This is a genomic window from Nocardioides astragali, from assembly GCF_024436375.1.
Lineage (GTDB): Bacteria > Actinomycetota > Actinomycetes > Propionibacteriales > Nocardioidaceae > Nocardioides > Nocardioides astragali.
Genome location: NZ_JAFMZM010000005.1, coordinates 280,610 through 335,394, shown reverse-complemented (window position 1 = coordinate 335,394; position 54,785 = coordinate 280,610). Strand labels below are relative to the sequence as shown.

At 71.2% G+C, this 54,785-nt stretch carries 59 protein-coding genes and 1 tRNA gene (2 of these 60 running past the window's edge); 20 read left to right on the top strand and 40 right to left on the bottom strand.

Annotated features, from left to right (window positions below; translation table 11 throughout):
• The 9 genes from J3P44_RS18690 to J3P44_RS18650 form a co-directional block, all read right to left on the bottom strand.
• A protein-coding gene (locus J3P44_RS18690; RefSeq protein ID WP_255891974.1) for a TadE/TadG family type IV pilus assembly protein crosses the window boundary here: on the bottom strand, window positions 1-261 show its 5' portion. 198 nt of this gene lie to the left of the window's left edge; only the first 261 of its 459 coding nucleotides appear in the window; it begins with the start codon at window positions 259-261; its stop codon lies off the left edge, out of view.
• Complete coding sequence (locus tag J3P44_RS18685) at window positions 258-653, bottom strand: TadE/TadG family type IV pilus assembly protein (RefSeq protein WP_255891973.1); 396 nt, start codon at window positions 651-653, stop codon at window positions 258-260. The genes J3P44_RS18690 and J3P44_RS18685 overlap by 4 nt, the downstream gene beginning before the upstream one ends.
• A gap of 8 nt (window positions 654-661) precedes the next feature.
• Window positions 662-868 (bottom strand): hypothetical protein, encoded by a 207-nt coding sequence (locus J3P44_RS18680; RefSeq protein WP_255891972.1) that lies wholly within the window; start codon window positions 866-868, stop codon window positions 662-664.
• Between the two features lie 57 nt (window positions 869-925).
• The gene (locus J3P44_RS18675) at window positions 926-1,843 is read right to left on the bottom strand and encodes a type II secretion system F family protein (RefSeq protein WP_255891971.1); all 918 of its coding nucleotides are present in this window, start codon (window positions 1,841-1,843) and stop codon (window positions 926-928) included.
• Complete coding sequence (locus J3P44_RS18670; protein WP_255891970.1) at window positions 1,840-2,757, bottom strand: type II secretion system F family protein; 918 nt, start codon at window positions 2,755-2,757, stop codon at window positions 1,840-1,842. Before J3P44_RS18670 ends, J3P44_RS18675 begins: the two co-directional genes overlap by 4 nt.
• A complete protein-coding gene (locus tag J3P44_RS18665) occupies window positions 2,754-4,484 on the bottom strand; it encodes a TadA family conjugal transfer-associated ATPase (RefSeq protein WP_255891969.1) in 1,731 nt (576 codons plus the stop codon). Before J3P44_RS18665 ends, J3P44_RS18670 begins: the two co-directional genes overlap by 4 nt.
• The gene (locus tag J3P44_RS18660; RefSeq protein ID WP_255891968.1) at window positions 4,481-5,335 is read right to left on the bottom strand and encodes a CpaE/TadZ family protein; all 855 of its coding nucleotides are present in this window, start codon (window positions 5,333-5,335) and stop codon (window positions 4,481-4,483) included. Before J3P44_RS18660 ends, J3P44_RS18665 begins: the two co-directional genes overlap by 4 nt.
• A 3-nt stretch (window positions 5,336-5,338) precedes the next feature.
• Window positions 5,339-5,821 carry an SAF domain-containing protein gene (locus tag J3P44_RS18655; protein ID WP_255891967.1) on the bottom strand — a complete coding sequence of 161 codons (483 nt, stop codon included), beginning with the start codon at window positions 5,819-5,821 and terminating at the stop codon, window positions 5,339-5,341.
• A 513-nt stretch (window positions 5,822-6,334) separates the two neighbouring features.
• Window positions 6,335-6,793, bottom strand: coding sequence for a helix-turn-helix domain-containing protein (locus J3P44_RS18650; RefSeq protein ID WP_255891966.1), 459 nt, complete (start codon window positions 6,791-6,793; stop codon window positions 6,335-6,337).
• 435 nt (window positions 6,794-7,228) lie between these two features.
• Here J3P44_RS18650 and J3P44_RS18645 point away from each other — a divergent pair, with 435 nt between their 5' ends.
• Entirely contained in the window at window positions 7,229-7,432 is a 204-nt protein-coding gene (locus J3P44_RS18645; RefSeq protein ID WP_255891965.1) for a helix-turn-helix transcriptional regulator, read from the top strand.
• A 155-nt stretch (window positions 7,433-7,587) separates the two neighbouring features.
• The gene (locus J3P44_RS25610) at window positions 7,588-8,706 is read left to right on the top strand and encodes a tyrosine-type recombinase/integrase (RefSeq protein ID WP_255891964.1); all 1,119 of its coding nucleotides are present in this window, start codon (window positions 7,588-7,590) and stop codon (window positions 8,704-8,706) included.
• Between the two features lie 186 nt (window positions 8,707-8,892).
• Here J3P44_RS25610 and J3P44_RS18635 read toward each other — a convergent pair.
• From J3P44_RS18635 to dnaG, 3 genes are all read right to left on the bottom strand, one after another.
• Window positions 8,893-8,965 (bottom strand) — tRNA-Asn (locus J3P44_RS18635).
• Between the two features lie 52 nt (window positions 8,966-9,017).
• Window positions 9,018-9,536, bottom strand: coding sequence for a hypothetical protein (locus tag J3P44_RS18630; protein WP_255891963.1), 519 nt, complete (start codon window positions 9,534-9,536; stop codon window positions 9,018-9,020).
• Window positions 9,533-11,431, bottom strand: a complete 1,899-nt coding sequence (dnaG, locus tag J3P44_RS18625) for a DNA primase (protein WP_255891962.1) — start codon at window positions 11,429-11,431, stop codon at window positions 9,533-9,535. Before dnaG ends, J3P44_RS18630 begins: the two co-directional genes overlap by 4 nt.
• A gap of 128 nt (window positions 11,432-11,559) precedes the next feature.
• Between dnaG and J3P44_RS18620 the strand changes: the two genes are divergently transcribed.
• Genes J3P44_RS18620 through J3P44_RS18610 form a run of 3 tightly spaced genes read left to right on the top strand, consistent with a single transcriptional unit; the run spans window position 11,560 to window position 12,598 of the window.
• Window positions 11,560-11,967 (top strand): phage holin family protein, encoded by a 408-nt coding sequence (locus J3P44_RS18620; RefSeq protein ID WP_255891961.1) that lies wholly within the window; start codon window positions 11,560-11,562, stop codon window positions 11,965-11,967.
• On the top strand, window positions 11,960-12,223 hold the full coding sequence (locus J3P44_RS18615; RefSeq protein ID WP_255891960.1) for a DUF3618 domain-containing protein: 264 nt from the start codon (window positions 11,960-11,962) through the stop codon (window positions 12,221-12,223). Before J3P44_RS18620 ends, J3P44_RS18615 begins: the two co-directional genes overlap by 8 nt.
• Before the next feature lie 51 nt (window positions 12,224-12,274).
• Complete coding sequence (locus J3P44_RS18610) at window positions 12,275-12,598, top strand: hypothetical protein (protein WP_255891959.1); 324 nt, start codon at window positions 12,275-12,277, stop codon at window positions 12,596-12,598.
• Between the two features lie 3 nt (window positions 12,599-12,601).
• Here the strand turns inward: J3P44_RS18610 and J3P44_RS18605 are convergent, their stop codons facing one another.
• Window positions 12,602-13,897, bottom strand: coding sequence for a deoxyguanosinetriphosphate triphosphohydrolase (locus tag J3P44_RS18605; protein WP_255891958.1), 1,296 nt, complete (start codon window positions 13,895-13,897; stop codon window positions 12,602-12,604).
• 171 nt (window positions 13,898-14,068) lie between these two features.
• On the opposite strand from J3P44_RS18605, the gene J3P44_RS18600 reads away from it, so the two are divergent.
• Genes J3P44_RS18600 through J3P44_RS18590 form a run of 3 tightly spaced genes read left to right on the top strand, consistent with a single transcriptional unit; the run spans window position 14,069 to window position 16,560 of the window.
• Window positions 14,069-14,596 carry a SigE family RNA polymerase sigma factor gene (locus J3P44_RS18600; RefSeq protein ID WP_255891957.1) on the top strand — a complete coding sequence of 176 codons (528 nt, stop codon included), beginning with the start codon at window positions 14,069-14,071 and terminating at the stop codon, window positions 14,594-14,596.
• Entirely contained in the window at window positions 14,593-15,864 is a 1,272-nt protein-coding gene (locus tag J3P44_RS18595) for a hypothetical protein (RefSeq protein ID WP_255891956.1), read from the top strand. The genes J3P44_RS18600 and J3P44_RS18595 overlap by 4 nt, the downstream gene beginning before the upstream one ends.
• A 48-nt stretch (window positions 15,865-15,912) precedes the next feature.
• The gene (locus tag J3P44_RS18590) at window positions 15,913-16,560 is read left to right on the top strand and encodes a GyrI-like domain-containing protein (protein WP_255891955.1); all 648 of its coding nucleotides are present in this window, start codon (window positions 15,913-15,915) and stop codon (window positions 16,558-16,560) included.
• 30 nt (window positions 16,561-16,590) lie between these two features.
• Here the strand turns inward: J3P44_RS18590 and J3P44_RS18585 are convergent, their stop codons facing one another.
• The 5 genes from J3P44_RS18585 to J3P44_RS18565 all read right to left on the bottom strand — a co-directional run bounded on the left by J3P44_RS18585 (window position 16,591) and on the right by J3P44_RS18565 (window position 21,466).
• Entirely contained in the window at window positions 16,591-17,472 is an 882-nt protein-coding gene (locus J3P44_RS18585) for a VldE C-terminal domain-containing protein (RefSeq protein WP_255891954.1), read from the bottom strand.
• Between the two features lie 270 nt (window positions 17,473-17,742).
• Window positions 17,743-18,882: a tRNA dihydrouridine synthase DusB gene (gene dusB / locus J3P44_RS18580; protein WP_255891953.1), complete on the bottom strand. Its 1,140-nt coding sequence runs from the start codon at window positions 18,880-18,882 to the stop codon at window positions 17,743-17,745.
• 36 nt (window positions 18,883-18,918) lie between these two features.
• On the bottom strand, window positions 18,919-19,587 hold the full coding sequence (locus J3P44_RS18575; protein WP_255891952.1) for a hypothetical protein: 669 nt from the start codon (window positions 19,585-19,587) through the stop codon (window positions 18,919-18,921).
• A 91-nt stretch (window positions 19,588-19,678) separates the two neighbouring features.
• Window positions 19,679-21,079, bottom strand: coding sequence for a glycine--tRNA ligase (locus J3P44_RS18570; protein WP_255891951.1), 1,401 nt, complete (start codon window positions 21,077-21,079; stop codon window positions 19,679-19,681).
• Between the two features lie 57 nt (window positions 21,080-21,136).
• The gene (locus tag J3P44_RS18565) at window positions 21,137-21,466 is read right to left on the bottom strand and encodes an antibiotic biosynthesis monooxygenase family protein (RefSeq protein ID WP_255891950.1); all 330 of its coding nucleotides are present in this window, start codon (window positions 21,464-21,466) and stop codon (window positions 21,137-21,139) included.
• A gap of 133 nt (window positions 21,467-21,599) precedes the next feature.
• Between J3P44_RS18565 and J3P44_RS18560 the strand changes: the two genes are divergently transcribed.
• Genes J3P44_RS18560 through J3P44_RS18545 form a run of 4 tightly spaced genes read left to right on the top strand, consistent with a single transcriptional unit; the run spans window position 21,600 to window position 24,760 of the window.
• Complete coding sequence (locus tag J3P44_RS18560; RefSeq protein ID WP_255891949.1) at window positions 21,600-22,577, top strand: metal ABC transporter substrate-binding protein; 978 nt, start codon at window positions 21,600-21,602, stop codon at window positions 22,575-22,577.
• Window positions 22,574-23,365, top strand: coding sequence for a metal ABC transporter ATP-binding protein (locus J3P44_RS18555; RefSeq protein WP_255891948.1), 792 nt, complete (start codon window positions 22,574-22,576; stop codon window positions 23,363-23,365). The genes J3P44_RS18560 and J3P44_RS18555 overlap by 4 nt, the downstream gene beginning before the upstream one ends.
• Complete coding sequence (locus tag J3P44_RS18550; RefSeq protein WP_255891947.1) at window positions 23,362-24,366, top strand: metal ABC transporter permease; 1,005 nt, start codon at window positions 23,362-23,364, stop codon at window positions 24,364-24,366. Before J3P44_RS18555 ends, J3P44_RS18550 begins: the two co-directional genes overlap by 4 nt.
• A complete protein-coding gene (locus tag J3P44_RS18545) occupies window positions 24,353-24,760 on the top strand; it encodes a Fur family transcriptional regulator (RefSeq protein WP_255891946.1) in 408 nt (135 codons plus the stop codon). The genes J3P44_RS18550 and J3P44_RS18545 overlap by 14 nt, the downstream gene beginning before the upstream one ends.
• Before the next feature lie 10 nt (window positions 24,761-24,770).
• Here J3P44_RS18545 and J3P44_RS18540 read toward each other — a convergent pair whose 3' ends face one another.
• Entirely contained in the window at window positions 24,771-25,547 is a 777-nt protein-coding gene (locus J3P44_RS18540) for an isoprenyl transferase (RefSeq protein WP_255891945.1), read from the bottom strand.
• Between the two features lie 117 nt (window positions 25,548-25,664).
• Here J3P44_RS18540 and J3P44_RS18535 point away from each other — a divergent pair, with 117 nt between their 5' ends.
• Both J3P44_RS18535 and J3P44_RS18530 read left to right on the top strand, forming a co-directional pair.
• Complete coding sequence (locus tag J3P44_RS18535) at window positions 25,665-26,549, top strand: alpha/beta fold hydrolase (protein ID WP_255891944.1); 885 nt, start codon at window positions 25,665-25,667, stop codon at window positions 26,547-26,549.
• Between the two features lie 267 nt (window positions 26,550-26,816).
• Entirely contained in the window at window positions 26,817-28,232 is a 1,416-nt protein-coding gene (locus J3P44_RS18530; RefSeq protein ID WP_255891943.1) for an HNH endonuclease signature motif containing protein, read from the top strand.
• A 417-nt stretch (window positions 28,233-28,649) separates the two neighbouring features.
• On the opposite strand, the gene recO is transcribed toward J3P44_RS18530, so the two are convergent.
• Both recO and J3P44_RS18520 read right to left on the bottom strand, forming a co-directional pair.
• The gene (recO, locus tag J3P44_RS18525; protein WP_255891942.1) at window positions 28,650-29,378 is read right to left on the bottom strand and encodes a DNA repair protein RecO; all 729 of its coding nucleotides are present in this window, start codon (window positions 29,376-29,378) and stop codon (window positions 28,650-28,652) included.
• Between the two features lie 45 nt (window positions 29,379-29,423).
• A complete protein-coding gene (locus J3P44_RS18520) occupies window positions 29,424-30,284 on the bottom strand; it encodes an alpha/beta fold hydrolase (RefSeq protein WP_255891941.1) in 861 nt (286 codons plus the stop codon).
• A gap of 49 nt (window positions 30,285-30,333) precedes the next feature.
• Between J3P44_RS18520 and J3P44_RS18515 the strand changes: the two genes are divergently transcribed.
• On the top strand, window positions 30,334-30,819 hold the full coding sequence (locus J3P44_RS18515) for a GNAT family N-acetyltransferase (RefSeq protein ID WP_255891940.1): 486 nt from the start codon (window positions 30,334-30,336) through the stop codon (window positions 30,817-30,819).
• Here the strand turns inward: J3P44_RS18515 and leuA are convergent.
• Window positions 30,806-32,545, bottom strand: a complete 1,740-nt coding sequence (gene leuA / locus J3P44_RS18510) for a 2-isopropylmalate synthase (RefSeq protein WP_255891939.1) — start codon at window positions 32,543-32,545, stop codon at window positions 30,806-30,808. The two genes, J3P44_RS18515 and leuA, sit on opposite strands and share 14 nt — an antisense overlap.
• A 173-nt stretch (window positions 32,546-32,718) precedes the next feature.
• Window positions 32,719-33,477, bottom strand: coding sequence for a class I SAM-dependent methyltransferase (locus J3P44_RS18505; RefSeq protein WP_255891938.1), 759 nt, complete (start codon window positions 33,475-33,477; stop codon window positions 32,719-32,721).
• Window positions 33,478-33,512: 35 nt separating this feature from the next.
• Between J3P44_RS18505 and J3P44_RS18500 the strand changes: the two genes are divergently transcribed.
• Both J3P44_RS18500 and J3P44_RS18495 read left to right on the top strand, forming a co-directional pair.
• The gene (locus J3P44_RS18500; RefSeq protein ID WP_255891937.1) at window positions 33,513-33,998 is read left to right on the top strand and encodes a flavodoxin family protein; all 486 of its coding nucleotides are present in this window, start codon (window positions 33,513-33,515) and stop codon (window positions 33,996-33,998) included.
• 5 nt (window positions 33,999-34,003) lie between these two features.
• The gene (locus tag J3P44_RS18495) at window positions 34,004-34,831 is read left to right on the top strand and encodes a septum formation family protein (protein ID WP_255891936.1); all 828 of its coding nucleotides are present in this window, start codon (window positions 34,004-34,006) and stop codon (window positions 34,829-34,831) included.
• 27 nt (window positions 34,832-34,858) lie between these two features.
• Here J3P44_RS18495 and J3P44_RS18490 read toward each other — a convergent pair whose 3' ends face one another.
• The 17 genes from J3P44_RS18490 to J3P44_RS18410 form a co-directional block, all read right to left on the bottom strand.
• Window positions 34,859-36,796 (bottom strand): FAD-dependent monooxygenase, encoded by a 1,938-nt coding sequence (locus J3P44_RS18490; protein WP_255891935.1) that lies wholly within the window; start codon window positions 36,794-36,796, stop codon window positions 34,859-34,861.
• Window positions 36,793-40,374, bottom strand: a complete 3,582-nt coding sequence (locus J3P44_RS18485; RefSeq protein WP_255891934.1) for an ATP-binding protein — start codon at window positions 40,372-40,374, stop codon at window positions 36,793-36,795. The genes J3P44_RS18490 and J3P44_RS18485 overlap by 4 nt, the downstream gene beginning before the upstream one ends.
• A 123-nt stretch (window positions 40,375-40,497) precedes the next feature.
• Window positions 40,498-40,758, bottom strand: coding sequence for a hypothetical protein (locus tag J3P44_RS18480; protein ID WP_255891933.1), 261 nt, complete (start codon window positions 40,756-40,758; stop codon window positions 40,498-40,500).
• A 37-nt stretch (window positions 40,759-40,795) separates the two neighbouring features.
• Complete coding sequence (locus tag J3P44_RS18475) at window positions 40,796-41,629, bottom strand: class I SAM-dependent methyltransferase (RefSeq protein ID WP_255891932.1); 834 nt, start codon at window positions 41,627-41,629, stop codon at window positions 40,796-40,798.
• A gap of 65 nt (window positions 41,630-41,694) precedes the next feature.
• Window positions 41,695-41,904, bottom strand: a complete 210-nt coding sequence (locus J3P44_RS18470) for a hypothetical protein (protein ID WP_255891931.1) — start codon at window positions 41,902-41,904, stop codon at window positions 41,695-41,697.
• 137 nt (window positions 41,905-42,041) lie between these two features.
• A complete protein-coding gene (locus tag J3P44_RS18465) occupies window positions 42,042-42,920 on the bottom strand; it encodes an AMIN-like domain-containing (lipo)protein (RefSeq protein WP_255891930.1) in 879 nt (292 codons plus the stop codon).
• A 64-nt stretch (window positions 42,921-42,984) separates the two neighbouring features.
• Window positions 42,985-44,064: a GTPase Era gene (gene era, locus J3P44_RS18460; protein WP_255891929.1), complete on the bottom strand. Its 1,080-nt coding sequence runs from the start codon at window positions 44,062-44,064 to the stop codon at window positions 42,985-42,987.
• Window positions 44,057-44,833 (bottom strand): siderophore-interacting protein, encoded by a 777-nt coding sequence (locus J3P44_RS18455; protein WP_255891928.1) that lies wholly within the window; start codon window positions 44,831-44,833, stop codon window positions 44,057-44,059. Before J3P44_RS18455 ends, era begins: the two co-directional genes overlap by 8 nt.
• Window positions 44,834-44,853: 20 nt before the next feature.
• Window positions 44,854-46,155, bottom strand: coding sequence for a class I SAM-dependent methyltransferase (locus J3P44_RS18450; protein WP_255891927.1), 1,302 nt, complete (start codon window positions 46,153-46,155; stop codon window positions 44,854-44,856).
• Window positions 46,152-47,516 (bottom strand): FAD-binding oxidoreductase, encoded by a 1,365-nt coding sequence (locus J3P44_RS18445; protein WP_255891926.1) that lies wholly within the window; start codon window positions 47,514-47,516, stop codon window positions 46,152-46,154. The genes J3P44_RS18450 and J3P44_RS18445 overlap by 4 nt, the downstream gene beginning before the upstream one ends.
• Window positions 47,517-47,559: 43 nt before the next feature.
• On the bottom strand, window positions 47,560-47,910 hold the full coding sequence (locus tag J3P44_RS18440) for a cytidine deaminase-like protein (RefSeq protein WP_255891925.1): 351 nt from the start codon (window positions 47,908-47,910) through the stop codon (window positions 47,560-47,562).
• Entirely contained in the window at window positions 47,907-49,220 is a 1,314-nt protein-coding gene (locus tag J3P44_RS18435; protein ID WP_255891924.1) for a hemolysin family protein, read from the bottom strand. Before J3P44_RS18435 ends, J3P44_RS18440 begins: the two co-directional genes overlap by 4 nt.
• Before the next feature lie 16 nt (window positions 49,221-49,236).
• Entirely contained in the window at window positions 49,237-49,698 is a 462-nt protein-coding gene (gene ybeY / locus J3P44_RS18430) for an rRNA maturation RNase YbeY (RefSeq protein WP_255891923.1), read from the bottom strand.
• On the bottom strand, window positions 49,695-50,735 hold the full coding sequence (locus J3P44_RS18425) for a PhoH family protein (protein ID WP_255891922.1): 1,041 nt from the start codon (window positions 50,733-50,735) through the stop codon (window positions 49,695-49,697). The genes ybeY and J3P44_RS18425 overlap by 4 nt, the downstream gene beginning before the upstream one ends.
• A 196-nt stretch (window positions 50,736-50,931) precedes the next feature.
• On the bottom strand, window positions 50,932-52,161 hold the full coding sequence (locus J3P44_RS18420) for a hypothetical protein (protein ID WP_255891921.1): 1,230 nt from the start codon (window positions 52,159-52,161) through the stop codon (window positions 50,932-50,934).
• Window positions 52,162-52,167: 6 nt separating this feature from the next.
• Window positions 52,168-52,521: an HIT domain-containing protein gene (locus tag J3P44_RS18415; RefSeq protein ID WP_255891920.1), complete on the bottom strand. Its 354-nt coding sequence runs from the start codon at window positions 52,519-52,521 to the stop codon at window positions 52,168-52,170.
• Between the two features lie 46 nt (window positions 52,522-52,567).
• On the bottom strand, window positions 52,568-52,984 hold the full coding sequence (locus J3P44_RS18410) for a DUF2695 domain-containing protein (RefSeq protein ID WP_255891919.1): 417 nt from the start codon (window positions 52,982-52,984) through the stop codon (window positions 52,568-52,570).
• 83 nt (window positions 52,985-53,067) lie between these two features.
• Between J3P44_RS18410 and J3P44_RS18405 the strand changes: the two genes are divergently transcribed.
• The 3 genes from J3P44_RS18405 to J3P44_RS18395 all read left to right on the top strand — a co-directional run.
• Window positions 53,068-54,021 carry a Gmad2 immunoglobulin-like domain-containing protein gene (locus tag J3P44_RS18405; protein WP_255891918.1) on the top strand — a complete coding sequence of 318 codons (954 nt, stop codon included), beginning with the start codon at window positions 53,068-53,070 and terminating at the stop codon, window positions 54,019-54,021.
• Window positions 54,022-54,097: 76 nt separating this feature from the next.
• On the top strand, window positions 54,098-54,628 hold the full coding sequence (locus J3P44_RS18400; RefSeq protein WP_255891917.1) for a SigE family RNA polymerase sigma factor: 531 nt from the start codon (window positions 54,098-54,100) through the stop codon (window positions 54,626-54,628).
• A protein-coding gene (locus J3P44_RS18395; protein ID WP_255891916.1) for a Gmad2 immunoglobulin-like domain-containing protein crosses the window boundary here: on the top strand, window positions 54,625-54,785 show its 5' portion. 889 nt of this gene lie beyond the right edge of the window; only the first 161 of its 1,050 coding nucleotides appear in the window; its start codon is at window positions 54,625-54,627; its stop codon lies off the right edge, out of view. The genes J3P44_RS18400 and J3P44_RS18395 overlap by 4 nt, the downstream gene beginning before the upstream one ends.

Genomic DNA, 54,785 nt, shown 5'->3' with positions numbered 1-54,785 from the left:
CTGGTCGTGCAGGCTGCTTGCGGCCGAGGAGCTGCCTGCGGCGATCGCCTCGCTCTGGGTTCGCTCGATGGAGGCTGCCCGTGCTGCCTCGTACGCGGCTGCTTCCACGGACTGCTTGGCGATCTCGACGCGGCCGCCGAGGATCATCATCGCCACGAACAGCCCGAAGGCCGGGACGCCGATCGCGGCCTCGATGGCCACCGATCCGCGCTCGTCGCGGCTGGGGTTGAAGGCGCGTGCCCAGATGCTCTGACCCATCATTCGGTGAGCCTCTCGACCGGGACGCTGGCGCTCTGGCGGACGGTCACGTGCCAGCCTGGGATCACGCTCATGGACTTGCCTGTGACGGTGATCGTGGCCGTTGTCGTGGTCCGTGACCCGGAGACGCTGGTCGACGTCATCACGTCGGATCCGCCGGCGTCCTGGAGGAAGCCGTTCGCGGTCGCCACTCCGGACTCGCGGGTGCCGTTCTCGCTGCCCGCCTCGCGTGCGCCCTCCTGCGCGGCCGCGAGTGCTACTTCGCGGGCGTGGTAGTACAGCGCGCCCTGGACACCGAGGAACATCACCGCGAAGAGCGCCGGCATCAGGAAGACCATCTGGATGGCCACTGAGCCGCGCTCGTCCCGGTGTCGGCGGCGAGAGCTGGAGATCATGGACGGACCTACTGGATCTTTCCGGCCTCGCTGGTCACGTATGCGGTGATCGCGGCGACGACGATGCCGACGATGAGGATGACCGCGCCAGCCCAGATGACCTGCTCGATCGTGACCGAGCCGCGCTCGTCGCGTCGGTGTTTGACGATGCGGTCCTCCATGCTGGCGATCACGGCGAGGGCCGTCACCTGGAGGGTGATGAGGAGCTTGAACATCGGGTTGTTCCTTTCTGGGGTGGTGGAGTTCGGGGTGTCCCGGGTTTGACGTCGGTGTTAGGTCGCGAGTCGGAGCATCGACGGGGTGACGAGGATCGCCATGAAGACGACGCCGAGCAGGCTGGCGGGGATGTACATGCGCTCGGAGACGCCGTTGGCCTTCCCGAGCTCGGCGCTGAGCATCGCCGAGCGAAGTGCGGCGGCGCGGGCGCGGAGGTTGTTGTAGATCTGCGCGCCGTCCTGGCCGGACTGCTGCATGATGTCGGCGAGGTCGTCGAGCTCGGGGACGCCGAGGTCGTCGGCGAGCCCGTGTAGGGAGTCCCAGGGGGCGCGGGTCATGTAGCGGGCGCGGCGCAGCTCGCTCTCGATCCGCTTGAACACCCAGGTGTCGCCGACCTCAGCCGCAGAACGCAGCGCCTGCTGACCGCTGGAGCCATCACGGACTCCGGTGGCGACCATGTCGATGTAGGCGCCCAGGGCCCGACTGAACTCCATGCGGGCCTTCTTGGCGTCGTCAGTGGCGTTGTAGTTGGGCATGAACCAGAACAGTGCGGCGAGCCCGAGCGACCCGAAGGTAGGGATCGCGAACGGGAGCGGGAGCCCGATCAGCGCGAAGAACGCCGCGAACAGCGGCGGCATCGCCAGACCGAGCAACGCCCAGACGACCTTCTCGCCGTAGAACCTGGTCTCGCTGATCTGGAGGATGGCCAGGTCCTTGCGGGGCGTGTGCGCCCACGCTCCCCCGGGCAGGTTCTTGATCGCCCACACGCCGATCCGGTCGACGAGCGATCCGGATTCGGTGCTCTCCTCCACGTCGAGCGGCCCCGCGCTGCGGTGGGGCACGACGTGGCCAGGCGAGAGCCGGTCCAGAGCGTCGGCGAGGTCGGGGTCGGACGGGGCCAGGCGCCACACGAGCAGAGCAACGGCGAGCCCAAGGAGGGTGCCGCTGGCGAGCGCAAGCTGAAGGCCAGTCATGCGAGTGCTCCTTCCTTCTCCCCGTGCGCCGCTCGGTGCGCGTTGCGGGCCTGGAGGTCGAGGAACCGCGGGAGCGGCTTGGCGATCGCCATCCGGCGCATCCACAGCAGCGTGGCCACGTAGACGGTCAGCAGGACGACGAGGATGACCTGGCCGAGCGGGGTGCCGTACGGCTCGATGTAGTCGCCGGTGAGGGCGAGCATGCCCAGGACGCCGAGGGTGATCACGGTGACCGTGCGGGCGGTGGTGCGCGGCTTGGCCTGGTCGGCGGCGATCTGGCGGCGGGCGCGCACATCGGCCGCGACGGTCTCGGCGAGAGCGTCCAGCGCCTTGGCCAGGCCGGCCTGCCCACGCCCGCTGGCGGCAAGGATCAGCTGGCTGGCCACCACGTCGCCGGTGGAGTCGTTGAGGTCCTCAGCGAAGGCGCGCAGCACGTCCTCGGTGGTCGCGGTGTTGTTCCAGAGCCGGGACACCATCAGCCCGACCTCGCGCTCGATGGGCGCCGGCACCGACTGCAGCGACTTGATGAGAGCCGAGCGCAGCGACTGGCCGGCCGTCAGCTTGCCGGACAGCGACCGGGTCCACTCCTCGAGCGCCTCGAGCTTTTCGACGCTCGCGGCCGCCGGCGGGGGCGTGAGCAGCAGCGGGATGCCGACGATCGCGGCCGGGACGAGCACGATCGCGATCACCCAGCCGGTCAGCAGCGCGATCAGGAGTCCGGTGACAGCGCCGAAGGTGACCAGCATCCGGGTGCGCGGGGTGAGCCGGGTGAACCAGTCACCCGCCCGGCCGAGCGGGGTCACGGTCCGGGCGGGCCGCGGCGGCTTCGGGGGTGCGGGGATCAGCGCGTAGACCATGCCGATCAGGCCGATGACGATGAGGGCCCCGAGGACTGCGGGCAGGAAGGCGGTCATGAGATCGCCACCCCCGGGTTTGCCTGGGACTCGGCCTTGTACCCCTCAAGGTCGAACCCGTGGCGGGCGAGCTCCTGGGCGAGGAAGTTGTCGAGCTTCCCGGTGGCGACGGCGTGGCCGAGCTGGTTCGGGGCGAAGATCGGGGTGGTCGCATACCCGCGGGCCGCGTCGATGCTGGGCTGGACGACCAGGACCTCCTCGACCCAGCGTTGCTTGCGGAAGGTGCCGTCGCCGTTGGGGACGACCTCGGAGCGCAGGTACATCACGATGTCGATGGCGGCGGCGAGCTTGCTGATCGCGAGCTCGCGGGTGACCTGCGGGCCCTTCTCCATGGCGCAGGAGACGAGCTTCTCAATGGTGTGCTCGGCGCTGCGGGCGTGGGTGGTGCTGATCGAGCCCGGGCCGGACTCCATGGCCTTGAGCATGTTCCAGACTTCCGGGCCGCGGACCTCGCCGACGATCTGGCGGGCGAGGTTGAACCGGAAGGAGTGGTGGATGGCCTCCTCGAGACTGAACTCACCGGCCTGTCGGCCGCCGATGCCGACCTCGCCGGATCCGGGCCGGTGCTCCCAGGCGTGAACGATCTTGTGCCGGTCGACCAGCTCGTGCAGGTGCAGCTCGAACTCGGTCTCGAAGGTGCCGATCATCTCCCACGGTGGGATGCACGAGCACAGGGCGCGGACCCAGGTGGTCTTGCCCGAGCCCTGGACGCCGGAGACGACGATGCTCTTGCCGGCGCGGACACAGGCGGCGAGGAAGTCGGCCAGGACCGCGCCGCACGCCTTGCGGTCGTAGACCATCTCGTCCATCGACACCTCGCGCATCCCGTGCCGGCGGATCACCACCGAGGTGTAGGCCATCACCCAGGAGCCGGCCGCGAGCCGGGCGCCGCCGGGCAGGCGCAGGTCCAGGTGCGGGCGCGCTTCGGTGAAGGGCCGGTTCTGCCGGGAGCCGAGGTCGGCGAGGAACTCGCGCAGCTCGTCCTCGGAGTCGGCGATCGGTGCGGCCTCGACCAGGGTGCCGTCGACGAGCTCCAGCCACACGGCGCACTCCGGGCCGCGGGCGATGACGATGACGTTCTCCACGTCCTCGCGCTCGACCAGCGGCTGCAGCCGGCCCAGACCGAACAGCGCGGCCTTGAGCGCGGCCTTGAGGGCGTTCTCCTGCTGGCGGGTCCACGGCGGACGGCCGGTCGAGACGAGGGTCTCGGCCTCGGACTTGATGAACTCCTCGATGACGTCGAGGCCCATCTGCTCGCGATCCTCGTCGGTGACCCGGCCGCCTTCCTTGTCCAGCCGGGCGGTCAGCCGCGAGGAGATCTCGGCCCGGTACTGGGCGATGAGCTCCCAGTCCAGCTCGACCTCCCCATCGTCGACGCCGTCGTAGTAGTCGGTGGCGGCGAACGCGTGCGGCTGGTCGTCGGGGCTGGCGACGAGCGGTCGCAGGGTGAAGTCCGAGCGGGTGCGGCCCGGCAGTTGATCCTCGCTGGTCCAGGCGCCGGCGAAGATCGGCAGCGACGTCGGGTCGTGGTCCTCGCTGGTCGGCGCCGGCGCCGGCGGCGGCGGTGGCTGCGTGGCCGGCTGGCTGCCGTTGGTGCCGCGGCCGCGGGCGAACGGGGAGCGATGCCCAGTACCGCCGGACTGGTCTGCGTGTCGCGCCGCGAGCCATTCGTCGGCGCGGAGCGGTTCGCGGTCCTGGGCTCCGGGCGGGTGTTCGTTGACGCTCATGCGCGGCCTCCGCTCGTGAATGGGGTCGGGTGGGCGAGGGCGGCCTGGTTGGAGGTGAGGACGGAGTGGATCAACGACGCTCCTGTGCGGTAGCTGCGCACCAGGTCGGAGGACTCGAACTTGCGGGGCTTGCGGGCGCCGTGGGAGTAGACCTCCGCGGCCTCGGGATCCCAGCCCACGGATGCTGCGACGGAGATCTGGAGCGCCTTGGCGATGTGGCGCGGCGTGTAGGGACGTACCCGCGGGACGCCCGTGGGCATCGCCGGCCAGCGGCGGTCCTCGTCGACGAGAAGGAGGCCGAGTCGCGAGAGGCCACCGACGGCGGCGAACTGGTCGCGCAGCATCTTGGCCCACGAGCGGGCACCGGCCAGCGCGGGCAGCGAGCTGCGAGTGACCAGCAGGGTCAGGTCGGAGGCAGCGACGAGCGGCTGCGGCCAACCCGCCAGACCGAGCCGGCCGGCGTCGACGACGACGTCTTGGCCGTTGCGGTCCAGCGCGCTCAGCTGCTCGGCAAGCGGCTCCCACAGTGGCAGCAGGCTCGGGGCCTGCTCGTGGGCGCGGATGCCAGGCAGGAACCAGGGCGCGCGCTCGGCCGGGGCCTCGGGATCCAGCAACAGCGTCTCGCGAGGAAGGGCGGCAGCCAGTGTCCCCTCGCGCAGCGCGAGGGCGAGGTTGATCAGCCCGCCGGTGGGTTCCTGGGTGCCGTGGAAGTAGCCGGCGAAGACCGCTGAGGACCCGGTCGGGTCGGCGTCGACCAGGAGCACCGGACGGTGCCAGTTGAGGGTGAGCCCCAGCGCCGTGGTGGAGACGCCGGGTGAACCGCTGGCCGAGGCGAGGACGATCAGCGCCATCGCTCAGCGCTCCCGAGTGTCCAGGACCAGTGCCACTCGCCCGGTCGCGGCGCGGGCGGCCAGGTCGGCGGCGTCGCCTTCGGGGACAGAGACGTCGACAACGGTCGCGCCGGTCTCCTGCACGCGGCTAACACCCACGACGACTGCCTCGACCGTGACCGGGTCCTCGTTGGTGACCTCGCCCTGGTCGCCGGGCGTGGTGACGATCCGGACGGAGTCACCGGAGTAGAGCGGCTCGGACGGCATCTGCGCAGGGGTGAGGCTGATGCCCACCAGGGACTCCCCCTCCCCCGGCACCAGGCTCTCTGTGACGGCCTCCTCGGTGAGCAGGGTGCCGGCCCACAGGTCGACGGCGGCGCGGCTGCCCTCGAGCTCGCCCTTCTGGCTCGCGGCGACCGGGCTCAGCGCCGGGTCGACGCTCACCCGCGCGACCGAGAGGTCCCCGCCGTCGATGGTCTCGCCGCGCTTGATGTCACGGCTGACCACGAGAACCTCCTGGGTGTCGTTGACCGATGTGAAGGCGAACGCGGTACCCAGCGCGCCTGCGGCGACAAGGGCTGCACAAAGTGCGAACACCCACGGCCTGCGGCGCCGCTTAAGGCGTGGACTGTTGTTGAGATGGGGCGTGGGTCGGCTGTCGGGGGGCGCCTCGCCCGCGGCCCCTGGAGCGGTGTTCAGCGACATGGATCCCGAGTCCTCTCGTGTCTCAATCACCTACGTATCAAGACGGGCCCGCAGCGATCACCATGAACCCAACTCGATACTGACACGCTAGTGCATTTCTATCGAGCGCCACGCTGTCCACAGGTGACCGATTCCGAGATGTCATCGCCCGAGTCCTGACCGCAAGAGGTCGCGCGGCCCAATCCCCCCGATGGGACTGAACATCAACGCTTCCGAACCATCCGGAGTCCATGGGACCACAGATCGTTCGGTTCTTCCGGAACGAATTTTCCCCTGTGGATTGCGAGTCAAACCCACCCACGGGGCGCTCAGATGTCAGCCGAGGCGGCTGATGTCTCCACGCCGGCGGCGCTGCCGCTGCGCCTCATCGAACGCAGCGGCGACCACTTCGAGGGACTCCCCGAATGCCCGGGCGAGCGCTTCGAGCGTCTCGGATGCAGGGGGCCGGGTCCAGCGGCCCTGCTCCCACGCGTAGTACGTCGGCATAGCCACGTTCACGGCCGCAGCCAGGTCGGGCACGGTGAGCCCTGCCTGCAGACGCAAGGCCCTGAGATCGGGAATCTCGCCGTCGAGGCGAACGAGCCTCAGCGTGGGGATGTCGAGTGCTCTCGCGAGTTTGACCAGGAAGTCTGGCCGGGGAACTGAGGTGCCGAGCTCCCAGCGCGATATGCGCTCTCCCCCGGCCGCACCGACGAGACGCGCGAGCTCGTGCTGTGTCAGACCCGCCTTCTCGCGGGCAGCACGCAGTTCTGAAGGATCGATGCCGGAAACCATCAGCGACGCACCCTACCGGCCAGCGTTCTCCACCCGCACCCAGGGACTCATCGCCCTCGCCAGCATGGTGCTGGTCGACGCGGCCGCCCCGGACCACGGCAGGCACCGGTCCGGGGGCGCCCCATCACGGTGAGGAACTATGTCGAAGACCGCCTTGCTGCAGCTACCGACTCCACGCGGAGGCGAGGGCGATCCGTCCAGCGGCATCACACAGCGGGTCGGTTGCGCATGGGTCCGTGCGGACGCGTTCGTCCTGCGTTGATCGCTGAGGGCCCCTTCCTTCCCCTAGGTGACCGTAAGCAGTCACCGGCGAGAGAAGGGAGTGGATGCACGATGCCACGACCGACAGCAGCACAGAAACAAGCACGGGAAGCGTCAGAACGTGTTCGCAAAGCCCGCGATACACGGGCCGACCGACAAGTAGAAGCCCCGGCGATGTCGATCGTGACGGCGGGCTACGACCCACTCCTGACCATCGACGAGGTCTCAGAATGGCTCGGGATTCCCAGAGGCACGCTCTACCAGTGGCGCACCCGCAAGCAGGGTCCTCGCGCCATCAAAGTCGGCGGTGCCCTTCGCTACCGACGCGCCGAGGTGGAGACCTACCTGGACCAGCACACCGATCCCCGCACGGCCTAGCAGCGCCTACCCTCGAACGCACGACCGCACAACGCAGCACCCGGAGGGCCCCGCATGATCGGCAAGTATCGGTTCGGGATCGACCAGCCACCGTCGAAGGAGGCCGGCTGATGCCGCGCCCTCCGATGCCGCCAGGCACCTGGGGCACGATCGGCGTGTACAAGACAGCCGCGGGCACGCACGAGGCGTCCGCCAACTATGTGTACTTCAGTGGCCGAGTGGCACGGATCCGTGCCCGCGCCGCTAGTGCCCAGGCTGCCCGTACGGCTCTCATCCGAAAGCTCCAAGAACTGAACGGCGCCGAGGCCAGCGAAGACGATCTCACTCCGCTGACCACGGTGGCCGAACTCGCAGCCTTCTGGCTGCGAGAGAAAGAGGCGCAGGGGGTGGCAACAAACTCCCTGAAGGCATACCGCAGCACAGTTGCCAACCAGATCGTGCCCGTGATCGGCGAGCGGCGGCTGCGCGATTGCAGGACGAGCACCCTAGACCGGGTCGTCAAAGACCGAGCCACGCTTGGCTTCAGTCCCACGATGCTCCGCAAGGTCCTGCACGGGATGTTCGCGGTGGCCGTCCGGCACGACGTCATGGCCTCCAACCCGGTCCGGGACGTCGCGCGCATCTCGAAACCGCGGCGCGAAATCGAGTACCTCGACATGGACCAGATCCAAGACGTGCGCAGCCTCATCGCGGCCTCCAGCGGCAAGACCCGACCGGGTCCGCGGCCGACCTCCGACCTCATGGACGTCGTCGACTTGATCCTCGGGACAGGCTGTCGCATTGGCGAGGTAAGCGCGCTCATCTACAGCGAAATCGACCTCGCCACCACCCAACCCACCCTGACCGTCTCGGGGACGATCATCACCGAGACCGGGGCCGGCACTTACCGGCAGCCCTGGACGAAGTCCAGCGCCGGCTACCGCACCTTGTACCTGCCGCCCTTCGCCGTCGGCATCCTGCTCCGGCGCCAGGTGGAGAACCGGGCCAACCCACATGGCGCAGTATTCCCAACCCGTCGAGGAACCTGGCGGCAGATCTCGAACTGGGAGCGGATGTGGAACCAGGTGGTCGACGACACCACCTACGACTGGGTCACGTTCCACACCTTCCGACGGTCGGTCGCAACCCTCATCGACCGCGAAGTCGGTATCGATGCTGCTCAGGCCCAGCTTGGGCACGAGAACAGCGACATCACCCGGGACTTCTACGTCCACAAGGCCTCGGTGGCACCCAACCTGACCGCGCACCTGGAGAAGTTCCGGCCCGCACCCTGACACAGGTTCAGCCGCGGATCCCGACTGGGAGCTCGCGGCACGGGGCATTCGCGCGCCGCCGCAGCTGCGTCGCGGGGCCGGACGTCGAAGATGTTTCTGGCCTGTTTCTGGACAGTTTCGCCATCAGATTCAAATCTCAGAGGGCCCCTGCCTGGGCGTTTTCCCAGGTCAGAGGCCCTCTTCCTGCTCCCCCGGTTGGACTCGAACCAACAACCCTCCGGTTAACAGCCGAATGCTCTGCCAGTTGAGCTACAGGGGATCGCTTGTGCAGCGAGGCGCAACATTAGCAAGGCCTCGCGCGGGTGGTGAAATCAGGGCAGACCGACGTCGCGTCGCATCACGTCGAGGGCCTCGCGGGCTATCTCGCGGACGGCCGGGTCGTCGGGGTCGACCCCCTCGTCGTACTCGTAGACCCACTGGATCCGGCCCTGGCCCGAGGGTGCGCGACGGGCGATGACGCGCAGCCCGCGACGTCTGGAGACGGTGACGTGGCGCTGCAGGACGAGGCTCGCGGTGACCCGCTCGCGGACCAGCTCGAGCAGCCGACCGGGCTCGGTGAGGGTCGCGGTGTGGACCGGGCGCTGCTCGCCCCAGCTGCCGACCTCGGAGAGTCGGAAGGTCTCGGTGTCGCGGTCCCAGTCGGCGGCCTCGACCTGCTCCCACGGGACGCGGCGGGTCTCGCCGCCGGTGACGACGTAGAACGCGTCGCGGGTGCCGGCCAGCTCGGTGCCGTCGACGGCGGTGGCGGCGGCCAGCACCTTCTCCCCCGGCGCGACAGCGACGGCGGGCGAGGACGTACGACCCCACCGCTTGCTGAGGGCGGGGCTCACGACTGGCCGCCCGTCTGTCCGACCGCGCCCTCGCGCAGCTTGCGGCGGTGCTGCTCGAGCATGACCAGCTCCCCGAACATCCGGTTGTAGTCGAGCGCGTGCTCGACCGGGTTGGTGCGCTGCAGTCGCGCCTTGACGTCGGCGATGCGACGGGACGTGGTGAGCTCCTGGAGCCGGTAGACGTAGGCCACGGCGAACGTCGGGTTGGGGTCGGACGTGCCGCGGACCGGCTCGACGCCGAGCTCGGTGACGGCCGCGCTGACGGCAGGGTCGGTCGCCGCCTCGCGCACCCGGTTGGCCCAGCCCGGGTCGTCGACGCCGCTGGGCGGGCCACCCGCCGCGGTGACGGCCTCCCACACGCCCTGGAAGGTCGGGTGCGTGAAGTCGGCGCCGGTGACGTGGGCGGTGGTGCGGCCCACACCGGCCGGGTGCTGGATGACGAGCTTGAGCAGCTCGCGCTCGATGAGGAAGCGCGGGTCGGACAGGCTGGGCAGGGCGGGCCGGACCGGCTCCGGGACCTCCGGCGCCTCGGCGCGCGTGGTCCGGCGCTCCTCGGTGGGCGCTGGGCGGCTGGCTGCGCGGCGTACTTCGGTGCGGACCTCGTCGAGGTCGACGCCGACCATGTGCGCGAGCTCGCGGGAGAACGCCTCGACCTTGGTCTTGTCGCGGATGCTGGCCACCAGGCCTGCCGCGTCACGCAGCGCATCGACCCTGCCGTCGGCCCGGTCGAGGTCGTGGCGGCTGAGGACGTTGTCAAGAGCGAAGCGGTAGAGCGGCTGCCGCTTGGCGACCAGCTCGCGGACCGCCTCGTCGCCCTCCTTGATGCGGAGGTCGCACGGGTCCATGCCCTCGGGCGCGACGGCGACGTAGGTCTGCGAGGCGAACACCTGGTCGCTCTCCAGCACCTTCAACGCGGCCTTCTGCCCGGCCGAGTCGCCGTCGAAGGTGAAGATCACCTCGCCGCTCGTCGCCCCGTGGTCGCCCAGGAACCGGCGCAGCACGCGGGCGTGGTCGGTGCCGAACGCCGTGCCGCACGACGCCACGGCGGTGCGTACGCCTGCGAGGTGGCAGGCCATCACGTCGGTGTAGCCCTCGACCACGACCGCCTGCTGGCTGTCCTTCATCGCGGTGCGGGCGAGGTCGATGCCGTAGAGCACCTGGCTCTTCTTGTAGATCGCGGTCTCGGAGGTGTTGAGGTACTTCGCCTCGATCCGGTCGTCGTCGAAGATGCGTCGCGCGCCGAAGCCGATCGTGTCACCGTTGGCCTCGCGGATCGGCCAGACCAGCCGCCCGCGGAACCGGTCGTAGTGGGACCGACCGTGGGCCACGAGCCCGGCCGCGACGGCCTCCTCGTCGGTGAACCGGCGACCGCGCAGGTGACGGGTCAGCGCCTCGCCGTCGCGCGGCGCGAACCCGACGCCGAACATCGTCGCCGCGGCCTGGTCGAATCCGCGCTGGTGGAGGAACTGGCGCGCCACCACGGCGTCGGTCGTCCCCAGCTGCTCGGCGTAGAACTCCTGGGCGACCTTGTGCGCCTCGATCAGCCGGCCGCGGGCCGGACCGCGCGGGCGGACCGGCTCGTCGTCACCGTCCTCACGACGGAGCTGGACGCCGTACTTCTCCGCGAGCCGCTCGACCGACTCCACGAAGGTGAGCCCGTCGACCTTCATGAGGAAGGCGATGACGTCGCCGCCCTCCCCGCAGCCGAAGCAGTGGAAGAACTGGCGCGCGGGGTTGACGTTGAACGACGGCGTCTTCTCGTCGTGGAACGGGCACAGGCCCTTCAGCGACCCGCCACCCGCGCGCTTGAGCGTGACGTAGGAGGAGACCACGTCGTCGATCCGCGCCTTCTCACGCACCTCGGCGATGTCGTCGTCGCGAAACCGGCCTGCCACGTCGGGGAGTCTACGGGCGCGCACCCATCGCCGGTCCCTGGTCTCCACAACGCTGGAGGCGGGACGACCGCCACCCCTTCGGGGGAGCGGGGCTGGTGATCGGCCCGGGGGTTTGGGAGGGTCGAGGGATGACTGCTCAGCACGGAGCGCCAGAGGGTCAGACCCTTGGCGCACTGGTCCACCAGCTCTCCCAGCAGATCCCCGAGCTGATCCGCTCGGAGATCCGTCTCGCGCAGGCAGAGGTCGCCCAGAAGGGGAAACGGGCCGGGGTCGGAATCGGGATGTTCAGCGTCGCAGGCCTGCTGGCCTTCTTCGCCGTGGCCGCGCTCGTGACGACCGCGATCCTCGGCCTGGCCTACGTCGTCGACGCCTGGCTCGCCGCCCTGATCGTCGCCCTCGTCCTCTTGGCCGGAGCCGCCGTGGCTGCCCTGATGGGAAAGAACAAGGTCGCCGAGGCCGGCCCACCGGCTCCCGAGCGGGCGATCCAGGGCATCAAGGAGGACATCGCGACGGTGAAGGGAGACCACCATGCCTGACCAGCCGGACGACCAGCGCACCCCGGAAGAGATCGAGGCCGACATCGTCAACCAGCGCGAGCAGCTCGCCGGCACCGTCGACGAGCTCGCCGCCAAGCTCGACGTGAAGTCGCAGGCGCAGCAGAAGGTCGCCTCGCTCAAGGACTCCGCCACGACCGACGCCGGCAAGCCCCGGCCAGAGGTGCTGGCCGCGGCCGGGTCGCTCGTCGCGATGGCCGTGGTGCTCCTGGTCTGGCGTCGCCGTCATCGGCACTGACCACCACGACCTCACCACCCGAACCACCGACCACCTGGAAGGGAGACACCCATGAAGAAGCTCATGCTGCTCGTCGCTGGAGGTGTCGGCTACGTGCTGGGCACCAAGGCCGGTCGCGAGCGCTACGAACAGATCAAGAGGACCGCCACCCGCGTCAAGGACGACCCGCGCGTGCAGGAGAAGGCCCACCACGCTGCCGACCTGGCCAAGGAGAAGGCCCCGCTCGTCAAGGAGAAGGTGACCACCGCCGCCAGTGCCGCCGCTGACAAGGTGACGCCGTCCGGCAACGGCCACAAGTCCGACCTGGAGGACCAGCTCAACCCGGACAGCGTCGCGCGGCAGGACAACCCCTATCCCCAGGGCGACCTGCCGTAGGTCCTATCCGCTGCGCTCGCCCGCTCGACGGGCGGCGAGCGCAGCGTGGCTCGTCACCGCGCTGGCGTCCGTCAGCGACGCCACCTGGTCGATCACCACCCGTCGGCGCTCGGCGTCGTCCGCGGCGGCCTCCCAGTCGCCCACGAAGACGGGATCGAGGCCGTCAGCGCCGCGCGACCACAGCCCTTCGACGAGCTCGGCCACGAGCTCACGTTGCCGTTTCATGAGCGTCACCCGGTCGTCGGCCTGCATGACGTAGTGGGCGGCGATGCCCTTGAGGATCCCGATCTCCACCTGGGTGCCCGCGGGCACCACCAGGTCGGCGCGGTGCCGCACCAGCGGCTCACCCCCGGACGCGGCGAAGGTCGCCTCCTGGACGCTGCCGCAGAATCGGCCGATGAGATCGCTGGTCAGGTTCTTGATCGCGGCGAGGCTGCGCCTGCTGCCGTCGTACGACGACCGCGGCCAGCTCCCGACGTCCCGCAGGTCGGCGAGTGCGGAGTCGAGCGCCGCGTCGTCGATCCCGGGCAGGTACCAGGACCGCACCGTCTCCCACAGGGCGTCGCGGTCGAGGCGGGTCAGCTCGAGCCGGCCGGCGACGATCCCGTCCTCGACGTCGTGCACCGAGTAGGCGACGTCGTCGGCGAGGTCCATGACCTGCGCCTCGAGGCAGCGGCGGCGTCCCTCGATGCCGGTCCGCAACCAGTCGAAGACCGGGCGGTCGTCGTCGTAGACACCGAACTTCACCACGACGCGGGGAGTGCCGTCGGCGTGCACGCCGTGGGGCCCCGTGGCCTCGGTGCGCGGCCAGGGGTACTTGGTGCAGGCATCGAGGGTGGCGCGGGTGAGGTTGAGCCCCACCGACCGCCCCTCGGCGTCGAACGTCTTGGACTCCAGCCGGGTCAGCAGCCGCAAGGTCTGGGCATTGCCCTCGAACCCGCCGCACCCGGCACTGAGCTCGGCCAGCACCCGCTCGCCGTTGTGACCGAACGGCGGGTGGCCCAGGTCGTGGGCCAGTGCCGCGGTCTCGGCGATGTCGGGGTGCGTGCCGAGGGCTCGCGCCAGGTCGCGGGCGATCTGGGCGACCTCGAGGCTGTGCGTGAGCCGGTTGCGGACGAAGTCGTCGGTCTGCGGCCCCACCACCTGCGTCTTCGCCGCCAGCCGGCGCGACGCCGCCGCGTGCACGACGCGTGCCCGGTCGCGCTCGAACGCCAGCCGCACCGGCGCGTCCACCCGCTTGGGGGGCTCCGCGACCAGGCGCTCGCGCGCCGCGTCGTCGTACAGGTCCTCGATGCTCATCGGCTGGCAGCCTAGCGATGCACGTGGACACCGCCAGGACCTGCCGCGACCCGCCGATCAGGGCGCATCCTGAGAGGAGCGGACACGTGGCCGGGGCGACTGAACCCGACGACCTCCCGCAGGCGTTGACCAAGTGGGAGAGCCCCGGTGCCCGTGGGGCGAGGAGGCGAGATGGAGGAGAGCGACGAGGACCGGTTCACCGCGTTCGTCCGCGCCCACTCCGCCGCGCTGTTCCGGACCGCCTTCCTCCTGACCGGCGACTACCAACGGGCCGAGGACGTCCTGCAGGGCGCTCTGGTGCGCCTCTACCAGCACTGGCCCCGGGTCGCGGAGATGGAGCAGCCCACCGCCTACGCGCGCAAGGTGGTCGTGAACCAGGCGACGTCGTGGTGGCGCAAGCGCTCCTCGCACGAGTCGCCGCTGACGTTGCGGGACGAACCGGCGTGGGACGGACACCTGGACGACGTCCCCGAGCACGAACGTGTCTGGGAGGCGGTGCTGAGCCTGCCGCGCCGCCAGCGCGCGGTGACGGTGCTCCGCTACTACGAGGACCTGACCGAGGCCCAGATCGCCGAGACGCTCGGGATGGCCCCCGGAACGGTGAAGAGCCACAGCCACGCTGCTGCCCGACGGCTGGCCGTGCTGCTCGGGGAGCCGCCGGTCGAGCTCGTCCAGCCCGCCGAGGAGGCGACGCCATGAACCTGGACCAGACCCTGACCAGGGCGGCACGCCAGGTCGCTGCCGGCGTCCGACCGCCCGTCGTGGATCCGAACGAGATCCGCGCGCTGGCCCGCCGCAGCCAGCAGCGCAAGGTCTCCCTGGTCGCGACAGCAGCGCTGGTGGCGGTGGTCGCGGCAAGCGCGCTCCTGGTGTCGGCCCTGGACCCCCGTACGTCGACGCCGGAGCCCGCGCCGTCGCCCTCGAGGACGCCCACCTCGGCGCCGACTCCCGAGCCGAACCCGTTCCCCAGGTCGATGACGCCGGAGGAGGTGGTGGCCCATCCCGGCGCACTTCTCTCGACGGTGGCGATCGCGCCCGACGACCCCGACACGAGGATGTCGGTCTGGTCGGTCTCCTGCACCAGGCCCTGCCCGGGGCGTGGTCCGTACTCGTTCTCCGCGCTCGCGCTGACCACGGACGGCTACGAGACGGCGACCTACCTGCGTCCTGGGTTCACCACCGGGGTCGACCTGCACGTCAGCAGCCCCCGCGACGGTCTCTTCCTCGTCGTCGACATCAGCAACGGGCACGAGTGGCTGGTCGGCCTCGACGGCACGTTGCGTCCGGTGAAGCGCGTGTTCGAGGAGCTCAGCCCGGACGATCCGCGGTTGTGGTTCCAGTGCGCGGGGCGCTGGCGTCAGACCTGGTGTGCCCTGGACCCCACCACCGCGACCGCCTACGAGTGGCCGCAGGACTGGGACGGATCCGCGGCCCGGCCGGACTCGGGCGACCGGCCATGGGGCGCCAACCCGGAGCCACGTGCGACGTCGGCCACGGGTCGGCTCGAAGCCTGGTGGGACACCGCCGGCGGGCGGCAGGTACGCACCCTCGCCGAGGTCACCAAGGGTGACTACGTGCTCGGCTCTCCCCCGGGCGAGATGTCCCTGTGGGCCCGGGAGGACGGCTACTCGCTCGACTTCTACACGAGCCGCGACGGGGGCGCTTCCTGGCAGAAGGTCACCCGGGCCGCGGACGACCTCGCCACCCGCGACTTCCTACAGGTCAGGCGGGCGCCGAGCGGCACGTACTTCGTCTCGAGCATCTACCCGCGGCTGCGGGTGTGGCGTGGCGACGCATCGGGAGGCCCCTTCCGCGAGGTCTACCAGCAGCCCGCGCTGGACGTACCCGAGACGACCGGCGCCGGGCTCTGGACGCAGGGCGACCTGGTCTACGTCTCCGGGTACGCCACTGTGGCGGTCTCCGAGGACGACTGTCTGACCTGGCGGACCATCCAGAGCTGGCGCTGAGGGACGCCGCGGCGGTCACTGTCAGCTCTCCGTGGCATTCTCGGACCCATGACCGGGGCCGAGGCTGGCAGGGCGACGACGACGAAGGTCGACTTCAAGAAGTCGCTCGACTCCTATCGTGCCAAGCACCTCGAGTTCCGCGTGCTGGACGTGCCGCCCCTCCACTACCTGACGGTGGACGGCCACGGAGACCCCAACACCGCTTCGGAGTACGCCGACGCCCTCGGGGCGCTCTACCCCGTGGCCTACGCGATCAAGTTCGCCAGCAAGCGGGAGCTGGGACTCGACTATGTCGTCCCGCCGCTCGAGGCGCTCTGGTGGGCGCCCGACATGGACGTGTTCACGGCTGCCCGGGACAAGTCGCAGTGGGACTGGACGGCCATGCTCATGGTCCCCGACTGGATCACCTCGGAGATGGTCGACGATGCGGTCGCCACATCAGCCGCGAAGACCCGACCCGCCAGCCTCGACCTGGTCCGCCTGACGAGGCTCGACGAGGGCCGGTGCGTGCAGACCCTCCACGTCGGGCCCTACGACGACGAGGCCGAGGTGCTCGCCGAGCTGCACCACGACTTCATCCCGAACGCCGGGCTGACGATGACCGGCAAGCACCACGAGATCTACCTCAGCGACGCTCGCAGGGTGGAGCCGGCGAAGCTGCGGACGATCCTCCGTCAGCCGGTGACGACGACCTAGCAGCCGCCCGACGTGTGGTGTCCGTCGTGCTCAGTAGACCGTGACGTGCACGTGGTCGTAGTGGTTGGCAGTCGTCGACCCGCGGTCGGACATGCCCCGCCAGCCCTCGCCGCCACGCTCCACGGACCAGATGTTCTGCGAGTAGATGATGTACTCGATGCCCAGCGCGGCGTAGTTGGCCCGCAGGAAGTCGGCGACAGCCCAGCCGGTCTCGCCACTGACCATGATGTCGATGGCGCGACCCTGGCCGTGCTCACCGTCGCCACGCCACGTGCCGTAGCTGGTGATCTCGGGCCAGTTGGCGCAGACGACCTCGTGGATCGTGTAGAGCGACGCACGACCGGCGTCGATCGAGGAGCCGTTGGAGCAGGTGCCACCCAGGCTGGGGCCGGCGGGCTCGGGCTTGGGCTTCTCGCGGACCAGGTAGTCGGCGGTGACCCAGCGGGACTGGCCGTCGACGACGATCTGGACGCGACCCAGCTGGCGGCGGCCGGTGACCGACACCTGCTCGAGGGCGTCGATCACGCCGAGCTTCTTGGCCTTCTCGCTCGGCCCGTCCCACAGGTTGAGGGCCTCGGTGGTCCACAAGGAGTTGTCGACCTTCTTGGCCATCCGGCGGGCGAGCCTGTCGACCTCCATCTCCTTGCGCGCGGCGGCCTCGGCCCGTGCGGCGGTGCGGATCTGGGAGCGCGACACGACCGAGTCGCCGCGACGGGTCAGTGCGCTCGTGTTGGCGAACGACCGGCCGCTGCCGGCGCGGTCCGAGGCGTCGCTGGACGTGGAGCTGGACGTGGTGCTGGACCTGGTGCTGGACGAGGCCAGCAGGTCGTTGTCCGAGGTCGCGGGGTCTGCGGCGAGCACGCCCATGGTCACGGCAGACATCGTCGCGACGACGGCGATCGGTGCGGACACCAGGACGGAACGAGGGAGTCGGGAGGTGCGGGGGGTAGCAGGGGTTTCCCGCTTGTGGCGATGCTGAGCCACAGCGCTGATCCTTTGCGATTGCTGACGGGGGACTGCGCCGGACCACGGAAGATCCCGTGCCCACGCCGGACGCGATCAACGAGTGAAGCACACCCCTATGGGCCTGTCCCAATCTTCCACAGTAAAAATGTGGGTGTTCCGGCTCACGCGACACCGCTCGCGCGTACGCCGTCAGGGGCGGCTTGGCAGGGTCGCGGGTCAGCCGCCGGTGGTCTCGTTGGCATCCTCGCGCACGTGCGCACCGCGACCATCGGTGTCGTCGAGCCACCCCTCGGGCAGCACCACCTTCGCGCGCGGTGCACCCTGCCGGCCCCGCGGGGTGCCGAGCTCGCGCGCCGGGAACGGCTCCTGCGGATCGAGGTCCTCGAGCAGCTGGTCGAGGGTGGCCAGGGAGTCGACCAGCGCGAGCCGGTGACGCAGCTCGCCACCGGCGCTGAACCCCTTGAGGTACCAGGTGACGTGCTTGCGGAACTCCTTGCAGCCCCGCTCCTCCCCCATGTGCTCGGAGAGAAGCTCGGCGTGCCGGCGCATCATGCTGCGGACCTCGCCGAGGCTGGGCAGGGTCGCGACGTCCTCCCCGTGGAAGGCCGCAGCCAGGTCGCGGAAGAGCCACGGCCGCCCGAGGCAGCCGCGGCCGACGACCACGCCGGCTGCCCCGGTCTGCTCCACCATCCGCAGCGCGTCGGCGGCCTCCCAGATGTCCCCGTTGCCGAGGACGGGGATCTCGACGTGCTCGACCAGGGCGCTGATCGCGTCCCAGTCGGCCTCCCCGGAGTAGGCCTGCTGGACGGTGCGCCCGTGCAGGGCGATCGCGGCGACGCCGGTCTCCTGGGCGATGCGGCCGGCGTCGAGGTACGTCAGGTGGTCATCGTCGAGGCCCTTGCGCGTCTTCATCGTCACCGGGACGTCGTACGGCGTCGCGGCGGCGACCGCGGACGTGAGGATCTCACCGAGCAGGCCGCGCTTCCAGGGCAGCGCTCCCCCGCCGCCCTTGCGGGTCACCTTCGGCACGGGGCAGCCGAAGTTGAGGTCGACGTGGGCGACGCCGTAGTCGGCGCAGAGGATCTCGACGGCCTTGCCGATGTAGATCGGGTCGGTGCCGTAGAGCTGGACCGAGCGCACCGACTCCAGCTCGTCGAAGACCAGCATCTTCCTCGTCGTCTCGTCACCCTCGACGAGGCCACGGCTGGTGATCATCTCGCAGACGTAGAGGCCGGCGCCCTGCTCGGCGCAGAGGCGGCGATAGGCCGCGTTGGTGATCCCGGCCATCGGCGCGAGCACCACCGGGGTGTCGACGCGCAGCGACCCCAGGGTCAGCGAGGTGGGCACGGCGGTCATGCGCCCATTGTCGAGCGCGTCGCGACCGCGCCCAAATCACCCGCGCTTCTTGCCGCTGCCCTTGCCGCCCCTGCCTGCCTTGCTGTCCTTGCCTGCATTGCGGTCCTGGTCCGTCCGCCTGTCCGGCGTCTCGACCTCGCCGGTCCAGGCGATCGGGTCGTAGCCCTCGGTCGGCTCGAAGACCATGTCCTGGATCCGCGCACCGTCGGGCACGAGGTAGACCAGGCACATCTCGGTCTCGGCGCCGGGCTCGAACGGCGTCGGCAACGGGCCGCTCTGGCAGGCAGTGAAGTCGCCGGCGAGCGTCCAGGGAGCGCCCAGCGCGCCGTTGTCGTCGCGCAGGTAGAGGGGCACGACCTGGCCGGCCAGGTCGGACTCGCCGGCGTTGGTGAGCGACACCGTGACGAAGTAGGGACGGGCGGCGGCCATGACGTCGTCGCGCACCCATCCCTCGAAGACCGACTGGCGCTGCTCGGCGACCGTCTCGACCGTGAGCTCGAGGACGCCGGTCAGGCTGGACGTCGGCTGCCACGCGAGCACGGCGGAGTCACCGAGCTCCAGGTCGGTGCCGGCGGCGGTGGTCGTCGCCTCGACGGCAGCGACGCTCGGCGTGCTCGTCGGAGTGGGGTCCTCCTCGGGCTCGGCCTCGGAGCACGACGACGCCGACAGCACAAGGACCGTGGTGACGAGGATGGCGCGCCGCATGGCGACATCGTGGCACGATCGACGCCCGCCGCCGTGGAATCCAGTCAGGGATGCCAGCACGCGCGAGCAGAGCGAGCGCCAACAACTCAGCTCAGCAGCCGAGGAGCCTCTCGGCGAACCAGCGGGTGATGCCGTCGAGGCTGACGCGCTCCTGACGCATCGTGTCGCGCTCGCGGATGGTGACCGCGTTGTCGTCGAGGGTCTCGAAGTCGACGGTCACGCAGAACGGCGTACCGATCTCGTCCTGGCGACGGTAGCGACGGCCGATGGCACCGGAGTCGTCGAACTCGACGTTCCAGCTCTGGCGCAGCTCGGCGGCGAGGTCGCGGGCCTTCGGCGACAGGTCGGCGTTGCGGCTCAGCGGCAGCACCGCTACCTTGACCGGCGCCAGGCGCGGGTCGAGCTTGAGCACGACGCGCTTGTCGACGCCGCCCTTGGTGTTGGGGGCCTCGTCCTCGGTGTAGGCGTCGATGAGGAACGCCATCAGCGAGCGGGTGAGGCCCGCGGCCGGCTCGATGACGTAGGGCAGGTAGCGCTCGTCGGCGGCCTGGTCGTAGTAGGACAGGTCCTTGCCGGAGAACTCGCTGTGCTGCTTGAGGTCGAAGTCGGTGCGGTTGGCGATGCCCTCGAGCTCCTCGAAGTCACGCCCGGAGAAGCCGAAGCGGTACTCGATGTCGGTCGTGCCCTTGGAGTAGTGGGACAGCTTCTCCTGCGGGTGCTCGTAGTGGCGCAGGTTGTCGGGGTCGATGCCGAGGTCGACGTACCAGCGGGTGCGCTCCTCGATCCAGTAGCGGAACCACTCCTCGTCCTCGCCCGGCTTGACGAAGAACTCCATCTCCATCTGCTCGAACTCGCGGGTGCGGAAGATGAAGTTGCCCGGGGTGATCTCGTTGCGGAAGCTCTTGCCCATCTGGGCGATGCCGAAGGGCGGCTTCTGGCGGCTGGAGGTCACCACGTTGGCGAAGTTGAGGAAGATGCCCTGAGCGGTCTCGGGGCGCAGGTAGTGCAGCCCGGACTCGTCCTCGATCACGCCGAGGTAGGTCTTGAGCATCATGTTGAAGTTGCGCGGCTCGGTCCAGGCACCGCGGGTGCCGCAGTTGGGGCAGGCGACCGACGCGTTGATGTCGACCGAGTCGGGGTCGTCGATCCCCTTCTTGGCGGCGTAGTCCTCCTGGAGGTGGTCCTGGCGGAAGCGTTTGTGGCACGACTGGCACTCGGTCAGCGGGTCGCTGAACGTGCTCAGGTGGCCGGAGGCCTCCCAGGTGCGGGTCGGGAGGATGACGCTGGAGTCGAGGCCGACCACGTCGTCGCGACGGGTGACCATGAACCGCCACCACTGGCGCTTGATGTTCTCCTTGAGCTCCACACCGAGCGGCCCGTAGTCCCAGGCGGACCTGGTGCCGCCGTAGATCTCACCGCAGGGGTAGACGAAGCCCCGACGCTTGGCGAGGGAGACGACGTTGTCCAGGGCGGTCGGGGCGGGCTTGGCCACGGTGGGGATTCCTCCAGGATCGGGCCGGCTGGCTGCCGGCTCGGTGTGCGCGAACGCTCACCCTATCGATCGGCTCCTGGCCTCATTGAGGTCGGTCCCCTCCTCGACCACCTCGTACGCGCTGGGCTCGTCGAGGGCGTGCACCATCAGCGGCTGGATGTGCATCTTGCCCTCGTAGGACCCCAGGGCGCGGCGGTAGGAGCCGACGTTCTCCCACCGCGTGGTCAGCACCCACAAGGTGGGGTCGTCCACGTTGCGACCGACCTCCCCGCCGACGTAGCCGGGCTTGCCGGCCAGGATGGCGAGCGCACTCAGGAGCCCGAGCCGCAGGGCCTCCCCCGCGGCGTCGTCGGGTGTCTGGGGGCGGAGGCGGGTGACGACGAGCACGGTCCCAGCGTAGTGACGTACTCCGCTGCGAAAAGCCGGTGACGTGGGCTCGAGCACCGGTCAATCGCAGCGGACTACCCAGCGACGCGCCTCGGTTTGACAATGGTTCTCAAAAGTCGTGAGAATCGTTCTCATGTCGCTCGCCACTCGCTCGCTTTCCGTCCCCACCAGCCTCCTGATCGCCACCGTCCTCCTTGCCGGGTGCGGTCAGTCGGGCGCCGCCGACGCCGGGAATGGTCGCCAGGCCGTCGCGTCGTTCTATCCGCTGGCATGGGTGACCGAGCGGGTGGCGGGCGACGGCTGGACGGTCGAGAACCTCACGCAGCCGGGCCAGGAGCCGCACGACCTCACCCTCGACGTCGCCCAGACCGCCGCGCTCGAGGAGGCGGACCTCGTGGTGCTGGAAGAGGGCTTCCAGCCCGCGGTCGACGAGACCGCGGCGGGCACCGACGCACCGGTCCTCGACGCAGCTGCGGTCGTGGACCTGCGCCCCGCCGACGAGCACGAGGGCGAGGAAGCGCACGCGGACGAGGAGGGGCACGAGGGCGAGACCGAGGAGGAGCACGCCGAGGAGGACGAGCACGCCCATGGTGACCTCGACCCGCACTTCTGGCTCGACCCGCTGCTGGTCGCCGACTTCGCGGACGCCGTCGCCGACGAGCTGGCCGAGGTCGACCCCGACGAGGCGCAGACGTACGCCGACAACGCCGCGGCGCTGCGGACCGAGCTCGAGGCCCTCGACCAGGACTACACCGACGGCCTGGCCTCGTGCGAGCGGAGCACCACCGTCGTCAGCCACGAGGCCTTCGGCTACCTGACGCGCTACGGGCTGGACTTCGAGCCGATCGCGGGCCTCTCCCCCGAGGCCGAGGCCACCGCCGCCGACCTCGCCCACCTGCAGGAGCTCATCGTCGAGGACGGCGTGACGACCGTGTTCACCGAGCGACTGGCCAGCCCGAAGATGGCCGAGACGCTCGCCGACGACCTCGGCGTGTCCACCGCGGTCCTGGACCCCATCGAGGGCCTCTCGGACGACACGGCCGACGAGGACTACCTTTCCCTCATGAGCGAGAACCTCACCGCCCTCCAGCAGGCCAACGGCTGCTCGTGACCGATCTCCCCGTCGTCCTCGACCAGGTCTCCGTCGCCATCGGTGGCCGGCCGATCCTGCGCGACGTCGACCTCACCGTCCACGCGGGCGACATGGTGACGCTCCTGGGCCCCAACGGGTCGGGGAAGTCGACGCTCGTCCGTGCCTTGACGGGCCTGCTGCCGCTGGCGCGGGGATCGGTTCGCCTCTTCGGCACCCCCATCGAGGACTTCAGCGCGTGGCACCGCCTCGGCTTCGTGCCGCAGCGCTCCACGGCGACCGGGGGCGTCCCCGCCACGGTCCGCGAGGTCGTGGCCTCCGGGCGTGTGGGCCGTCGCCGCCTGCTGAGGCCCACGAGCGCGGCCGACCGGCGGGCGATCGAGTCCGCGCTCGACGTCGTCGGGCTGTCCGACCGGGCGTCGTACGGCGTCTCCCAGCTCTCCGGCGGCCAGCAGCAACGGGTGCTCATCGCCCGGGCCCTGGCAGGCGAGCCGGACCTCCTCGTCCTCGACGAGCCCACCGCGGGGGTCGACCTGCCCAACCAGCAGGCACTCGCCGACGCGCTGCGGCGCCTCAAGCAGCGAGGCGCGACGATCGTCCTCGTGGCCCACGAGATCGGGCCGATGATGCCGCTGATCGACCGGACGGTCGTCATGCGCGACGGATGGGTGGCCTACGACGGTCCGCCGCTCACGCAGGAGGTCGCCTCGCACACCCACCACCCGCACGACCACGACCTGCCGGGTGGGCACGACCACGCGCCTCACGTGTCGTCCCCCTTCGACTGGGAGCGCAGGTCACGACCATGAGCTTCGTCGACCTCTTCGCCTATGACTTCATGCAGCGAGCCCTCGTGGCCGCACTGCTCACCGGGCTGGCAGCGCCGGCGATCGGCACCTTCATCGTCCAGCGCCGCCTCGCCCTCCTCGGCGACGGCATCGGCCACGTCGCCGTGACCGGGGTGGCCCTCGGTCTGCTCACCGGCACCTCGCCGACCTGGACGGCCGTGGCGGTGGCGATCCTGGGTGCGGTGCTCATGGAGCTGATCCGCGAGCGCGGCCACACCAACGGCGACGTCGCACTGGCGCTGCTGTTCTACGGCGGCCTGGCCGGGGGCGTCCTCATCACCGGCATCGCCGGCCAGGGGGCGGCCACGCTGCAGGCCTACCTGTTCGGCTCCCTCAACAGCATCTCGTCCGCCGACGTGTGGTTCACCGCGGCCCTCACCGTGGTGGTCCTCCTCACGACGCTCGGCCTCTCGCCCCAGCTCTTCGCCGTGGCCAGCGACCAGGACTTCGCGCGGGTGGCCGGCCTGCGCGTGCGCGGCTACAACCTGCTCATCGCCGTGCTCGCTGCGGTCAGCATCACAGTGGCGATGCGCACCGTGGGGCTCCTGCTGGTCTCGGCGCTCATGGTGGTGCCGGTCGCGACCTCGCAGCAGCTCGCCCGTTCGTTCCGTACGACGCTGCTGGGTGCGATGGCCGTGGGCTGCGCCGCCTCGGTCGGCGGCCTGGTCCTGAGCGCCGCCCTGTCCTTCCGCGTCTCGGTCGCCCCCGGCCCCACGATCGTGCTGCTGGCCCTCGCCATGTTCACCGCCACGTGGCCGCTGGGCGTGTGGCTGCGGCGCCGCAGCCGGTTGATGGCACCGTTCCCCGAGGTCACCGCTGCCCCGCACCGCTCAGCCGACCAGCACGCCCACCAGCACGGTGAGGACTGCGGCCACCCCGCCGTCCCCCACGGCGACCACGTCGACTACGTCCACGACGGCCACCGTCACGCCGTACACGGAGAGCACTATGACGAGCACTGACCAGCCCCAGCGGCCGGCGGTCCGGCCCACCCGGCAGCGCCGTGCGGTGGCGGCAGCGCTGGCCGGGTTCGACGACTTCCGCAGTGCCCAGGAGATCCACGACCTCATCTCCCGGCAGGGTGACTCGGTCGGCCTGGCGACCGTCTACCGCACCCTCTCCACGCTCGCCGAGGCCGGCGAGGTCGACATGCTGCGCAACGAGGACGGCGAGGCCATCTGGCGCAGCTGCTCGGACACGCACCACCACCACCTCGTCTGCCGCACCTGTGGGGCCACGGTGGAGGTCGAGGGTCCGGCCGTGGAGCGCTGGGCCAGCCGGATCGCCGAGGAGCACGCCTACGCCGAGATCAGCCACACGCTGGAGATCTTCGGGACCTGCCCGGCCTGTCGCTGACGCCTCGTGATCAGGAGTTGGGCAGCGCACCGCCGTAGCGCCGGTCCCGCCGGGCGTACGTCTCCACGGCCTCCCACAGGTGTCGCCGGTCCACGTCGGGCCAGAGCACGTCGGTGAAGACCATCTCGCTGTAGGCGGCCTGCCACAGCATGAAGTTGGACAGCCGCTGCTCCCCCGACGTGCGCCACACCATGTCGGCGTCGGGGAGCTCGGGGACGTAGAGGTGGCGGGCGAAGGTGCGCTCGTCGATCCTGTCGGGGTTCAGCCGGCCGGCGGCGACCTCCCGGCCGATCGCCCGGGCCGCGTCAGCGAGCTCGGCCCGCCCGCCGTAGTTGACGCACATCGTCAACGTGAGGACGTCGTTGTCCCGCGTCATCTCCTCGGCGACCTGGAGCTCCTTGATGACGGACTTCCACAGCCGGGGGGCGCGACCGGCCCAGCGCACACGTACGCCGAGCTCGTGCATCTCGTCGCGCCGGCGCCGGATCACGTCGCGGTTGAAGCCCATCAGGAAGCGCACCTCGTCGGGCGAGCGCGTCCAGTTCTCTGTCGAGAAGGCATAGGCCGAGATCGCCTTCACCCCGATCTCGATGGCCCCTTCGACCACGTCGAAGAGCGTGTGCTCGCCCTGCTCGTGGCCCTTGGTGCGGGGCAGGCCGCGCTGCTTGGCCCAGCGGCCGTTGCCGTCCATGACGATCGCGACGTGCTCGGGCACGAGGTCGCGCGGCACCGGCGGGGGCGTCGCGCCGCTGGGATGCGGGGTCGGCGGTCTCACCTGTCGCTTCACGGACGACAGACTAGGCGGGCCCTCCCCCGCGGCTGGGGTGCGAGCGCGGCGAGCCAGCAGCCCAGTTTCCGCCCGGAGGGCCTATTCTGCGGGTACGCACCTGTGTGAGGAGCGGCCATGCGCGTCACGGCGTCGGCCCTGGTCTCGGCGGTCCTGGTCGTGCTCGCGAGCGGTTGCGGGAGCCCGAGCGAGCCGGACGCGGAAGGTTCTCAGCCTTCCGTGAGGCACACCTCCGACGGGAGCGGCGCTCCCTCGTCCGCGGACGGCGGGATCGACGCGTCCTACTCGGTGGGCGACTACGAGCTGCACCTGACCTGCGTCGGAGCCGCATCAGCCGAAGGCCCGACCATCGTCTACCTCCACGGGCTCGGCGGCGACGGGGGCGACGTCAACGAAGCGTTGGCTCCCGAGCTGGCCGAGCGCGGCCGGCTCTGCACCTACGACCGGGTGAACGTCGGTCTCAGCGGGCGAGAGGACGCCCAGCACACGGGAGTCGACAGCGTCGAGGACCTGCACACGCTGCTGACGGCGGTCGACGTCCCACCTCCGTACCTGCTGGTCGGCTTCTCCTTCGGGGGTCTGATCGCCTCGATGTACGCCGGCACCTATCCCGACGACATCGAGGGTGTGCTGATGATCGACTCAAGCCTGCCCACGGACGCAGAGGTGGACGCCTTGATCCCGCCGGACGAGCGGGCGCAGGTGATCCAGGACCAGCAGGCCAACGGCGAGCGGGTGGACTTCTACGCCACCCTCACGGAGGCGACGGCACTGGTGGACTCGGTGCCGGACGTTCCGATCACCTATCTGGCAGCCCGCCCGGTCGGGCTCCCGCCCGACTGGCCGGTCCGTCGCATGCGGGCACTGATCAGCGCCAACCAGCGGGAGTTCGTCGACCAGTTCCCCCAGGGCAGGCTGGTGCCAGTGCGGTCCTCGCACGACATCGACCTCGAGCAGCCAGAGCTCGTGATCGATGAGGTCGACCGATTGCTGGGCCACTGACTCGGACGCCCGCGGCCGCGCACCTCGTGAGGTACGGCGACCAGCCCGGCGGCGGCGTCAGCGCTCGCGGTGCCACGCGGCGAGCACCTTGATCTCCGCCCACCGCTCCTGGCACACGCATGGCCCAACCTCCATATCTGGACGGGCTCGTCTTCGCGGCTGGGGAGCGAGCGCCGCGAGCCTCGGAACCATGCCGTTCGCGTGTCCACAGCGCCCGTCGAGGCGAGGCGAAGGCGGTTGTCGTACCCCACGTCTACAATCGAACACATGATCGAGACTTTGGGAGGGCCCGGGACCGAGGTCGACGACGACCTCACCCCCGCTGGCCTGCTGGCCTCGATCCGCTCGGCCCGCGCGGCCGAGGACGCCGCCGCGGCCCGTCAGCTCGACCTCGCGGCCCGGTGGGCCGACCTCCACCCACCCGAGTCGATCCACTCGGCCGCGACGTTCACCAATGGCCGCGGGATCGGGATGGAGGTCGAGGAACCCATCGCCGGCGACGGCTGCCCCACGGTGGCGGAGTTCTGTGTCGCCGAGCTCGGCACCGTCCTGGGCATCTCCACGGTCTCGGCGAAACGGCTCATCGGGCACGCCCTCGAGCTCCGGCACCGGCTCCCGCGGTTGTGGGCGCAGGTCCAGTCGGGTCGGGTGCCGGCCTGGCGGGCCCGTTCGGTGGCCGAGGCCACCATCCACGCCACCCCGTCCCTGACTCCCGAGGCGGCCGCATGGGTCGACGCCCAGGTCGCCGCCGTGACCGGACGCATCGGCCCCGCCCAGCTGGACCGGCTGGTCGCCGAGACCATCAAACGGCACGAGCTCGCCGCCGACGATCCGGCCACGGATCCCGAGGACGGCTACCTGTCCGTGGATCCCCGCCACGCCACCCTCCACGACCAGGACGTCCACTACGCCGGCACCATGCACCTCGAAGCCGACCTCGACATCGCCGACGCCCTCGACGTCGACCGCGTCCTGACCCACGGCGCCGAGCTGCGCAAAGCCCTCGGCTCCACCGAGTCCCTCGACGCCCGCCGCGCCCAAGCCCTCGGCGACCTCGCCCGGACCCAGACCGCCCTCGACCTCCATTCCCAAGGTCAGACAGCAACCCGGTGCACACAGGACGGCCTGCCCGTGGCGCGAGAGGTCGTCCTCCACGCCCACTTCGACGCGCGCTCCGTCGACGACGGCCAGACGGTGTTCACCCCGACCGGTCGGCTCGAGGAAGGCCAACGCCTGGTCATGCTCGACCAGGTCCGGGCCTGGTGCGGCGACTCCCGCACGAAGGTCACCGTCAAGCCCGTCATCGACCTCAACGCTCTCCTCGAGGCGCCCGGCTACGAGATCCCCGACCGGATCCGTGAGCAGGTCCTTCTCCGCGACCGGACTTGTGTCTTTCCCTGGTGCAGCCGGCCGTCCAGGGGCTGCGACGTGGACCATGTCATCGAGTACGACCACGACGCCGACACAGAAGATCGCCCCCAGCCCGGGCCGACCGTGACGCCAAACCTCGGTGCGTTGTGTCGATTCCACCACCGCCTCAAGACCCACACTGCCTGGCACTACGACGTCATCGGGCCCGGCGAGTTCGTGTGGACCAGCCCCCACGGCCACCGCTACCGACGCGACCCCACCGGCACCACCGCCCTCGACCCACCGGGCATCCCGCGACCACCTCGACCATGATCCGACACCCCGCCACTCCCCGGATGGCGGGGCCACAGGCACGTCACAGGCAGCTCCTCGGCGGCCCAGACCGGAGTCGAACCGGTCACCGCTCTCGCGGCTGCTTCGTCGGCATATCCCTGCGGGCCTGGTCTGGCCGTTCCGGAGGCACGGCCAGCGCGGCTCTGGTACCCGAAGTTCCTGAGGGCATGCGTCAGGACTGCGCCGGGCGAGCTGCCCTCCATCGTCGCTCACGCCAGAGATGTCGGAGCCAGTGCGGTGTGGTGCGAGAACGTATCGGATCGAGCCCGGCAGATGGTCGAAGCGGAAGGGCTGACCTACGTGGACGGTCCGTCGATCGTCACTGTGGCACGCGCCCTTCAACAAGGTCGGTAGCCCGACCCGCGCTTCGCCCCCCTTCGACGTTCTGAGACGGCGTCAGCGCTCGACGTACGCCATCGAGCGCAGGCCCCGCTCGAGGTGCCACGAGAGGTAGGCGGAGACCAGGGTGCTCGCCTCGCGCAGGTGGCGCGGGTCGGCGCCGTGCACGACCGGCCAGTCGCCGACGAGCAACGCGCCCAGCAGCAGCACCGTCTCAGGCGCCGGCGTCGCGGACCCGGGGATCTTGTCCGAGGAGCACATGACGCCTCCCGCGGACGGGTTGAAGAACCGGTGCGGTCCCTCCTCCCCGCACTGCACGCAGTGGTCGAAGGACGGTGCGTAGCCCGCCACCGAGAGCGACCTCAGCAGGTAGGAGTCGAGGACCTGTCCCGCGGGGTGCTCGCCGCCGGCCATCGCGCGCAGGCCGCCGACCAGGAGGAGGAACTGCTGGACGGCGGGCTCCTTCTCCTCGGGGACCAGCCGCTCGGCGGTCTCCAGCATCGCCGTGCCCGCGGTGTAGCGCTCGTAGTCGAGACCCAGCCGCGCGTTGAACGGGTCGAGCGTCTCGGCCTGGGTGATCACGTCGAGGCTGCGGCCCTCGGCCAGCTGCAGGTCGACATGGGTGAACGGCTCGAGACGCGAGCCCCAGCGCGACGTCGTACGCCGCACGCCCTTGGCCACCGCGCGCACCCGCCCGTGCTGACGGGTCAGCAGGGTGATGATGCGGTCTGCCTCACCCAGCTTGTGGGTGCGCAGCACGACCGCCTCGTCGCGGTAGAGAGGCACCCGGCCATTCTCCCCCACGCACCCGCCTGCGGACGGATGCGGGCGTCAGCGTTTCCGGGCGCGCGTGGTGCCTGCCGCGGCGCGCCAGCACTCCAGAGCGAAGTCGCCCGCGGCCGTGCTGAGGCGCTCCGGGCGGAAGCGCCACTCCAGGATCGAGGACGCCCTCTCGAACCGGACGTTGGGCAGCTCCGCAGCGAGCATGTCGGCGTCCACGAACGGGTGGATCGGGTCGATCGGGTGGCCCACCACGAAGACCGGGGCGTGGATCCGGCGCCGCTGGCTCGAGGACGGCGCGATCCGGCCGAAGATGACGCCGTGGAGCACGGAGGCGATCGAGTCCGCCCGGTGGTCGACGGTGTCCAGCACCACGCCCGCCCAGAACGGGACGATCCCTCGGGGCACGGAGCGGGAGGCGCGCTGCAGCGCGTTGGCGGTGAAGGGGAGGTAGCGCGCGGCGAGCATGATCGGGACGAAGGACAGGATCCCGGCGACCAGCGCGTGGTTGAGCACCGGCATCTCGACGATCAGGCCCTTCACCCGCTCGGGAGCGATGACCGCCACCTCGAGCGACACGTTGGCCCCCAGCGAGGTGCCGCCGATGACCGCCTGCTCGGCGCCCAGGTGGTCGAGCAGGGCCACGACCTGGTCGCCGAAGGAGGTCATCGAGTAGACCAGCGGGTCGGCCGGCTGGTCGGAGCGGCCGTGCCCGAGCAGGTCGAGCGTCACCACGTGCAGGCCCTGGGCGGCCATCGTCCGCGCCAGCGGCTGGTGCATCCGCCGCGGCATCAGCAGGCCGTGCAGGAGCACGACCCACTGGTCACCCGAGCCGTACTCGGTGTACTCGAGCCGGTCACGCCCGCCGTCGGACTCCACGAAGAACTGCCCGATCCGCTCGCTCACCAGCATGAGGGGAATGTAGTCGCGCGCGAGGGTCCTGCGGTGGCAGGCTCGCGGCGTGGTCGACATCGTGCAAGCCGGACCGGACGACTGGGCGCTCGTGCGCGACGTACGCCTGCGGGCGCTCGCGGACAGTCCGGACGCCTTCGGTGCGACGCTGGCCGAGGCGCAGGCACAGCCCGAACAGGTCTGGCGCGACCGGCTCGCCGGGTCCAACCCCACGCTGCTCGCCGTGCACGAGGGGACCGGCGTCGCCATGGGCGGGGGCTACGTCCCACCGGACGCCGACGTCGACGTGGCGTGGCTCTGGGGCATGTGGACCGATCCCGCCGTCCGCGGCCGCGGGGTCGGCCGCCTGGTCCTGGACCGGTTGGTGGCGTGGGCGCAGGACGCCGGGCGCACGCCGTGCCTCCACATGACGGAGGGAAACGACGCCGCCCGGGCGCTCTACGTCTCCTGCGGCTTCGTCCCGACGGGGGTCTGGGAGCCCCTGCGGGAGGGATCGCCACTGCGGATCGAGGAGTTGGTGCTCAGGCGCGGTTGACGGCGCTGATCACGGCCTTGAGCGAGGCCGTGACGATGTTGGCGTCGAGCCCGACGCCCCAGAGCACCTTGTCGCCCGCGTCGGTCGACACGGCGCACTCGACGTAGGCCGCGGCGATCGCGTCGCCGCCGGCGGAGAGCGCGTGCTCGGCGTAGTCGAGGACCCGTACGTCGTGCCCGACGGCCGAGATCGCGCCGACGAAGGCGGCGATCGGGCCGTTGCCCTCGCCGGTGAGCTCGTGCCGCTCGCCGTCGGCGTACACCCCGACAGTGAGCTGGTCCTTCTCCCCCGCGGCGCTGGAGGTGTGCACCGAGTTGAGCTTGAGCGGGGCCTCGCGGTCGAGGTACTCCGCGCGGAACACCGACCAGATCTCCTCGGGCGTGATCTCGCCGCCCTCGGTGTCGGTGTGCTGCTGGACGACCCGGCTGAACTCGATCTGCGCGCGACGCGGGAGGTCGAGCTTGTGCTCGGACTTGAGGACGTAGGCAACGCCGCCCTTGCCGGACTGGCTGTTGACCCGAATGACGGCCTCGTAGGTGCGGCCGACGTCCTTGGGGTCGATCGGGAGGTACGGCGCCTCCCACGGCAGCTCGCCCACCGGGACGCCGCGCGCCGCGGCCTGCTTGTCCAGGTCCTCCAGGCCCTTCTTGATCGCGTCCTGGTGGGAGCCGGAAAAGGCGGTGTAGACGAGGTCGCCGGCGTAGGGGTGGCGCGGGTGGACCGGCAGGTTGGTGCAGTATTCGACGGTCCGGCGGACCTCGTCGATGTCGCCGAAGTCGACCTGCGGGTCGATGCCCTGGCTGAACAGGTTCATCCCCAGCGTGACGAGGTCGACGTTGCCGGTCCGCTCGCCGTGGCCGAACAGGCAGCCCTCGACGCGGTCGGCCCCGGCCATCAGTCCGAGCTCGGTCGCCGCCACTGCGGTGCCGCGGTCGTTGTGCGGGTGCAGGCTGATCGCGGAGTGCTCGCGCCGGGTGAGCCCGCGACCGAAGTACTCGATCTGGTCGGCGTAGGTGTTGGGCGTCGACATCTCGACCGTGGCGGGCAGGTTGAGGATGATCTCCCGCCCGGCCTCCGGTTGCCACACGTCGGAGACGGCCTCGCAGACGCTCAGGGCGAAGTCGGTGTCGGACTGGGTGAAGATCTCGGGGCTGTACTGGTAGCCGAAGTCCTGGCTGCCGACGATGCCGCCGAGCCGCTCCTCGGCGTACTTCATCACCATCTCGGTGCCACGCACCGCGATGTTGCGGCACTCGTCGGGCGTGACGTTGAAGACGACCCGCTGGAACAGCGGGGCCGTGGCGTTGTAGAGGTGGATCGTGGCCCGGGGCGCGCCGACCAGGGAGTCGACGGTGCGCTCGATGAGGTCCTCACGCGCCTGGGTCAGCACCGAGATCTGTACGTCGTCGGGGATCCGGTCCTCGGTGATGAGCTTGCGGACGAAGTCGAAGTCGGTCTGGCTCGCGCTCGGGAAGCCGACCTCGATCTCCTTGTAGCCCATCTTCACCAGCAGCTCGAACATGGTGAGCTTGCGGGCCGGGGTCATCGGGTCGATCAGGGCCTGGTTGCCGTCGCGCAGGTCGGTGGACAGCCAGCGCGGCGCCTTCTCGACCTTCTTCGTCGGCCAGGTGCGGTCGGGCACGTCGACGGGCACGAACGGGGTGTAGCGACCGAACGGCATCGGGCTGGAGCCCTGCTGGTTGGCGGTGTTGCTCAGGTGGGTCATGACTGTCCTCGCTGTGGCTGAAGGGGCGACCGGCACGCGCCACACTCCGCAACGAGGGGGCCGGTGGTCAGGCCTCGTTGCGGCGGCAAAGGAGGAGCAGGGTGCGCATCATGACTCGACCACGATAGGCCAGATCGTCGCCGTCCGGCACGGGAGGGGCCACAACGTGGACATCAGGCCCGCCCGCGGGCGGCGTACGCCACCGCCGTGATGTCGAAGGGGCCGTCGCCGAGGTCCTTGCGCAGCAGGTCGGCCAGGTGCGCACGGCGCTCGGGATCGAGGGCGGCCACCGCCTCGCCGATCGGACGGACGCCGTGGAGGTAGGGCTGCCACCACTCGTCGAACGTCGGGTGGGTGACCGTCACGGCGAGCTCGTCACCCTCGATCTCACGCAGCCCCGCCCGGTCCAACAGGTCCTCCGCCTCGCCTGGGCGACCACCGGCCGCCGCGCCCTCGTCGGGCCTCTCGGGCGCCACCTCGGCCAGCCGACCCCACACCGGCGCCATCGGCGCCCGGCGACCCTCGATGTCCCACACGGTCGCGCCGACCAGGCCGCCGGCCTTCGTCACGCGCGCCATCTCGGCGAGACCGGCGACGGGGTCGGACATGAAGTGGACGACCAGGCAGGCCGCGGCCACGTCGAAGGTGTCGTCGTCGTGGGGCAGCGACTCGGCCACGCCCTGCCTGACGTCGGCGCCGGGGTGGCGCTGTCGGCACGACTCGACGAAGGGGGCGGACGGGTCGACGGCTGCGACGTGGTCGGCCCCGAGACGGTCGACCAGCACGCCGGTCAGCGCACCGGGACCGCAGCCCACGTCGATCGCGCGCTGTCCGGCCGACACCTCGAGCCAGTCGGCGAACCGGGCGGCGAGCGGGCGCGAGTAGCGACCCATGAACCGGTCGTACGCCTCGCCTGCCACCTCGAAGGTCACACCCCGGGACGCTACTCGCCTCGTAGGCTCTCGTCATGCCCCGACTGCTGGTGGTCCACCACTCCCCGACCCCGTCGGTCACCTCCCTGACCGACGCCGTGGTGGCGGGGGCGTCCGACGACGCGATCGAGGGCGTGGAGGTCGTCGTGCGGAGGGCACTGGAGGCAGACGCGGACGACGTGATGTCAGCGGACGGCTACCTGTTCGGCACCCCGGCCAACTTCGGCTACATGAGCGGCGCCCTCAAGCACTTCTTCGACACGATCTTCCTCGAGGCCGGCGGTGCCCTCACCGACGACGGCTCGGCCGCCGCGGCCGAGGGAGGCAAGAAGCCCTACGGCCTCTACGTCCACGGTCGCTACGACACGACGGGCGCCGTGCGTGCGGTGCAGTCGATCGTCGGTGCCCTGCCCTGGCGCCAGGCAGCGCCCGTGCTGGAGGTGCTGGGCGACGTGGGTGAGCCGGAGCGGGAGGCGGCGTACGAGCTGGGCGGGACCCTCGGAGCGCTGGTGATGGGATGAGGAGCGTGCGCACGCTCACCGTCTGCCTCAGCGCGGCGCTGGTGCTGACGGGGTGCACGACCGCGCCCGGCGGCACCCGCGACCAGGCAGGCACCCGCTCGCCCTCGGCGTCCTCGACCCCGACCCCGCCCGAGACGGTGCCGCCCGACCCCGGCCCGCGGCCGGAGGTGGGCGAGTGCCACGACCTGTCCTTCGGGCAGGCGGCCGCGGTCGTCGACCGCAGCGACCCGGTCCCTTGCCGCCGGAGGCACACCGCGGAGACCTACTTCGTCGGCCGGCTCGAGCTGGAGACGGCGTCCGGGCACACTCGCCGGGTCGACTCCCGGGCCGCGCAGCGGCAGGCGCGTACGTCGTGCACGTCCAGGCTGACCCGGCACCTCGGCCTGGCGCCACGCGAGCTGCGGCTGACGATGGCCCAGGCGGTGTGGTTCACGCCGAGCCCGCAGCGTGCCGAGGCTGGGGCCGACTGGTTCCGCTGCGACGTCGTGGCCGTCGCCGCTCCGAGGAAGCTGCTGCAGCTGCCGCGGCGAACGAAGGGATGGGGTGACGCGCCGGTGCTCACCATGTGTGCGACCGCGGCACCCGGCACTCCGGCGTTCCGGCGCGTCAGCTGCGGGGCCGACCACGCGTGGCGGGCCGTCTCGACGGTCGACATCACGGGCAAGAGGCTGCCCCGGCAACCAGCGATCGCGGCCCGGATGGAGTCGACCTGCCGCGACGCCGCTCGCTCACGCGCCGACGACCCGCTCGACTTCACGTGGTCGCAGGAGAGCCCGACGAAGGAGCAGTGGGACGCCGGCCGGCGCTACGGGATCTGCTGGGTGCCGGCCTGACGTCGTGTGAGCGCGGCTCCGGCAGAGTCATGGCGCCGGTGGGTAGGGGGACAGCACCGGGAGGTACGAGCTCGCCTCACCGTGCCAGCTCCAGCGCGCGACGTCGTCGAGGCGGCGTCTGCCGCTGATTGCCCGGAACAGCTCGTACGCGTCCGCCTCGACCGCGGCACCTGGTGCAGCGCGTCCGCCGACCAGCCACTCCGCGGAGGCATCGCTCGTGTCGGCCAGCCGCAGCGGGGGAAGGCCTCGGGCCACGATCCGCTCCCCCAGCCAGGCCCGATAGCTGGCGAAGCCGTAGCGGGTGATGGGTGCATGCGGGTCCGCGTGCAGCCCCAGCGCCTCCTCGAGGTCGCCTATGTGGGCGGCGAGGTCGGCAGCCGGCGCTGCGATCATCCAGCCGGGCACGTCGACGGTGGCACGGTCGCCCCGTCGGAGCCCACGGATCAGCGCCTGTCCGTGACGCTCCAGCTCGGCGACGAGCTGGTGTCGGTCGAGGCCGCGACGGGACTCGACCTGCGCAGCGGTCCAGGCCTCGCGTCGAACGGCGAGGTCAAGGTCCGTCCACGCGAGTGTCGCGCCGTCGAAGAAGGCCCCGCGCACGGAGTCCTCGGCGACGCCGGACAGGTGGGCGACGAGGTCCTGCACCGACCAGAGCGGGCACGCCGGAACCTTGGTCTGAAGCTCCGCCTCGGAGAGGCCGTCGACCAGGGCGACCACGCGGCGCAGGCCGTCCTCGTACGCCGCGGCAGCGCGCCACCGGGCGGAGCGCTCGGGCGTGAAGACGGCGGCCAGCCCGGTCGTGCGCGCGAAGGTGTCGAGGAACTGCTGGCCGGCGACCGGGTCGGCGGCCAGTCCGGCGTACCGTGCCGCGGTCCGCGCTTCGGGCAGCCGCGCCACGCGGTAGGAGAAGTCGTAGGCCTCGGCGGAGCGGTCGGATCGCCACTGCTCGTAGCTCGTCAGGTCGCCGCCGCCGAGCAGCTGCTGCGCGACGTGCTCGGACTGGGCCAGGGCGTCGCCGATGCCCTGGCCTGTGGTCGGGTGCTTGAAGTGGCCGGCATCGCCGACGAGTGCCCAACCCGGTCCGGACGCTGCGCGGTAGTAGCCCCGCATCATCGTCTCCGGGGCACCGGCCACGGGCGAGACCAGCTCGGCGGCCTCGAGCAGGCGTGGGTTGAGCACGGCCGGGAAGTCCAGCAGCATCCGGCGGTAGCGGGCGGCCACGTCCGCCGCGGTGCCCCGGGTCAGCGCTGCCGGGCCGGCCACGGTGAGGAGGTGCAGCCCGTCCTCGCACGGAGCCGCCATCAGCGCCGAGCCTTCGCGCATGTCCAGTCGGATCCAGTCGGAGTCGGGTAGTCCGCGCCAGTAGCCGAGCAGCATCGCCACCTCGCCGCGGCGCTCGTCGCGGCGCTCGAGCCCGAGGTGGTGGGCCACGCTCGAGTGCTGTCCGTCTGCGCCCAGGACCCAGGGCGCACGAAGCTCGGTTCCGTCGTCGAGCCTGACTCCGCGGACGGGGTCGCCGTCGATGCCGGAGCCGAGGAGCCCGGTCACCTTCCGGCCCAGCACGACGTGCGCGCCGGCGTTCTGGGCCACGTCGACGAGGACGGCGTCCAGGCTGATGCGGCGCACCGACAGCGCCCGGTCGTGCCCTCGGACCGGGGTGAACGAGCCGGCGACCTCGTGGCCCAGCACCCGCCAGGCATAACGGGCAGGGACGAGGCGGTGGCGGCGCCCGAGGAGCTCGAGGGCGCCGAGATCGTCCAGGCGTGCCACGCCGTCGGGGAAGAGCACATGCGTGGACAGCGTGTCGCTCGGGAACCGTGCCTTGTCGATCACGGCCACCCGCCAGCCCCCGCGCGCCAGGTGGGTGGCGAGCGACGACCCGGCGCAGCGGGCGCCCACGATGATGGCATCGAACGTCTCGGCGGGGCGGCTCGGCCGATCGTCCGGCGCTGTCGGTCTGGTCATGGGCCGAGTGTGGTCCTCGGGCGTTGAGGTGGCGTTGAGGTCCCGCGGGGCTGATCTCCCTCCGCCACGCGGTCGGCCCACCACCGCGCCGGCGCCCCTGTGCGGGTGAGGACGTCAGCGGCCTCGAGGCGCCGGGCGGCCGCCTCGTCGCGAAGGCCCCCTCCCTCGAGCGCGCGCGCCCACTCCTCCAGTGCCACCGCGAGTCGCCAGGGGACGCGGTAGCGCGCGAACACCTCGGCGGCCTGCTGTGCTCCGGCCACGGCGGCCGCCCAGTCGGTGTCGCGAGCGGCGGCTCTGGCCCCGGCCAGGGCCACCTCGCCCACCAGCCCGCGCCAGTTCTCGTCACCGTCCAGCAGGCCCACGCACGCGGCGAGGTGCGCGGCGGCCTCCGTCGGGTCGGTGGTGCGGAGCCCGGCCAGGCGGGCGCGGAGCCAGATCTCGCTCGGGACCTGAGGGGACGAGGTGACGATCTCCAGCCCTTGGTGCAGCACTTCGGACGCTCGGCCATCCTCACCCAGCACGAGCAGCGCGTCGGCGAGCCAGCGCGCGTTCGCGATCGCGTCGTGACGGTCACCGGCGGCGAGGTCGTGGTCGAGCGCCGCCTGCCACTGGGCGGCCGCCTCCTCCCACTCCCCCGACAGGAACCGGACCAGTCGGCGACCCACGGCCTGTTCCGGCAGACGGGCCGCCGCCCGCTGGGCCACGTCGAGCTCACCGGTCGTCGCCAGGGCAAGCACGAGCTGGTCCGTCAGGGCGTCATGCTGCTGGAGAAGTCGGTCGACGCGGGGCTGGCCGAGGCCGCGTCGGCACCACGACCGCCCCTGGCCCGGATCGAGCAGGTACACCGTGCAGATCAGGGCGGCGGCGTTGGAGGGCGGCCAGCCCGCCGCGGGGTCGCCCAACGACCGCCCGGCCGACCAGGCCGCCTCGAGGTGGGCCAGTGCGGCGCTGGGGCGGCCTTGGTCGAGGGCGAGCCATCCACGGCCCCACTCGGCGACGATGGACGGCTCCGGCCGGCCCGTGGTCTCGGCGATCGCCCGGCACCGCTCGGCCGCCGAAGCCATGGTCGCGGTGTCGAGGGCATGCATCGCGGCGGAGAGGCGGCCGCGGTGGAGGCTGAACCGGTGCGCGGGCGAGGGCAGCATCCGCTCGGCCGCGCTGAAGTGCTCCAACGCACGGACGACATCCATGTGGGCGTGCGGGACGACCAGGGCTCCGCCGAGCCGGCTGTGGACCATCCCGGCAGCCTCGGCGTCACCGAGCTCCAGATAGGTGCCCAGTGCGCTCTCCAACAACTCCACGACACGGGTGTAGCCGCGGCCGGCACGGAGGCGAAGTAGCGCGACATCCACGTGGGCCGCGGCCTGCTCGGCCGGCGTCGCCGCTCGGTGCAGCAGGCCGAGACGGGCCTCGGCGAGGCGCACGGCGACGTCGAAGCCGAACCCGGCCGCCGCCACGTGCACAGCCCGGTCCACGAGGGCCGCAGCCTCCGAGGGGTCGGCGGCGGGCCCGGCCTCGAGGGCGTGGCCGGCGGCCGCGATGACGTCAGCGTCGGCAGGGTGCGCGCCCAGCACCGCGTCGACCGCGCGGTGGTGCAGCCGCTGGCGCCGCGGGAGCGGGACCTCGGCGTAGACGGCCTCCCGCATCAGGTCGTGCTGGAACGCGTAGCCACCAGCCCACGACTGTCCCGCCTCGACGAGGAAGCCGCTGCCCACGGCTCGCTGGAGCGCCTCGACCACACGCTCCTCGCGTTCCTCGAGCACGTGGCCCAGGCGCGCCAGCTCCACCTCCCGGCCGAGCACCGCGGCCGCGGCCAGGGCGGCCCGCGTCTCGTCGCTGAGCTGGCTGAGCCGGTGCCGCAGCACCCCTCGCAGCCCGGTGGGCAGGTCCTCGCCGAGCCGCCCGGAACGCAGGTCGTCGGGTCCCAGGCCACGGAGCACCTCCCGGGCGAAGAACGGGTTGCCCCCCGTCCGCTCCCAGAGCGCATCCACGAGCGCGGGCTGGGCGTCGTCACCGCCCACGTGCAGCGAGGTCACCAGCTCGCCCAGGTCTTCTCGGTCCAGGGCGGAGAGCGACACCAGCCTGGTCATCTCGTAGACACCGCCGCGGCCCAACAGGCCGGCGAGCGGCACGTGGCGGCTCCCGGGAGGATCGCGGAAGCAGACGACCACGAGTGAGCGCTCTGGAAGTCGGGTGACGAGCACCGCGAGGAGGCCCGACTCCTCTTCGGTCAGTCGTTCCGCATCCTCCACGACGAGCAGGAGCGGGCCCTCCCGAGCCAGCGCGGCCAGCAGCCACTCCACCGCCCGGGCCAGACCGGCCAGCTGATCGGGATCTGCCCCGCGCGCTCGGTCGACCCCGGCATCCAGGTCGAAGGGAAGCAGCGGGTGCAGCCGGGCGCGCACGCCGGTCGGCGCCGCCGAAGCCAGCCGCTGTGCGGCGGTGCTGCCGCCGAGGGCCGAGGACAGGGCGGCGTACGGCACGGTCTCGTCGCAGCGTCCGACGAGGACGGTGGCACCGTCCTCGGTGGCGAGATGCGCGAGCTCGGCCGCGAGCCTCGACTTGCCCATCCCCGCGGGGCCACCGAGCGCCAGCAGCCCGCGTTCCCCGTCACGCACCTCCTGCCAGGCAGCCGTCGTCGTCGCGAGGGCGGAGTCCCGGCCCACCATGGGCGAGCGCCGGAGAGCGGCGAAGACGGCGTCCGACGGCGGTCGCGGCACCGACGCCCGGGGTCCAGGCGCGACGGACGGGGCGGCCTCGCGGGCCGACATCGTGTCATCGACGGGCCTGAGCAGGGCCGGATCCTGTCGGAGCACGGCGGTCTCGAGGGCCTGCAGGTCGGGGCTGGGGTCGATGCCGAGCTCGTCGCCGAGGCGCTGCTTGGTCGCCGCGTACGCCGCCAATGCGTCGACCTGGCGCCCCGAGCGGTAGAGCGCCAGCACCAGCAGGCCGCACAGCCGCTCGTGGTAGGGGTGCGCCGCGACCAGCTCCTGGAGCCGCCCGACGATGTCGCGGTGCTGGCCCAGCTCGAGCGCGGCCGCCATCGCAGTCTCCTCCGCGACCACGCGGAGCTCGCCGAGCCGGGCGACGGTCGTCCCCGCGAAGTCGGGCGGCCCGAGGTCGCTCAGCACGTCGCCACGCCACATGGCGAGGGCGTCGCGCAGGAGCGCAGCGGCACGTGCGGGCTCGCCCATCCCGATCGCCTCCTGGCCGCGGTCCACCAGGTCCTCGAAGACCTCGGCATCGAGGTCGGTCCGGTCGAGGACGAGCGCATACCCTCCCGCGCGGGTGACCAGCGCGCCGTCTGCTCCGGCCGCGGCCAGGACACGCCGCACCGCCGCGACATGGGTGCGTAGCGTGGTCGCCGCCCCTTCCGAGGGGGACTCGCCCCACATGGCGGTCACGAGGACCTCGCTGCTCAAGGGGCGGTCGCGTCGGAGCAGGAGCAGCGCCAGCAGCTGACGGGCACGTGGTCCGCCCAGGGCGACCGGACGGCCCTCGGCGCTGCGCACCTGCAGCGGCCCCAGGATGCCGAAGCGAGGGGGCGCCGCATACGGTCGAGTGCGCTCGCCACTCATGGCGCTCACCCTAGTTGTCACCACAGGCGAGGGCCGTGGCCAACGGCGTCTGCGGGTGCCGGTTGCGGACGCACGGTCGAGGACCGGACCCGCGACGCGGACCCGGTCCTCGACCAGGGGAGCTCACTCGCCGGTGCGGTCTGCCGGCACCCCTCGCACGGGAAGATCCGTCGGAGGGTAGATACGAGGGATGCTGGTGGGCGGGTCGACACGAGGGATGTTGGTGGGCGGGTAGATGCGCGTCGGGTCGAACGGTTCGGTGACGCCGGGGCTGTCTTCCGGGCTGTCTTCCGGGTTGGCCGTGGCCGCGTTGCACGCTGTCGCCGCGAGCGCGGTGAGAACTACACCGGCGACGGCGGCGCGCCGGTTGTTGATGATGGACATGAGATTTCCTCTTTCGGTTTGGTGGTTGGTTGTGGCGTCAACGGCGGGTCGCCGTGACGATGCGGTACTCCCAGTCGAGGACGACGCCGGACCCGGTGCCGTGGCCACGGGCGTTCGCCTCCGCGTGGTGGACCAGGTCGGCGCGCAACGCCGTCCGGCCTGCCTCGTCGAGCCGCATCGCAGCAGCACGGGTCGGCCCGTAGTAGGTCAGGAACAGGTCGGCGAACGCTTCCGCGCTGGTGAACCTCTGGGTGACCGTGTGCAGGGAGGACTGCACGTCCCCGACCCGGTCACCCAGGAGCTCGGCGACGACGTCCTCCTCACCCCACCGGACCGGTGACTGGGCGCCGGGCGGCGGTGACACGTGCTTCCCGACGATGCCCAGGATGCCGCCTACGAACCCCGACCGGGTCCAGGACGCCAGCACGATCCGCCCGCCGCCACGAACCACACGTCCCAGTTCCGAGGCGGCGCGGTCGTGGTCCGCGGCGAACATGACGCCGATCGCCGAGATGGCGACGTCGAAGCTGCCGTCCTCGAAGGGGAGCTGCTCGGCCGGGGCCTCGACGAAGCCGACGTCCAGCCGCTCGGCGGCCGCCCGTCCCCGGGCGAGGTCGAGCAGCGCGGGGACGTAGTCGATCCCGGTGACGAGTGCGCCGACCCTGGCGGCGGCGAGGGCGGCGTGCCCGGTGCCGGTGGCGACGTCGAGGACCTTCTCGTCCGGGACGATCTCGGCCGTCGAGACCAGGGTCTCGTTGACGGCCACGGTGAGAGCGGCGATCCGGTTGTAGTCGCCGGAGCTCCACACCTGCTGCTGCTTCTCGCGCAGCGCGGTCATGACCTCGGCGTGGTCGAGCTGGGTTGCGGACATGGTGGTTCCTTCCATGGGGTTGTTGTGGTGGTGGTGGTGGTGCGTGCCGCGCGACGGTCGGCCTCTCACGAGACGGCGGCGACCAGTGCCGCGAGCCAGGCAGGAAGTGAGGGCAGTCCGGCGCGGGTGGGCGGCACGAGGTCACCGGTGCGGGTCGTGCGTGCGGCCCGGTCGGCGAGACGAAGCTCGTGCTCGGCCAGGCGACCGGGGTGGCCGGCGGCTCGCGCGACCTCGCGGGCCCGGGCCTGCGTCACGAGCTGGTTCATGGTGTTCATCAGTGGCTCCTCACTTGTCAGGGAAGAGCGTCCTGCGGCGCCGTTGAGCCGGCGTTGAGGCGCGGTGGAGGCCGACGGCCGGACGGCGCGACCGGCTCACCCAGGACGCACGCATCCGTGGGCGAGGTGCCCAGCGCTCAGGGGTTGAGGCAGTCCGGGATCGAGTCCGTCGGCCCGCTCGGGTCGGCCGTCATGCCGGAGGGGTCGAGGATCTTGACCCAGTCGACCGTGTCGAACTGGCGCAGCGACGGCATGATCTCGCCGGCGATCGTCACCGTTGATCCCCCGCTGCTGCACCCGCCCCGCAACCTGACCCGGGCGATGCCGCCGGAGATGGCCAGGTCGGCGAAGCCCGAGGCGCGGGACCTGACCAGCCGCAGCCCGTGGCTCCGCTCGCGTTCGAGTGGGCCGGCGAAGAGGCGGTCCATCACACCGGTGGCGGGCGAGCCCAGTGGGACGGGTCGTACCCTGGCGACGAAGAACGGCTCCTGGTTGGCGACGAAGCGGTCCTCGTCGAGGAAGAACACCTTGCGGTCGACCGTCGCAAAGCCGGCGCGCACCGCGACCACCACGCGGCTGCGACCGGGCTGCCTGATCACGTCGAACCGAGTGCGCTTCGCCAGCCCGATGCCGTACGTCGTCCAGCCCTCGAAGAGGCCCGAGCGGACCGCGGTCATCGCGTTCGGCGTGGCGAACGCCCGACGAGCGGGCGCGGGGCTCGCGCTGTCGGTGCGGGTGAGGTGGAGGCCGACCTGCAGGATCGCCCGGCCGGCGATCCTGATCGGAAGTCCGGAGCCGTCGCCGCGCAGCCGGTCGACGTAGCGGACGTCGAAACCTGAGGGAGCACCCTGGTCGAACTGGAAGATCACGCGGTCAACACCTGCGCGGTGCACGGCACGTACGTCGACCAGCTGAGGCAGGGCGGGCGGTGCGGGTGCCGGATCCGCCATTGCGGGCGACGGGACCAACAGCCCGGCCATCATGAACGCCGAGGACAGCAGGCGCAGCATCCTCATGGCACACCCTCAGGGAGACGACAGCCGGACCCCGAGCCTACGCTCGTAGCGCGGACTCGCCGGGCTAGAAGCCCAGCTTGCGGAGCTGTCGCGGATCGCGCTGCCAGTCCTTGGCGATCTTGACCTGGAGGTCGAGATAGACCGGGGTGCCCAGGAGCGCCTCGATCTGCTTGCGGGCAGCCGTGCCGACCGCTCGGAGGCGGGAGCCCTTGTGCCCGATCATGATCCCCTTCTGGGAGTCACGCTCGACGTAGAGGTTGGCCACGATCACCAGCAGGGGCTTGTCGTCCGGACGCCCCTCGCGCAGGCCCATCTCCTCCACCACGACGGCGATCGAGTGCGGCAGCTCGTCGCGCACGCCCTCGAGCGCGGCCTCGCGGATCAGGTCGGCGGCGAGCGCCTCCTCGGGCGCGTCTGTGAGGTCTCCGTCGGGGTAGAGCGGTGGTCCCTCCGGCATCAGCCCGACCAGCAGGTCGGCCAGCAGGTCGACCTGGTCGCCGGCGACGGCGGAGACCGGCACGACCTCTGCCCACTCGGTCGAGGTCTCCCGGCCCAGGGCGGCGATGTCCATCAGGTGCGAGGCCAGCTGGTCGGGGGTGACCAGGTCGGTCTTGGTGGCGACCGCGACCCGGGTCGTCCGGCGCACCTTGGCCAGCTCGGTGACCAGGAACCGGTCACCGGGACCGATCTTCTCGTTGGCGGGGAAGCACACCGCGACCACATCGACCTCGGCCCACGTCGTGCGCACCAGGTCGTTGAGCCGCTCGCCGAGCAGCGTGCGGGGCCGGTGCAGGCCGGGGGTGTCGACGAGGATCAGCTGGGCGTCGTCGCGGTGCACGATGCCGCGCACCACGTTGCGAGTGGTCTGCGGCTTGTCGGAGGTGATGACGATCTTCTGACCCACGAGCGCATTGGTCAGCGTCGACTTGCCGGCGTTGGGCCGGCCGACGAAGGACGCGAAGCCGCTGCGGTAGCCCTCGGGCGCCTGGTAGAACGCGCCGGCGGGCGCGACGCCGGACACGTCGAAGTCGTCGTCCAGCTCGTCGTCCGTCTCGTCCTCGGTCTCGTCGACCTCCTCGTCGACCTCCTCGTCGACCTCGCCGTCGAGCTCGCCATCGGTGATGTCGTCGTGCTCGTCAGCCATCGCTCGCCTCTCGCGCTGCGTCGTAGTCGGCCCAGATCTGCTCGTCACTCTTCCCTGCGGCCTTGCCGGCGCGCCAGATGGGGCCGGGGTCGACAGCTCGCGGCTGGCGCCCGGCGGTGGCGCGCCAGTAGCCCATGACGTCGTAGTGGCTGGTCGGCAGGCCGACCTCGCGCATCAGGTGCTTGCGGATCGCCCGCATCTGGGCGGACTCCCCCGCCATCCAGAAGTAGCCCTCTCCCTCCGGCCAGTCGATGCCCTCGACCACCTCGGCCAGCGCGCTCTGCCCCGAGGACGGCGGGGCGAGCCACGTGACCTGTGCGTGGTCGGGCAGGTAGCCGGTCAGGTCGTCGGACACCTCGGCCTTGACGTACGTCGGCAGGTCGGGGTGGGTCTCGAGGATGCGGGCCATCGCCGGCATCGCCGTCAGGTCGCCGACGAGCAGCAGCCACTGGGCGCCCACGGGCGGTGCGAAGGACGACTTGGGCTCGGTGATCGTCACGGTGTCACCGATGCAGTCGCGCATCGCCCACTCGGTGACGAGGCCGACGTCGTGGACCACCACGTCGAGGGTGAGCTCGCCGCCGGCGAAGGACCGGACGGTGTAGTAGCGGCTCTGGAACTGGCCGGGGACGACCAGGCCCACCCACTCGTCGGGCACGCCGGTGCTCTCGAAGCCGTCGAGGCCGTCGAGGACCAACCGGACGAGGTGGTCCGTCAGCGGTTCGCGGCGACGTACGGTCGCCTGGAACTGCGCTGCGCGGGTGCTCACCCGACGAGGTTATCGGTGGCTCACCAGTCCGGGCGCATCGGGAAGTCGGAGCGTCCGTCGGCGTGGTTGCGGGTCGCCAGGACCTGGTGCAGCTCGACCTCGCCACGCTCGAACCCGACCCGCGAACCGGCGATGTAGAGGCCCCACACCCGGGCGGTCCCCTCGCCCACCTCGGCGACGCACTCGTCCCAGTTGTCGACGAGGTTGCGGTTCCAGTCCCGGAGCGTGGAGGCGTAGTGCGGGCGGAGGTTCTCGCAGTGCTGCACCTCGAGGCCCTGGTCCTGCGCCGCGGTGATGATCGTGCCGGAGCCGATCAGCTCGCCGTCGGGGAAGACGTAGCGGTCGATGAACGCGCCCGTCTCCTGCCGCGTGTTGTGCTGCCGGGTGATGGAGTGGTTGAGCAGGCGGCCCCCGGGCTTCAGCCGGTCGCGCAGGTGGGCGAAGTACGTCGGGTAGTTGCGCACGCCGACGTGCTCGGTCAGCCCGATCGAGCTGACGGCGTCGAAGCCGGTCTCGGCGACGTCGCGGTAGTCGAGGTGTCGCACCTCGGCCAGGTCACCGAGGCCTTCCCTGTCGATCGCCTCCTTGCCCCACTCGGCCTGCTCCAGCGAGAGCGTGACGCCGAGCGCCTTCACGCCGTACTCGCGGGCCGCGTGGCGGACCATCGTGCCCCAGCCGCAGCCGACGTCGAGCAGCCGTTGGCCGGGCTGGAGGCCGAGCTTGCGGCACACCAGGTCGAACTTCGCGGCCTGCGCCTCCTCCAGCGTCGCCTCCGGTGTCGGGTAGAGGGCGCAGGTGTAGGCCATCGACGGCCCGAGCACCATCTCGTAGAACCGGTTGGAGACGTCGTAGTGGTGCGAGATCACTCCGGCGTCACGCGACATCGAGTGCCGCAGTCCCTCGACGGCGCGCCGCCAGCGAGGCAGGTGCTCCTGCGGGGGCGGTGGTGGCGGACGCAGGCGCGAGAGCTCCAGGCTGCGGGCGATCAGCAGGGCCTCCGACGGCGTGGGGACGCGGAACTTCGTGTTGTCCTTGAGCAGGACGAGCGCGTCGTAGGGGTCGCCCGGGTGGACGCCGGAGAGGTCCAGGTCGCCGCTGACGTAGGCACGCGCCATGCCGAGGTCGCCGGGTGCGGTCATCAGGTAGGCCAGGCCGCGCTCGGTGCGCAGGTCCATGCCCAGCGCCGCATCGGGCGGCCCCGCGCTGCTGCCGTCGTACGCCGTGAAGCGCAGCGGCAGCCCTCCCCTGACCAGCCGGTCCATCGCCTGGGCGATGGTCAGCCGGGGGGAGGCCGTCGAGCTCGATCCAGGGCTGGAGCTCATCGTCGTTGCACCACCTTGTCGTAGAGAGCAGTGAGTCGGTCGTCAGGATCGTGGAGGGCCTTGACGCCGGCCAGGTGAGCGCCGTTGTAGAGGCGGTCGAACTCCTCGCGCTCGTAGAAGGCCTCGGAGTAGAGGCTCTTGTGCCCGCCCAGCTCGGTCACCTTCTGCTCGATGGCCCGGTTGCGCGGGGACTGCGGGGCATCGGGACCGACGTTGACGACACCCCAGAAGCCCACGTTGACGTACGTCGTACCGGCGGTGAGCGGGTAGCCGGGCCACGGCCGGTCGGCTCCTCCGCGACGCAGCCGCAGCGGGCACAGCCACACCGGCCGCATCCCCACCTCGCGGTCGAACCACTCGAGGAACTCGGCGAGCCGGGCGACCGGGACCTCGACGTCCTGGACGACACGCTCGCCCTGCGGCCGGCCGGCGCGGCGGTCGAGCCGGTCCCCGATGCCGAACCGGCGATCGAGGGCGACCAGGCGCCAGTAGACGTCGGAGCGGCGCAGCCGCCTCGGCCACACGCGGCGGACGAGCGGGTGCTGCGCGCCGAAGGCGCGCGAGCACCAGAACCAGTCGGTGTCCCAGCGCCACAGGTAGTCGTGCATCGTCAGCCGGTCGGTCGGGTGCTGCTGGAGCGAGCGGTAGTAGACCTGCTGGCCGGTGTAGTCACTCGTCGGTCCGGGCTCGTCGGTCCAGCGGGCGAGGGTGAGGTAGAGCTCGCCCGGGGTGAAGGCGACCCCGTCGAGGCCGTCGACCCGCTCCCCCACCCACTCCCGCTCGTCGACGATCCGCGCCACGGCCGCGGCCAGGGAGGCGGCGTCGTCGAAGCGGACGTGCCGCAGTGCGACGTACGGCCCCACCTGCTCCAGCTCGATGCGCAGCCGGGTGGCGTAGCCGAGCGAGCCGTAGGAGTTGGGGAAGGCGTCGAAGAGGTCGTCGCCCGGCGTCGTGGTCACGATCTCCCCCGAGCCCGTCATCACGTCCATCTCGAGCACGGACTCGTGCGGCAGCCCGTTGCGGAAGCTGGTCGACTCGATGCCCAGCCCGCTCACCGCACCGCCCAGCGTGATCGTCCTGAGCTGGGGCACCACGAGCGGCATCCGGCCGTGCGCGAGGGTCGCGTCGACCAGGTGCTCGTAGGTGCACATCCCCTGCACCTCGGCGACGTCGCCGTCGACCTCGATGACGCCCGCGAGTCCCGAGACGTCGAGCCCGGCCCCGAGCTCGGACCGGCCACGGAACAGGTTGCTCGTGCGCTTGGCCAGCCGCACCGGCGCGCCACGGGGCAGAGCGGCGTAGGACTCCCGGAGCCTCGCCACTCCCTCCGTATGGACCTGGCGGCCCACGTGGGTGCTCACGGCGGCCACGCTAGCGAAGAAAGTGGTGCCACCGCGAGATCATTCAGGTGGTGTGGGTGCTCGTGCGCGTGTGGATCGAGCCTGTCGCGTCACCGATGAGCACCGGAACGCCGGGGCCGGCGAACTCGCTGGCCGCGTCGAGGTCGACCGCGCCGTCGGTCAGCACCACGGCCGCCTCGAGCCCGGTCGACCCCGACGAGATCGCCATCGCGACGCACACCTCCAGTGCGGTCAGCCGCAGCCGCTCCAGGCCGACGCTGGCCCCGGCGTAGGTGCGGCCGTCGAGGTCGCGTACGGCGGCACCCTCCGACGCGCGGGTCCGCGACCTCGTCGCCCGGGCCAGGGTCACCAGCTTGGCGTCCTCGGAGCCCAGCTCGCCTGGCAGATCTGTCATGCCTGCAGCCTATGAGGCGCGGCGACGTCGGTGTCCTCCGCCTCGGGCACCAGCACCGAGACCAGGACGGTGTCGATCTTGTTGCGGCGACCGGTCGCTCGCTCGGCCTCGAGACGCAGGCCGTGGCACTCCACCACGGACCCGGGGATCGGGACCTTGCCGAGGTGCTTGGCCATCAGCCCGCCGACGCTGTCGACGTCGTCGTCCTCGACGTCGAAGCCCACGAGCTCGTCGAGGTCGTCGACCGGGAAGCGCGAGGAGACCCGGATGGCGCCGTCGTCGAGGTGCTCGACCTCGACCTCGTCGTTGTCGTACTCGTCGGTGATCTCACCGACGATCTCCTCCAGCACGTCCTCGATCGTGACCAGGCCGGCGGTGCCGCCGTACTCGTCGACGACCACGGCGATGTGCTGACGGCGCGCCTGCAGCTCGGTGAGAAGTGCGTCGACCGGCTTGGAGTCGGGCACGTAGTGGACCGGGCGCATCACCTCGTCGACCCGCTGGGTGAACTCGACGTCCGGGGCCTCGAAGTCGCGCCGGACGAGGTCCTTCAGGTAGGCCATGCCGACGACGTCGTCGAGGTTGTCGCCGATGACGGGGATCCGGGAGTAGCCGCTGCGCAGGAACAGCGACAAGGTCTGGCGGATGTTCTTGTGCCGCTCGATGTAGACCACGTCGGGTCGCGGGACCATCACCTCGCGGGTGCTGGTGTCGCCGAGCTCGAAGACGGAGTGGATCATCCTGCGCTCGCCGGACTCGATCACCGCTGACGCCTCGGCGAGGTCGACCAGCTCGCGCAGCTCGGTCTCGGTCGAGAAGGGGCCTTCGCTGAAGCCCTTGCCAGGGGTGATGGCGTTGCCGAGAAGGATCAGCAGCGCGGGGATCGGACCCAGGATGGTGGTGACCAGCGAGATCGGTCCCGCCGAGAGCAGCGCGACCTTCGCGTCGTGCTGACGGCCGAGGGTGCGGGGGGCGACGCCGATCACCACGAAGGAGACCACCAGCATCACGCCGACCGTCGTGAGCACGGTCGGCAACCACGCCCCGTCGTAGGCGTCACGCGCCCAGGTGGTGACCAGGACGATGGCGCTGATCTCGCACAGCAGCCGCAGGAGCAGCGCGGTGTTGAGGTAGCGGGCGGGGTCGTCGAGGATGGCAACGAGCCGCGCGGCACCCGGCCGGCCCTCGGTCCGCATCTCCTCGGCGCGCGCCCGCGAGAAGCCCGCGAGGGCGGCGTCGGCGGCGGAGAAGACGCCGGCGAGCAGGACCAGCAGGGTGGCCGAGACCAGCTGCCAGATGTCGGCGGTCATCGGAGTCGGGTCATCGTCAGCCGGGTTCCTGGGCCGAGCGCCACTGTTCGAGCAGCTCGCCCTGCAGGCCGAACATCACCGCGTGCTCCTCCGGCTCGGCGTGGTCGTAGCCGAGGAGGTGCAGGATGCCGTGGACGGTGAGGAGGTCGATCTCGGCCTCACGCCCGTGCCCGGCTTCCTTCCCCTGCCGCTCCGCCACCGCCGGTGCCAGCACGAGGTCGCCGAGCACGCCCTCCTCCGGCTCCTCGTTGACCTTGCCAGGACGCAGCTCGTCCATCGGGAAGGCGAGCACGTCGGTCGGCCCGTCCTTCTCCATCCACTGCCCGTTGAGCTCGGCGATGGTGTCCTCGTCGACCGCCTTGATGCACAGCTCGGCCTGCGGGTGGACCCGCATCTGGTCCATCACGAAGCGCGCCAGCCGGGACAGGCGGCGTACGTCGAGCTCGAGGCCGGACTCGTTGAGGACCTCGATGCTCACCGGGTGCTCCGCTCGGCCTTGGTCGGGCCGGACTTCGGCAGCCGGGGCTGCTCCTGGGCGTCGAACACCTCGTAGGCCTCGACGATGCGGCCCACCAGCCGGTGGCGTACGACATCGGTGCCGGTCAGCCGGCAGAAGGTGATGTCGTCCACGCCGTCGAGGATGCCCTCGACCACTCGCAGCCCGGACTTGGTGCCGGAGGGGAGGTCGACCTGGCTGGTGTCGCCGGTGACCACGATCCGCGAACCGAAGCCCAGCCGGGTCAGGAACATCTTCATCTGCTCGGGCGTGGTGTTCTGTGCCTCGTCGAGGATGATGAACGAGTCGTTGAGCGAGCGGCCGCGGAGGAACGCCAGGGGCGCCACCTCGATGGTGCCGGCGGCGAGCAGCTTGGGGATCGTCTCGGGGTCGACCATGTCGTGGAGCGCGTCGTAGAGCGGGCGCAGGTAGGGGTCGATCTTCTCGCTGAGGGTGCCGGGCAGGAAGCCGAGCCGCTCGCCCGCCTCGACCGCCGGGCGGCTCAGGATGATCCGGTTGACGTCCTTCGCCTGCAACGCCTGCACGGCCTTGGCCATCGCGAGATAGGTCTTGCCCGTGCCCGCCGGCCCGATGCCGAAGGTGATCGTGCTCTTGTCGATCGACTCGACGTAACGCTTCTGGTTGAGCGTCTTGGGCCGGATGGTGCGCCCGCGGTTGGACAGGATGTTGAGGCTCAGCACCTCGGCCGGGCGCTCCTGGGTCTCGGTGCGGAGCATCTGGATGATCCGCTCGACCGTCTCGGTGGTGACGCCCTGACCGGTGCGGACCAGCGTGACGACCTCGTCGAGGAGGCGCTCTGCCATCGCGACCTCGGCGGAGTCGCCGGCGAGGGTGATCCGGTTGCCGCGCACGTGGATCCTGGCCGCGAAGGCGCGCTCGATCAGCCTGAGGTGCTCGTCACCCGGACCCAGGACCGAGACCATGTCGATGCTGTTGGGGACGACGACGGTGTGCGTCGGCGTGTCCTGCTGGGTGTCGGTGCGAGTCGTGTCAGTCATGAGGCCCGTGACGGGCGGCCTTCCGGGTCGGTGGCAGAGCCCCTCCATGCTACCGAGCAGTCCGCGTCCGGCCCACTTGATTGAGCGTGACGCTGTCGGTCCACCATGGGATGTCGCCGAATCCGCACTTCCCTCGGTCAATTGACCCGGGGAAGTGCAGGCTCACCGACATCCCATGATGAACAGGCAACGGCGGTCAGCCGCGGGTGACCTGCAGCAGCCCGAGGCACATCTCGTCGGTGGTGCCCTCGCCCCACACGACGTAGCGGTCGGGCTGCCCCTCGAAGGCGGGCAGCTTGTCGCGGAGCCACTGGACGTGCCTGCAGGTCACCTTCACCTGGTCGAACGGCTCGAGGCGCACCGGCTCGATGGGACGCCCACCCTGGTCGTCGAAGTCCCACACGGGGATGTCGAGGACGGTCCGCGCCTCGGGGGTGCCGGGGTTGACCTCGATCCTGATCGAGCGGCCCAGCAGGTGCATGTGGCCGGCGACGCCGTGGATCGTCAGCGGCTCGCCCAACGTGCGCACGCAGGACTGCTCCTCACCGGCCTTCGGCTTGCCTCCGCAGAGGAGGTGGAGGAGGTCCGCGGTGTTGCCCTCCGCTCCGAAGCGCTCCTTGACGTCCGCGAGGGCCGCGGCGCGGTCGCACAGCTCGCCGTCGGAGTGCTTCGGCCGGCAGGGCAGCTCGACCGGCGCGGGCAGCAGCATCGTGCTGAGCGCCTGGTAGGGGCGCTTGCCGGGGGCGAGGCGCAGCTGGGCGGCGGAGGTGTCGGGCTGCTGGCCGGCGAGCAGGTTGTAGTGCACCTGCATGACGACCCGGCTGCCCTTGGCGAGGCGGACGCCGAAGCCGGGTTTGACGACCGACTCCTCGCCACCCGGCGCCCAAGCGCCGATCCAGGCGGCGTTGTCGACGTCCTGGAACTGGTCGAGCCCGGTGCCCCCGAAGCAGGTCCAGCCTTCGTCCTCCTCGGCGTCGTCCTTGGCCTCCGCCGCGGCCACCTGCGCGGGCGGCACCTGGAACAGGATCACGTGGTGGACCACCTCGGGGTTGCCGGGCAGGACGTGGGTGCCGGTGAGCCACGTGTCCCGCTCGAGCCCGGGGTCCAGCAGGAAGCAGCGGTAGTCGTCGGTGCCGGTGCCGTAGGGCGCGGACGGCGTGTAGCTGCCAGGCATGGCGATCGTCGTACGCGTCTCACCCGCCCGCAGCGACTTGGACCTCGCCGGCTCGGCGTAGTGGCCGTCGTGGCCCTCCCCCGCCGCCTGTGCCTCGTCGCCGGCGGTCGCCGCCGAGCTCGGGGCGTCGGCAGGCTGCGTGGCGCGCCGGTCGCCGTCGGAGGCGTCGCTGCCGCTGCACGCGGACAGCGCGACCAGGGACACCGTCAGGGCGGCGGCGAGGGCGACGGGGCGGCGACGTCGAGGGGACACGGGCACTCAGACCAGGGACTCGGTCATGCCGGACGCACCGCCGAGCACGTGGAGGTGGGTGTGGAGGACCGTCTGGCCGACCCCGGCCCCGGTGTTGATGACGAGGCGGTAGTCGTCGTTGCCGGCGGCCTTGGCGACCTCGTCGGCCAGCGCCACGGCGTGACCGAGGATCGCCGGGTCCGCTGCGGCGGACGCGGCAGCGTTGGCGTAGTGGTCTACCGGCACCACGAGGGCATGGAAGGGAGCCTGCGGATTGAGGTCCTTGAAGGAGATCGCGTGCTCGTTGCGACCCAGGACGTCGGCCGGGATGTCCCCCGAGACGATCTTGCAGAAGACGCAGTCGGGGTCGGCAATGCTCACCGTCCCAGCCTAATGTCTGCCGACGCGGAGCGGGCTGGTTCGTCGTTCACCACCCGCGGCGACGCCGCTCCCAGTTGCCGCACGGTTGGGTCGAGCCCAGCCGCACCCCGGTGCAGGGGGGCAGCTCCTCCGGCGGCTCGGCTTCGATGATCTCGGCGTAGCCCTCGCGCTCCACCTCGCGCTCCGGCGACCACAAGCGGCTGTGGACCGACCACCCGTTCAGAAAGATCTCGCAGTCGCAGAAGCCGCCCCTCTGACCCAGCCGACGCTCGAGACCGACCGCACGCGGGGCACGGAGGTCGCGGAAGCGACAGGCGAAGCGCAGCTGGTTGTCGCAACCGAACTCGTCGAGGCTGCGCGCGACGAAGCACAGCAAGCACTCGCCGGGGCGTGGCTCCGTCAGGTCGGTCGCGAGCTCTCGCAACCAGGACTCGATCTCGTCGGTGGTGGTGGACTCGCTCATGCACCTTTCCTAGCGATCCCCACCGACACCGACGCGGCGTGTAACCGGAAGCAGGACCCGCTCGTCCAACTACCGTGAAGAACATGACCTTCCCCGCTCGCCGTCCGTCCGTCCGACACTGGGCGCGCGTGTCCGCCACCGTCCTGGCCTGCGGGCTCGCCCTGGTCGCGTGCAGCGACGAGACCGTGCCGACGTCCGGCGAGGCGCGCGAGCCCGGCAAGCAGAGCCCGAAGACCCCGAAGACTCCCCCGCCCTCCGAGCCGGCCGAGTCCCCGGCCGAGTCCCCGGCCGAGTCGCCCGCCGACGACGGCGGCACCGCCGTCCCGATCTACTGGGTCGGCGACGGCCCGGGCGGTGAACCGCGGCTCTTCCGCGAGTTCCACCGGGTGCAGGGCAACCCGCTCACCGAGGCCGCTCGGCTCGTGATGGGCGGCGGCCAGCCCGACGACCCCGACTACCGCACGCTGTGGCCAGAGGTGGAGGTCGCCGACGTCGGCGCCTCCGACGGCGTCCTGCTGGTGCAGATCCCCGGCGACGGGTTCACCGAGCGTCCCGACGGGATGACGAGGCGCGACGCGCGGCTGGCGATGCAGCAGCTGGTCTACACCCTCCAGGGCGTGCAGCAGGAGCGGGTGCCGATCCTCGTCAAGCGCGGCGGCACCGACTTCCGGCTCCTCGGGCTGCCCACCGACGTGCAGCACGAGCAGGCCAGCGCCCTCGAGACCCTCAACCTCGTCAACATCACCTCGCCCGAGGAGGGCGCCACCGTCACCGGCGACACCCTGACGGTCACCGGGGTGGCCAACTCCTTCGAGGCCTCCGGCCCGTGCCGTCTCATCGCGGGCGGCCAGGAGGTCGCGCTCGAGGGCTATCAGTCCGAGGGCTGGATGGAGGACCGACTGTTCCCGTTCGAGGTCGAGCTCCCGCTGGACGGCGTCACCGGCGAGGTCGTCGTCCAGTGCGAGACCGACGACCCCAGCGGCGGCACCGAGGGCCACGGCCCGGCGATCGACACCAAGACGATCACCGTGCAGTAGCTGTCAACCGACTCCCCGGTCCGCGCGTCCAACTCGTGTGACCATCCAGACCAAGCCGCGTCGCGGGAGGGTGCAGGTGACCGGACACCCGGACCTCACCGGCCGCGACGCCGACGCGGCCGTCGAGCAGCTGTACGCCGCTCACTGGCGCCAGCTGGTCCGGCTCTCCGTGCTGCTGGTGCACGACCAGGCGTCCGCCGAGGACGTCGTCCAGGACGCCTTCGTGGCGATGCACGGGCACTGGTCGCGGCTGCGCGACCCGGACAAGGCACTGGCCTACCTGCGCCAGGCCGTGGTCAACCGCTCGCGTTCGACCCTGCGGCACCGGGTCGTGGTGGACCGGCACGCGCGCTCGAGTGCCCTCAGCGAGGGCTCGTTCGAGGGACCGACCGTCGGCGGAGCGCGGCGCGACGCCGTGCGGCACGCGCTGCTGCAGCTCTCCGACCGGCAGCGGGAGGTGCTGGTGCTGCGCTACTACCTGGACTGGTCCGAGGCGCAGATCGCCGACGCGCTGGGGATCTCGCGCGGCGCGGTCAAGGCCCACGCCCATCGGGGCAGCGCCGCACTACGAGACCTGCTCGGCGACTGGTGGGAGGAGCCGTCATGAGTGACGACCCGGTGCGCGAGATGCTGCGCGAGGTGGCCGACGGCGTCGAGCCGGGCGACCGGCTGGACGCGATCCGTTCCGCGACCTCCGGCGGCCGGCGTACGAGCCGGGGCTGGTGGGCCACCGGCGGCGTCGCTCTCGTCGCGGCGTCCGTGGT

Coding starts and splice junctions, on each gene's coding strand:
- J3P44_RS18615 (WP_255891960.1), top strand. CDS start 11,960: ATGCCTGACCAGCCGGACGACCAGCGCACCCCGGAAGAGATCGAGGCC.
- J3P44_RS18435 (WP_255891924.1), bottom strand. CDS start 49,220: ATGACCGCCGACATCTGGCAGCTGGTCTCGGCCACCCTGCTGGTCCTG.
- J3P44_RS18595 (WP_255891956.1), top strand. CDS start 14,593: ATGAACCTGGACCAGACCCTGACCAGGGCGGCACGCCAGGTCGCTGCC.
- J3P44_RS18480 (WP_255891933.1), bottom strand. CDS start 40,758: ATGTCCATCATCAACAACCGGCGCGCCGCCGTCGCCGGTGTAGTTCTC.
- J3P44_RS18450 (WP_255891927.1), bottom strand. CDS start 46,155: ATGAGCTCCAGCCCTGGATCGAGCTCGACGGCCTCCCCCCGGCTGACC.
- J3P44_RS18560 (WP_255891949.1), top strand. CDS start 21,600: ATGTCGCTCGCCACTCGCTCGCTTTCCGTCCCCACCAGCCTCCTGATC.
- J3P44_RS18675 (WP_255891971.1), bottom strand. CDS start 1,843: ATGACTGGCCTTCAGCTTGCGCTCGCCAGCGGCACCCTCCTTGGGCTC.
- J3P44_RS18575 (WP_255891952.1), bottom strand. CDS start 19,587: ATGCGGCGCGCCATCCTCGTCACCACGGTCCTTGTGCTGTCGGCGTCG.
- J3P44_RS18600 (WP_255891957.1), top strand. CDS start 14,069: ATGGAGGAGAGCGACGAGGACCGGTTCACCGCGTTCGTCCGCGCCCAC.
- J3P44_RS18470 (WP_255891931.1), bottom strand. CDS start 41,904: ATGAACACCATGAACCAGCTCGTGACGCAGGCCCGGGCCCGCGAGGTC.
- J3P44_RS18665 (WP_255891969.1), bottom strand. CDS start 4,484: ATGAGCGTCAACGAACACCCGCCCGGAGCCCAGGACCGCGAACCGCTC.
- J3P44_RS18650 (WP_255891966.1), bottom strand. CDS start 6,793: ATGGTTTCCGGCATCGATCCTTCAGAACTGCGTGCTGCCCGCGAGAAG.
- dusB (WP_255891953.1), bottom strand. CDS start 18,882: ATGACCGCCGTGCCCACCTCGCTGACCCTGGGGTCGCTGCGCGTCGAC.
- J3P44_RS18605 (WP_255891958.1), bottom strand. CDS start 13,897: ATGAGCATCGAGGACCTGTACGACGACGCGGCGCGCGAGCGCCTGGTC.
- J3P44_RS18680 (WP_255891972.1), bottom strand. CDS start 868: ATGTTCAAGCTCCTCATCACCCTCCAGGTGACGGCCCTCGCCGTGATC.
- J3P44_RS18620 (WP_255891961.1), top strand. CDS start 11,560: ATGACTGCTCAGCACGGAGCGCCAGAGGGTCAGACCCTTGGCGCACTG.
- J3P44_RS18535 (WP_255891944.1), top strand. CDS start 25,665: ATGCGCGTCACGGCGTCGGCCCTGGTCTCGGCGGTCCTGGTCGTGCTC.
- J3P44_RS18500 (WP_255891937.1), top strand. CDS start 33,513: ATGCCCCGACTGCTGGTGGTCCACCACTCCCCGACCCCGTCGGTCACC.
- J3P44_RS18410 (WP_255891919.1), bottom strand. CDS start 52,984: ATGAGCGAGTCCACCACCACCGACGAGATCGAGTCCTGGTTGCGAGAG.
- J3P44_RS18550 (WP_255891947.1), top strand. CDS start 23,362: ATGAGCTTCGTCGACCTCTTCGCCTATGACTTCATGCAGCGAGCCCTC.
- J3P44_RS18440 (WP_255891925.1), bottom strand. CDS start 47,910: ATGACAGATCTGCCAGGCGAGCTGGGCTCCGAGGACGCCAAGCTGGTG.
- J3P44_RS18545 (WP_255891946.1), top strand. CDS start 24,353: ATGACGAGCACTGACCAGCCCCAGCGGCCGGCGGTCCGGCCCACCCGG.
- J3P44_RS18590 (WP_255891955.1), top strand. CDS start 15,913: ATGACCGGGGCCGAGGCTGGCAGGGCGACGACGACGAAGGTCGACTTC.
- J3P44_RS18465 (WP_255891930.1), bottom strand. CDS start 42,920: ATGAGGATGCTGCGCCTGCTGTCCTCGGCGTTCATGATGGCCGGGCTG.
- J3P44_RS18490 (WP_255891935.1), bottom strand. CDS start 36,796: ATGACCAGACCGACAGCGCCGGACGATCGGCCGAGCCGCCCCGCCGAG.
- J3P44_RS18425 (WP_255891922.1), bottom strand. CDS start 50,735: ATGACTGACACGACTCGCACCGACACCCAGCAGGACACGCCGACGCAC.
- J3P44_RS18520 (WP_255891941.1), bottom strand. CDS start 30,284: ATGCTGGTGAGCGAGCGGATCGGGCAGTTCTTCGTGGAGTCCGACGGC.
- J3P44_RS18475 (WP_255891932.1), bottom strand. CDS start 41,629: ATGTCCGCAACCCAGCTCGACCACGCCGAGGTCATGACCGCGCTGCGC.
- era (WP_255891929.1), bottom strand. CDS start 44,064: ATGGCTGACGAGCACGACGACATCACCGATGGCGAGCTCGACGGCGAG.
- J3P44_RS18485 (WP_255891934.1), bottom strand. CDS start 40,374: ATGAGTGGCGAGCGCACTCGACCGTATGCGGCGCCCCCTCGCTTCGGC.
- leuA (WP_255891939.1), bottom strand. CDS start 32,545: ATGACCCACCTGAGCAACACCGCCAACCAGCAGGGCTCCAGCCCGATG.
- J3P44_RS18685 (WP_255891973.1), bottom strand. CDS start 653: ATGATCTCCAGCTCTCGCCGCCGACACCGGGACGAGCGCGGCTCAGTG.
- J3P44_RS18670 (WP_255891970.1), bottom strand. CDS start 2,757: ATGACCGCCTTCCTGCCCGCAGTCCTCGGGGCCCTCATCGTCATCGGC.
- J3P44_RS18530 (WP_255891943.1), top strand. CDS start 26,817: ATGATCGAGACTTTGGGAGGGCCCGGGACCGAGGTCGACGACGACCTC.
- J3P44_RS18660 (WP_255891968.1), bottom strand. CDS start 5,335: ATGGCGCTGATCGTCCTCGCCTCGGCCAGCGGTTCACCCGGCGTCTCC.
- J3P44_RS18610 (WP_255891959.1), top strand. CDS start 12,275: ATGAAGAAGCTCATGCTGCTCGTCGCTGGAGGTGTCGGCTACGTGCTG.
- J3P44_RS18405 (WP_255891918.1), top strand. CDS start 53,068: ATGACCTTCCCCGCTCGCCGTCCGTCCGTCCGACACTGGGCGCGCGTG.
- J3P44_RS18645 (WP_255891965.1), top strand. CDS start 7,229: ATGTCGATCGTGACGGCGGGCTACGACCCACTCCTGACCATCGACGAG.